Genomic DNA, 56,361 nt, shown 5'->3' with positions numbered 1-56,361 from the left:
CGGCGGCGTACTCGGCGAAGCGGGCGGCGGTGTCGCGCGACAGCCAGCCGCCCGCGTCCTCCAGGGCCTGCGGGGTGTCCCAGTGGAACAGGGTGGCGGCCGGGGCGATGCCCGCCGCGCACAGCTCGTCGACCAGGCGGTCGTAGAAGTCCAGCCCCGCCGGGTTGACCGCGCCCGCGCCGTCCGGCACGACCCGCGGCCAGGCGATGGAGAACCGGTACGCGCCCACCCCGAGGTCCCGCAGCAGGGCGATGTCCTCGGGGAAGCGGTGGTAGTGGTCGGCCGCGACGGCGCCGGTGTCACCGCCCTCGACCCGGCCGGGTTCGGCGCAGAAGGTGTCCCAGACCGAGCGGCCGCGCCCGTCCTCGTCGACCGCGCCCTCCACCTGGTACGCCGCCGAGGCGGCACCCCAGAGGAAGTCGGGCGGGAACGCGGGGAACGGCTCGGTCACGGGGGCCTCCTCGGACTAGCGGACACCCCTGATCCTGTAGACCAGCGTGGCGCCCAGCAACCCCACCGCCGCCGCCACCAGGTAGAGCGTCGGGTAGCCGCCCAGATGCGCCACGATCGGCGCGGCCACCACCGGGGAGAGCACCTGCGGCAGCGTGTTGGCGATGTTGATCACCCCGAGGTCCTTGCCCCGGTCGGCCGCGGCGGGCAGCACCTGGGTGACCAGGGCGAAGTCGACCGAGGTGTAGGTGCCGAAGCCGATGCCGAGGACCCCGGCGGCCAGCACCGCGCCCGGCCAGGTCGGCCAGGCCACCATCATCGCCGAGGCCACCGCCATGATCACCCCGGAGCCCATCACGAAGATCCGCCGCCTGCCGGTGCGGTCGGACCACACGCCGCCGACGACCACCGTGGACAGCAGGGCCACCGCGTACACCGAGGTCAGGACCAGCACCCCGCTCTCGGCGTCGACCAGGCCGACCTCGTCCTTGAGGTAGTACAGCAGGTAGAGCAGGGCCAGGGCGTTGCCCAGGTTCATCAGGAACCGGGTCAGCCACGCCCAGCCGAAGTCGGCGCCGAACCCGCGCGGCCAGAAGCCGCGGGCGAACGCGGCGGCGTCCCACGGGGGCCGCTCGGCCCGCGTCAGCCGCACGTCGCGGCGCAGCAGCACGAACGGCACCGTCGCCAGCACCACGAACACCGCGCACGCCAGGTACCCGCCGAGCACGCCACCGGTCGCCGCGCCGCCGCTCACCGCCAGACCGGTGCCGATGAGCACGCCCACGGTCTGCGCCAGCCCGAACCAACCGCCCGCCGCGCCCCGCCGGTCCACCGGCACCTGGTCGGGGATGGCCGCGGCCAGCGCGGCGAACTCGGCGTTCAGCGCCACCTGCACCACCGACCAGCCGAGGATCATCCCGCCGACCGACTCCGCGGTGGCCAGCAGCACCAGCCCGCCCGCCCCGCCGACGGCCCCGCCGAGCACCCACGGCAGCCGCCTGCCCCAGCGCCCGGTCGTGCGGTCCGACAGCGCCCCCCACAGCGGGTTCGCCACCATCGAGCACAGCGCGCCGACCCCCGCCACCAGCGCCAGCACCGACGCCTTCGACTCGGCGGAGACCAGTTCGGCCTGCCGGGCCAGCAGGATCTGGATCGGTCCGAAGAACCCGACGTTCACCGCCAGCGCGGCGAACGCCAGCGCCGCGGTCCACCGCTTGGGCGGCGGCAGCGTCGGCGCTGCGGCGGGCGCGGAGCCCGGGCGCGCGTTCGCGGTCATGCGGCCTCCGGTGGGGACGGTCAGCGGCTCGGCGGGGCAGGACGCATCAGGATGGGTCGGCATCGGGAATCCAGTCAAGGGCGGGCGGGGACGAACTCCCCCGGTCGTTCGCGCAGGCCGAGCAGCCACTGCACCGCCTGCGCGCAGCGCGCCGCGGCCAACCCGTCCCCGAACGGGTTGCCGTCCGCCACCCGCTGCTCCGGGATGGCCGGGCGGCGGCTGAGCACGAGCTTCTCGGTGATCCGGGCGACCACGGCGCGGTCGGCGCCCGCCGCCCACGGGTAGCCGGGGCGGCTCGGCTCGGTCCAGGTGCCGGACTCCCCGCCCACCACGAGCGCCGACACCCCGAAGCTGGGCGACTGCTCGGCCAGGGTCACCGAGTCGGTCACCACCGCCGCGGCCGTCGACAGCAGCCCGAGCAGGCACGGCTGCGGCAGCGGGTCGGTGATCGTGACCCGCACCAGCCTGCCCAGCGCCTCCTCGGCCCGCGCCCGCAGCCCACCGGTCGCGGGCAGCACGACCTCCAGGTCCGGCGTGGCCAGCACCAGGTCGCAGATCCCGTGCAGCACCGCGTCCACCGCCGAGGCGGACCAGTTCGCCGCCTCCAGCACCACCGGCACCAATCGGCTGTACCCGGCGGCCACCGCGTCGGCCAGTTGCCGCACCCTGGGATCGGCGTGCGCCACCCGCCGCTCGACGGCGTCGAGCGCCGCGTCGACGGCGGTGCTGCCCACGGTGACCACCTTGGGCCCGGTGTGCGCTTCCTGGGCCAGGTTCGCCGTCGCCTCCGGCGTCGCCGCCAGGTGCAGCGAGGACACCTGGGCGATCAACCGCCGGTGCCCCTCCTGCGGGAACGGCGCGGTCAGGTCGAACGACCGCACCCCCGCGTCCAGGTGCACCACCGGCACCCGCCGCCAGAAAGCGGCCATCGCCGCACTGAACGCCGTCGCCGAGTCCCCCTGCACCACCACCGCGTCCGGCAACCGGTCGGCGAAGGCCCGGTCGAGCCCCGCGAGCAACTGCGCGGCAGCGGCGGTGGTGGGCTGCCCGTCGGCGGCCAGCGCCACGGTCACGTCGGTCCCCACCCGGAACTCCGCCAGCGCCGCCGTCGCCGCCCCCGCCCCGTGACCGCACACCAGCACCACCGGCCGCACCCGCCCCCCGGCCGCCATGGCCCCCGCGAGCGGCGCGATCCGCACGGCCGCCCCCGCGTCCCCCACCACCAGGCACACCTCGGGCACCCGGCCGGGCGGGCACGGCGCGGGCAACGGAACCAGGGTGTTCACCACCGCACCCCTTCCTTCCGCCCACACCGACCTTCGTCAGCGGTATAGCGCGCGACCGGCCCGACGTTACCGCCGGTCGGGGCGGGTTTCTCGGTGAAACACCCACCTGATCGGGTGGCACCCCGAACCACGGAGCGCCACCTCCTTCACCCGATCGAATCCACGCGCACGATGACAGGAACCGGCCCCGGAACCACCGGATCGACTCACCCCGGCCACATCGGTGACCCGCACCCCCACCAGCCCGCCACCCGGAAACTTCCGCACGCACCACCACCCCACCAACCGCTCCAGCCCCCAAGCCACCCGCCCCGGTCTCCACTCCGAACCCACCGCCGCAACGCCAACCACCGGCCCGGCGGCCAGCCACTCCGAACACCATCGGGCGCAGCCGCCAAACACCCCACCAACCGCCAGCCCGGCGGCCGGCCACACGAACCCCCATCGGGCGCAGCGAAAGCCAGCCACCCCGCCAACCGCCGGCCTGGCGGCCGGCCACACGAACCCCCATCGGGCGCAGCGAAAGCCAGCCACCCCGCCAACCGCCGGCCTGGCGGCCAGCCACCCGCAACCTCACCGGGCGCAGCCGGCGACCACCCCGCCAACCGCCGGCCCGGCGCCAGAATGCCCGGGTGGGTGGATGTGCTTGGGTGGGGGAAGCGATCATGTGCAAGCCTGCCTGGGCAGTGGGGCACTCTTTTCGCCCCACTCGGTCACACCAGGCACATGATCGCTGTAGGGGCCCCGCCCAAGCAGATCCACCCACCCGGGCACGCCCCGAAAACGACCGGGCCCTTGAACCACAGCCACGGCTGAGCAAGAAGCCCTGCCCGGGCACGCCCAACAAACGACCGAGCTTTGAAACCACGGCACGGCTGAGCAGGTCCACCCGGGCACGCCCAACAAACGACCGGGCTTTGAAACCACGGCTCGCCAGCCAGGTCAAGCACTCAAGCGAACGCTTGCGCGCAACTCACCCCTGCCCCCGCCGGGTGTTCTGCAACCGAGTCGCGTAGACAGCCGCCTCTGTCCGCCGATCGAACCCCAACTTGTGCAGCAGAGTCGACACGTAGTTCTTCACGGTCTTCTCCGCCAGGTACAACGCCCCCGCGATCTGCCGGTTCGTCATCCCCTCGGCGATCAGGTCCAGGATCTTCCGCTCCTGCGGGCTCAACGTCGTGTACCGGGGGTCCTCGACCCGGCCACCCCGCAACCGGTCCAGCACGGTCGCCGTCACCCCCGCGTCCAGCAGCGAACCCCCCGCCGCGAGCGTGCGCACGGCGGAGACCAGGTCGTTGCCGCTGACCTGCTTGAGCATGTACCCGGCCGCGCCCGCCATGATCGCGCCGAAGAGCGCTTCGTCGTCGGAGAACGACGTCAGCATCAGGCAGGCGGGCGGTGGGTCCACCAGGGACCGGATCTCCCGGCACACCGTGACGCCCTCGCCGTCGGGCAGCCGCACGTCCAGGATGGCCACCCGCGGTCGCACCGCCGGGATGCGCGCCAGCGCCTGCGCGGCGGTGGCGGCCTCGCCGACCACGTCGATGTCCGGTTCCACCTCCAGCAGTTGCCGCAAGCCGCGCCGGACCACCTCGTGGTCGTCCAGCACGAACACCGAGATCGTCATGCGTGCTCCTCCGCCCCTCGCGCCGCCGCGGTGGACGTCCACCCCAGCGGTACCGACCAGTCCACTCTCGTCCCCCCGACGTCGGCCGGTCCGACCACGCACCGCCCGGACCAGCGCCGCGCGCGCTGGGCCATGTTGGCCAGCCCGCTGCGGTGGGCGAGCCCCTCGGGCACCCCGCGGCCGTCGTCGTGCACCAGCAGTTCCAGCCGGGTCGCCCGGCGGTCCACCGCCACCGTCACCTGCACCGCCGCCGCGTCCGCGTGCCGGACCACATTGGACAGCGACTCGCGCAGGGTGGCGATCAGGTCCAGCGCGATGTCGGCGGGCACCACCGAGTCCAGCGGTCCCTCCAGCCGCACGGTCGGCTCGTAGCCCAGCGACACGGTCGCGTCGGAGATCACCCGCAGGATGTCCGAGCGCAGGCTGTAGGGGCCGTTCGCGGGCTGCTGCAGGGAGAAGATGCTGCGCCGCAGTTCGCGGATGGTCTGGTCGATCTCGGCGATGAACCCGGTGATCTGCTCCGGGGTGTTCGCCGCGGCCGGGTCGCGGCGCAGCCCCTGCAAGCCCAGGCCCAGGGCGAAGAGCCGCTGGATCACCAGGTCGTGCAGGTCGCGGGCGATCCGGTCGCGCTCCTCGAACAGCGCCAGCCGCTGCTTGTCGCGTTGCGCCTCGGCGAACCCCATCGCCAGCGCGGCGTGCGTGCCGTAGTCGAGCACCATCCCCAGGTCGGACTCGTCGAACGGCGCGGCGCCGCGGTCGCGGGCCACGATGAGCACCCCGGCCGGGGTGCGCCCGCCGGTGAGCGGCACCAGCACCGCGGGCCCCAGTTCGCTGATCTCGGGCGGCAGCGACCGGAACGTCTGCGCCGACCGGCTCAGCGTCGCCTCGGCGACCTCGGTGACCGACCGCGGCCTGCCGGTGCTGAACACGTCGCCGGTGAGGCTGTCGACGGTGACCATCCTGGTGCCGGTCAGCTCCTCGCGCAGCCGACCGTCCACCGCGCGCAGCACCATGTGCCCCGGCCCGTCCGGCACGGCCACGATCGCCACCGCCGCGGCCGCGATCTCCCTGGCCCGGCGCACCAGCAGCGCCAACCCCTCGTCCTCGCCGCCCCCGCCGGTGCGCAGCACGGCGGTGACCTCGGTGGTGGCCACCAGCCAGCGCTCCCGGCGCTGGCTCAGCTCGTAGTGCCGGGCGTTGGTCACGGCCATGCCCGCCGCGGCGGCCAGCGCGACCACCACGTCCTCGTCCTCGTCGGTGAACGCCCGCCCGTCGGCCTTGTCCGCCAGGTACAGGTTCCCGTAGACCTGCTCGCGCAACCGGATCGGCACGCCGAGGAAGGAACCCATCTCCGGGTGGCCGGGCGGGAAGCCCGCGGCGGCCGGGTGGTCGCGCAGCTCGTCGATGCGCAGCGGGCCGGTCTGCCCGCCCACCACGCCCAGCACGCCCCGGCCGGTGGGCAGGGCGCCGATGGCCGCGCGCACGTCATCGGGGACGCCCGAGTGCAGCAGCTCGGTCAGTTCGCCGTCGGGCCCGAGGACGCCGAGCGCGCCGTAGCGGGCGCCGACCAGTTCGCAGCCCACCGCCACGACGCGGCGCAGCACGTCGGGCAGGGACAGGTCGCTGGCCACCGACAGCACCGCGCCGAGCAGGTGGCGCATCCGCTCGTGCGACATCTCCGCGGCCACGGCCCGGTCGACCAGGCCGCGGAAGAGCGCGTCGCGGGCCAGGTGCGGGGCCTGCGGTTCCGTCCGGTCGGCAGGCGGGTCGACGGCCGGGCGGCGCCGCGGGTCGTGGGGCACCGGGTCGTTGTCCGCCGCGTCGTGGTTCACGGTGGCACCGGGCTCGGCGCCCGGTCCGCCCATGTCACCCACACCCGTGTCCAGCGCGGCCTCCCACCCGTCTCGGCGAAACCGACCCCCGCGCCCGGTGCGCGTCGGGCGGTGGCGGCCCGGTCAGCGCCCGCGGAGGTCCAGGCGGCACGCGTAGACGCCCGTCGTGGGCGTGATCGGTGGGAAAAGGATCGCGGACTTCCCGCCGCCGCGCAAGATCGGGCGCGGAATGTCACCTCAATGCCGGGTGGTTGCCATTCGCCGCGCCACTTCTCTTGTCGGTGGGTATTTTTCGGAATTCGGGAAAGGAAGCACGGAACGTCATTCGTCGCGCTGTCCCGCCGGGCTCAGCCAGCGCAGCGACCACCGGCCGGGGCCGCCGCGCAGCACCGTCCGCGACAGCGGCACCACGTCGATGCGCCAGTACGCGGCCGGGTCGGCGCCGAGGGCGTGCACCAGCGCCGCGCGCACCACCGACGGGTGCGTCACCGCCACCACCGGCGCCGGGTCGGTGGGCCGCTCGTCGAGCCAGCCGCCCACCCTGGCCACCAGGTCGGCCAGCGACTCGCCGCCGTGCGGGGCCGCGGCCGGGTCGGTCAGCCACCGGGTGACCGCGGCGGGTTCGGCCGCCGCCACCTCGTCGAGGGTGCGCCCCCGCCAGGCACCGAAGTCCAGGTCCCGCAGCCGGTCGTCCACCGAGGCCGCCAGCCCCAGCGCGGTGGCGGTCTGCGCGCACCGGGTCTCCGGTCCGCGCAGCGCCACCGCCACCCGGCCCAGCCCGGCGGTGGACACCGGCCCCGGGTCCGACAGCGGTTCGTCGACCGGGAACGCGGCCACCCGCGTGGCGGCGGTGGGGCCGTGGCCCACCAGGGTCAGCCGATTACCCACCGGCACCCCTTGAGCTGGACGGATGATGTTGCCCACCGCGGACGCGGGCGCGTTGACACTGCAAGCGGCGCTCCCATAGGTTTCGGGACTGACCGAGATGGTATGGGGAAGCCGGTGTGATCCCGGCACGGCCGCGCCACTGTGATGGACCGGGCAACCGCTCCACAGTCAGACCCCCAGCCATCGACACCCCTGGACCCATCGGGCCGCGTGCAGCCTGAGGAGGCACCCCATGACGACGCATGCCGTCGCCACCCCCGTCCCCGTTCCCGTCAGCATCCCGGTGCGGCAGATCCTGCCGTACGCGCTCTTCGTCGGGATCATCTCGCTGATCGCGCTCTACTTCGTCGGCGCCGAGCAGGGCGCGCTCGCCGTGTTCGACGGCACCTACGTGCACGAGCTCGTCCACGACGCCCGCCACCTGCTGGGCTTCCCGTGCCACTGAGCGAGACCGGAACCGATCGAGCGGCCACCTCGGCCGCGCTGGACGTCCGCTCGTTGCTGGTGTGGGGCCTGCTCGCAGGCCTGCTCGGCGGTGTCCTCGCCTTCGGGTTCGCCGAGGCGTTCGGCGAACCGTCGGTGGACACCGCCATCTCCCTGGAGGAGCAGGGCGGCGCCGCGGAGCACTCGCACGACGACGGCGCCGCGGCAGGCCACAGCCACGGCGAGGAGGGCGCGGAGGAGGAGGTCGTCTCCCGGTCGTTCCAGTCCACCGGCGGCCTCGCCATCGGCACCGTCGTCTACGGGTTGGGCCTCGGCGGCCTGTTCGGGCTGGCGTTCGCCTTCGCCTACGGGCGGCTGGGCACCGCGAGCCCGCGCGGCACCGCCGTGGCCGTGCTGGGCATCGGCTACACCGCGGTCGTGCTGGTCCCGTTCCTGACCTACCCGGCGAACCCGCCCGCGGTGGGCCGGGGCGAGACCATCGGCGAGCGCACCGGCCTGTTCTTCGGCATGGTCGGCATCTCGCTGGTGCTCGCCCTGGTGGCCGTGGTCGTGGGCCGCAAGCTGGCCCAGCGGCTCGGCGGGTGGACTGCGGTCCTGGTCGCCGGGCTCGGCTACCTGGTGCTGGTGACGGTGGCGGCCAAGCTGCTGCCGGACTTCCAGGAGGTCCCCGACGGCTTCCCCGGCGCCACGCTGTGGGAGTTCCGGATCGCCTCGCTGGGCACCTCGGCGGTGCTGTGGGCGGGCATCGGGATCGGCTTCGCGGCGCTGCTGCACCGCGGGCTCACCCGCGCCCGCTAGACCATTCGCACCACTGAACCCCCGTCCTCGGCGCGAGGACGGGGGTTCAGTGCTTCCCCCGGAGTGAAAGGTTCGTTGGCGGGGTCAGGCCGTGTAGCGGCGCACGGTCTCCGGGTGGATGACAACGCGGAGCAGGTCGGTGGCCAGCATCGCGGCGAGGTCGTCGGCCCGGTCCGGGCCGTCGGGGCTCCAGTAGCGGGCGGCGAGGCGGGAACACAGTCCATGCGCCCCGTCGGTCTCCACCGTGGTGCGGCCGACGATGGACACCCAGCGCTCGCGTTCACCCACCGGGGCCGCGACGACGATCGCGGCGCGCGGGTCGCGGCTCAGGCGCCGCACCTTCAACGAGCCCGGCTCCGTGAAGAACTGGACCTTCCCCTCGGCGGTGGTCTCGAACCACACCGGTCGGGGCTGCACCGGTTGCGGTGCCCCGGCCACGGACAGGAACCCGTGCAGGGGGCGGGCGAGGAAGTCGAGGTCCTCGGTGGTCAGGGAACTGGTGGCGGTGCTCATCGCGGTCCTCTCAGCGGGGGTGGGGGTCAGCGCTGCCAGGCGCCCGCCGCCGCGGCCCGCACGGCGTAGTCCTCGAAGGTCCGGGGTTCACGCCCCAGCACGGTGGCGACCCCGTCCGCCGTCTCGGCGATGATCCCGCTCTCCATCAGCACGAACATCTCGGCGACGTGGTGGGCGTCGGCCTCGGCCCAACCCTGCTCGACCAGTGCCGCGGTGTACTCGGCGGGGGAGACCTGCTTGTAGGTGATGGGCAGCCCGGACGCCCGGGAGATCAGTTCGGTGGCCTCGGCGAAGGTCAGTGCGCGCGGCCCGGACAGCTCGTAGACCTTCCCGGCGTGCCCGTCGGGCTCGGTCAGCACCGCGGCCGCGACGTCGGCGACGTCCTCCAGGTCGATGAACGGCTCGGGGACCGCACCGGCCGGGAGCGCCAGCTCGCCCGCGACCAGCGGGGCGTGGAAGAGGTCTTCGTCGAAGTTCTGGTCGAAGTTCGACGGCCGCAGGACGGTCCAGTCCAGTGCCGAGCCGCGCACGGCGTCCTCGGCCGAGCGCATGTCCAGCCCGAACGCGGAGTCGCCCCAGGTGTCGGCGCCGCGCCCGGAGAGCAGGACCAGCCGCCGCACGCCCGCGGCCTCGGCCCGCGCCACGAACCCGTGCACCGGCCCGGGCACCGTCGGGGCCACCACGTAGGCGGCGGTGACGCCCGCCAGCACCGCGTCCCAGCCGTCGGGGTCGGCCCAGTCGAAGCCGGTCGAGCTGGACCGGGAGGCGGCGCGCACCGGTGTGCCGCGCAGCCGCAACCGGGCGGCGACCCGCCTGCCGGACTTGCCGGTGGCACCGAGGACGAGGGTGTTGTCGTTGCGCATGACAGGAATTCAACGGCACCGCCTTGGACGAATCCATGGGCAAGAAGCTGGATTGCCTTTGTGATCGTCTAACCTCGGTGGGGTGGACGCGTTCGGAGACCTCTTCCGGGGGATGCGGGCCCAGGGCTCGCTGTTCGCAGGCACGACCCTGTCGCCGCCCTGGTCGCTGCACTTCGTCGACGGTGCGCCGCTGACGCTGTGCACCGTCCTCGGCGGGGCGGGCTGGATCGTGCCGGAGGGCCACCCGCCCGAGCGGTTGCGCGCGGGGGAGACGGTCATCGTGCGGGGCCCCGCGCCGTTCACCTTCGTCGACGAGGTCGGCACCTCGGCCGAGCCGGTCGCCTGCGGTGAGCACTGCACGACGCCCGAGCAGGGCGGGACCCGGCACCGGCGCGGCTGGAACGACGACAGTTGCGGCGACCCCGGTGCGGGCGCGACGACGCTGATCGTCGGCGCCTACCCGGTGCGCGGCGAGATCAGCCGCAGGCTGCTGGACGCGCTGCCGGTCGTGCTGCGGGTGGCCCCCGGCGGCGGGTCCGACGCCGTGCTGGACCACCTCGCCGCCGAGGTCGCCGTCGACACCCCGGGCCAGCAGGTGGTCCTCGACCGGTTGCTGGACTGGCTGCTGGTCTGCTCGGTGCGCGAGTACTTCGACCGGCCCGGCGGTGAGCCGCCCGCCTGGTACGCCGCCCAGCGCGACCCCGTGGTCGGCGGCGCGCTGCACCTGCTGCACGCCGAACCGGCGGCGCCGTGGACGGTCTCCGCGCTGGCCGACCGGGCCGGGGTGTCGCGCTCCACCCTGGCGAAGCGGTTCGCCGACCTGGTCGGTGAACCACCGCTGACCTACCTGACCCGCTGGCGCATGGCGCTCGCGGCGGACCTGCTGGTCGAGCGCGAGGCGACGACCGTCGCCGAGGTCGCCCGCACGGTGGGCTACTCCGACGCGTTCGCGTTCAGCGCGGCGTTCAAGCGGACCCGGGGCGTGAGTCCGAGCGAGTTCCGCCGTTCCGACCCCCTCCCGGGGGTGGGAGGTGATCGGCGAGCAGTTGCGCCAAGTGCCGGGAGGAGCCTCCGGTCAGGTCGCTGACCTGGGTGCGGCAGGAGAAGCCGTCGGCGAGGACCGGGCGGGGGCGGGCGCGCAGGGCGGGCAGCAGGGCGGTTTCGGCGACGGCCACCGACACCTCGTAGTGGCCGCGTTCGACGCCGAAGTTCCCGGCCAGCCCGCAGCAGCCGCCGACCGCCTCCACCCGCGCGCCCGCCCGGCGCAGCAGGGCGGCGTCGGTGTCCCAACCCAGGGTGGCCCGGTGGTGGCAGTGGGGTTGGGCAACCACGTCCACATCGGACAGATCGGGCGGCGACCAGCCGGGGGTGGCGGTCAGCAGCTCGGCGAGGGTGACGGTGAGGGCCTTGACGCGGTGGGCCCGGGGGTCCTCGGGCAGCAGGTCGACGGCGTCACCGCGCAGGACGGCGGTGCAGGAGGGCTCCAGGCCGACGATGGGGATGCCGTCGACGATGGCGGACCCCAGGGCGTCGAGGGTGTGGCGGAGCCTGCGGCGGGCACCGTCGAGCTGGCCGGTGGTGATCCAGGTCAGGCCGCAGCAGACCTGGCGGATGGTCAGCTCCACCGCGTACCCGGCCGACTCCAGCACCCGGATCGCGGCGACGCCGACCTCCGGGGCGAACGCCTCGGTGAACGTGTCGACCCACAGCAGCACGCGCCGACCCGACACCTCGGGCCGACCGGCGGCGACACGCCGGAATCGGTGCCGGGCGAAGCGGGGCAGGCCCCGGCGGCTGTCGATCCCGGCGAGGCGCTTGACCAGCGGATTGTCCAGGACGGCGTTGGCCAGGCGGGGCAGCCTGCCCGCCACGGCGGCGGCGCGCGGGAGCCAGCCCAGGGTGTAGTGGGTGATCGGGCGCAGCCTGCGCCGGTAGCGGTGGTGCAGGACCTCGGCCTTGTACGTGGCCATGTCCACCCCCGCCGGGCAGTCGCGGGCGCACGCCTTGCAGGACAGGCACAGGTCCAGCGCCTCGTGCACGGCCGGGTCCGCCCAGCCGCGCACCAGGTCGCCGCGCACCATCTCCTGCAACAGGCGGGCACGGCCCCGGGTGGAGTGCTGCTCGGCGCCGGTGGCCAGGAACGACGGGCACATGGCGCCCCCGGTCGCGGTCAGGTCCGCCCGGCAGCGGCCCACGCCGACGCAGCGGTGCACCGCCCGGGTGAGGTCACCGGAGTCGTGCGGGAGGGCGAAACCGCCCCCGGGCACCACCGGCAGCTCCGGCCCGACCCGCAGGTCCGCGTCCACCGGGGCCGGGTCGACCAGGACGCCGGGGTTGAGCCCGCCGCCGGGGTCCCACACCGCCTTGACCCGCGCCGCGACGGCCAGCGCCTCGGCGGAGTACACCCGCGACAGCAGTTCCCCGCGCGCCCGCCCGTCGCCGTGCTCCCCCGACAGCGACCCGCCGTGGGCGGCGACCAGGTCGGCGGCGTCCAGCAGGAACGCGCGGGTGCGGGCCGCACCGCCGGGGGAGCGCAGGTCGAAGTCGAAGCGGCCGTGCACGCACCCGTCGCCGAAGTGGCCGTAGAGCAGGCCGTCGTAGTGGTGCTGCGCCAGCAGGGCGTCGAGGTCGCGCAGGTAGGCGCCCAGCCGCTCGGGCGGCACGGCGGCGTCCTCCCAGCCGGGCCACGCGTCCGCCCCGCCGGGGGTGCGCCCGGCGAGGCCGACACCGTCGGAGCGGATGCGCCACAGCGCGGCGATCTCACCCGCCCCGGTCAGCACCCGCCCGTCCACCGCGCCCGCTCCCGCCAGGACCTCCAGCGCCCGCTGCCGCGCCTCGGCCGGGGTCGCGCCACCGGTCTCCACCAGCAGCCACCCCGCGCCGCGCGGCAGGTCCGGCACGCCCGCCTGCCCGCGCCGGGCGGTGACCACGTCGACCAGGCGCCGGTCCATGCCCTCCACCGCCAGCGGGCCCAGCGCGACCAGCGCGGGCGTCGCGTCGGCGGCGGTGGGCATGTCCGGGTAGCCCAGGACCGCCAGCGCCCGGGCGGCGGGCGCCTCGGCCAGCGCCACCGTGGCGTCGAGGACCACGGCCAGCGTGCCCTCGGAACCGACCAGCGAGCCGACCACGTCGAAGCGCCGCTCCGGCAGCAGCGCGTCGAGCGGGTACCCGGAGGCCTGCCGGGGGAAGCGGCCGTACTCGGTGCGCACCACGGCCAGGTCGGCACCGACCACCGCGCGCAGCCGGGCGTCGAGGTCGGGGTCGGAGGTGCCGGTGCGCCCGGCGGTGAGCGGGCTGCCGTCGGCGCGCAGCAGCCGGGCGGACACGACGTTGTCGCGGGTGTTGCCCCAGGCCACCGCGTGCGCGCCGCAGGCGTTGTTGCCGATCATGCCGCCGAGGGTGCAGCGGTCGGCGGTGGAGGGGTCCGGGCCGAACAGCAGCCCGTGCGGGCGCACCGCGGCCTGCAACGCCGCCTGCACCACCCCCGCCTGCGCGGTCGCGGTCCGCGCGGCCGGGTCGACGTCGGTGATCGCGGTCAGCGCGGTGAGGTCGAGCACCACCCCGGGGCCGATGGCGTTGCCCGCCACCGACGTGCCCGCCCCGCGCGCGGTGACCGGCAGTCCCAGCTCGTGGCAGCGCCCCAGCACCTCCGCCGCGTGCCCGGCGGAGGCCACCCGCACGACGGCGGCGGGTGGCACCCGGTAGTTGGAGGCGTCCGACGAGTACAGCGCCCGGGTGGCGTCGTCCACGGCGACGCACGGGCCGAGCAGCTCGCGCAACCGGTCGAGCGGGTCCACGGCGCTCCCTCGCTGGTTCGGGCACGGCTCCCGGGGACCGCGACCCCGGACCACCATGGGACCACGACCGCCCGCGCTGACCGCTCCGGGTTCGCCGACCACCTCCCCGCGGTGGCGGACCACCGCGGGGAGGTTCACCGCCTCAGCGCCCCCGGGCCCAGATCAGCGTGATCGCGTCGATCACCAGTTGCCGATCGATGCCCATGGCCACGACCAGCGCGATGACCCCGGTGAACACGACGACCAGGAGGCCCATCAGCCGCAGGGCGGGCCCGTTCGAGTCGAGCACGAGCCTGCCCCAGGCCATCACCTGGTCGGCGGGTCGCTTCTCGTCCTGATCCTGCGCCCGTTCGGGCGAATTCCGGTGTTTCCGGCGATTAATCCGCCGGTTGTCTCCTACGCTCACTGGTGCTGGTGTCCTTCTGCGTGTGGTGGTTGGGGTACTGGCACCGCGGCCCCCTGTGACAGCAGGGGGCCGCACTGTTTCCGAGGCTGATATTAACCACACGACCGCTTTGGCCACCGTTACCGGTGCGCCGCAATGTCAATCCCGATTACTCGATGTTCCACAGTGGACAGTCGGAAGGCCTTTCGCCTTTAGTGCCGGGTGAATGATAAACATTGTCACGCTCGGTGAATGTCCATTAACTGACCGTTGCATGTCGATTACTCGGGTGTCACGATGGGCTTTCGGGTGGTCCGGGCTCTTGAGGGGGAGTCATGCGCGGTGCGGGTGGTTCGGGATGGGTGCGCTCGCGGCGGTGCGGGCGGCAGTTCGACTGCGTGGAGGTGAACCTGCGGATGTCCCCGCGGGTGGCGTTCCGGGATTCCAAGGCGCCGCAAGCCGGGGTGCTGGCGCTGTCCGGTTCCGCGCTTCCCGCTCTGGTGGCCTACCTGCGGCAGCATGCAGTCGACTAATCGTGTTCGCTCGACCGGGGGGTGCGCGACGGCATTCCCTTCCCAGAGTGACTACTCTCGGTTTCGTTCATCAATCCGAGCGATACGGAGCGGGCACAAAAGTGGGATTCGACACGGTGGGGCAACTCGGTCGGGATTTGCGCGCTCTCCGCGAGGCCGCTGGACTGACCCAGATCCAGATGGCGGCGATGCTCCCGTGCAGCCAGAGCAAGATCAACAAAATCGAGGTGGGGGAGACCAGGGTCACCGTCAAGGACCTGCACCGGGCGATCGAACTGTTGGACGCGCACGGCGCGGACACCGACGAGATGCTCGTGCGCGCCAAGGACCTGGAGGCCAACCACCAGCGGCGCTCCCGGTTGGCGGACGAGAAGTCGAACCACTTCCGCAGGTTGCGCGGTGAGGAGCAGGAGGCCGACGAAATCCTCGCGGTGACCGGCGACCGCTTCCCCGGCCTGCTGCACTCCGAGGACTACATGCGCGACCTGTTCAGCACCGACGGTGCGGGCAAGCTCGACGCCCGGGTCGCGGCTCGGGCCGAGCGCGCTCGGTTGTACGACCGCACGCCCGCGCCCCACCACCGGGTGCTGCTCGGGGAGGGGGCACTGGTCCGATTGGTGCGGTCCAAGCCCGCAGCGGTGGCGGCAGCGCAGTTGCGCCACCTCGTCGACATGGTCGGGCGGTACCCGACGCTGCACCTGCGCGTGCTGGCCTTCGACGCGGAGGTGCCCGTGCTGCCCAACGACTTCACCGTGCTCTGCTTCCGCGACGGCAGGCCGAACCTCGGCTACCAGGAGACCCCGGTCGACGCGCGGATCATGACCAAGAAGGCCGACGTGGCCGCGCTCATCCGCGAGTGGCACGAGGTGGCGGAGAAGGCGCTCAGCGAGGAGGACTCGCTGGCGCTGCTGACCGAGGAGCTCGCGCGGCTGCCGTGACGAAGCGGTGGATCGACCCGGGGTTCCCGGCCGGGTGGGTGTGCAGGTAGGACGCGTGCACGCCCAGGCGGGTGTGGCCCTCGCGGTGCGGTGCGCCGGTGGCGTCGCGCCAGGCCCAGGTGGGCGGGTCGCCGTGGGCGGGCAGGACGCGGGTGCGGTGGAACTCGTGGCCGTGGACGCGGGTGCCGACCGCGTGCAGCGCGGTGTCGGCGGTGGCGACGGCCTCGCGGTAGCCCAGGGTCAGCCGCGCGGTCATCTCCGCCTCGGCGGGCAGCACCCCGCACATCGGGTGACCGTCCAACTTGGACACCAGGTAGAGCAGGCCGCCGCACTCGGCGTGCACCGGGGCGCCGGTGGCGGCCAGGTCGGCCACGGCGTGGCGCAGGGGTTCGTTGGCGGACAGGGCTTGCGCGTGCGCCTCGGGGAAACCGCCGGGCAGCACCAGCGCGGCGGTGCCCGGGGGCAGCGCGGTGTCGTGCAGCGGGTCGACCACGGCCACCTCGGCGCCCGCCGCGCGCAGCAGCTCCACGTGCTCGGCGTAGCCGAAGGTGAACGCCGGTCCACCCGCGACCGCGATCACCGGGGGCTGGGCCGCCATGACCGGACCGGCGGACTCCGCCAGCTCCGCCGCCGCGTCCCAGGCCGGGCCGTCGAGGTCGGGGGCCGAGCGGGCCAGCCGGACCACCGCGTCGAGGTCCACCGAGGACTCCACCAGGTCGCCCATGGCGGCCACCGCGCGCACCGCCTCGGCGCCGCGCTCCACGGCGGGCACCAGGCCCAGGTGCCGGGACGGGACGTCGACCTCGCCCGCCCGGCGGACCGCGCCCAGCACCGGCAGGCCCACGTCCAGGCACGCCTCGCGCAGCACCTCCTCGTGCCGGTCGGAACCGACCTGGTTGAGCACCACCCCCTCGATCCGCACCCCCGGCCGGTAGGAGCGGAACCCGTGCAGCAGCGCGGCGATGCTCGTGCTCTGCCCCCGGCAGTCCACGACCAGCAGCACCGGCGCGGACACCAGCCCGGCCACGTGCGCGGTCGAGCCGAACCCGCCCGCCTCGACGTGGTGGCCGATGCGGCCGTCGAACAGGCCCATCACGCCCTCGACGACCGCGATGTCCGCGCCCGCCGCGCCGTGCCGGAACAGCGGGGCGACGCGGTGCTCGCCGACCAGGACCGGGTCGAGGTTGCGGCCGGGGCGACCGGCGGCGACGGTGTGGTAGCCGGGGTCGATGTAGTCCGGGCCGACCTTGAACGGCGCCACCCGGTGCCCGCGCCGCCGCAGGGCCGCCACCAGGCCGGTCGCGATGGTCGTCTTGCCGCTGCCCGACCCCGGGGCGGCCACGACCAGGCGGGCTACCACTCGATGCCCCGCTGGCCCTTGGTGCCCGCGTCCATCGGGTGCTTGACCTTGGTCATGCGCGTGACCAGGTCGGCGTGCTCGACCAGCGCCTCCGGGGCGTCCCGGCCGGTGATCACCACGTGCTGGTGCCCCGGCCGGTCGCGCAGGGTGGCCACGACCTCGTCCACGTCGATCCAGCCCCACTTGAGCGGGTAGGTGAACTCGTCGAGCACGTACAGGTCGTGGGTCTGCGCGGCCAGCCGCCGGGCGATCTCCGCCCAGCCCTCGCGGGCGGCGGCGGCGTGGTCGTCGGAGTCGCCCTGCTTGCGCGACCACGACCACCCGGCGCCCATCTTGTGCCACTGCACCGGGCCGCCCTCGCCGGTCTCGGCGTGCAGCCGCCCCAACGCCAGGAACGCGTTCTCCTCGCCGACCTTCCACTTCGCCGACTTCACGAACTGGAACACCCCGATGTCCCAGCCCTGGTTCCAGCCGCGCAGCGCCAGGCCGAACGCGGCGGTGGACTTGCCCTTCATCTCCCCGGTGTGCACCACGACCAGTGGCCGGTTGCGGCGCTGGCGCGTGGTCAGCCCGTCCTGCGGCACCACCGACGGCTTGCCCTGCGGCATCGTCGGACCCCCTTACGCTGCGCGCGCGGCGCGGACGACCCCGGCCACGGCATCGGCGGACAGTTCCTCCAGGCGCAGCCCGGTGCCGCCCAGCGCGGCGCTCACCCGACCGGCCAGCCCCAGCCGCACCGGCCCGGACTCGCAGTCGACGACCACGCTGGCCACGCCGTCGGCGGCCACCAGCCCGGCGGCCCGCACCGCGTCGGCCACCGCGTCGCCACCCGGCCGGGCCGCGACGGTCGCCCGCCCGTCGGTCACGACCACCAGCAGCGCCCGGCGGCGCGGGTCGCGCAGCCGCTCCACCCGCAGCAGTTCCCGAGCCCGCAGCAGCCCGTCGGCCAGCGGGGTCCGCCCGCCGGTGCGCAGCGCGCGCAACCGGGCCACCGCCGCCTCCACCGACGACGTCGGCGGCAGCGCCACCTCGGCCCCGGGTCCGCGGAAGGTCACCAGGCCCACCTTGTCGCGGCGCTGGTAGGCGTCGCGCAGCAGGGAGATCACCGCGCCGGTCACCGCCGACATCCGCTTGCGCGCGGCCATCGATCCCGAGGCGTCGACCACGAACAGCACCAGGTTCGACTCGCGCCCCTCGCGCACCGCCCGCCGCACGTCGTCGGGCCGCACGACCAGGCCGGGGCCGCTGCGCCCGCGCACCAACTGCATCGGCGCCGCCGCGGTCATGGTGCCGACCAGGTGGATGCCGCTGCCCTGCGACGTGGCCGCGCGCAGCGCCCGCCCGGAGCCCGCCCGGGAGCGGGAGCGGCGCCCGGGAGCGCCCTCGCCGACGCCGTCGACCTGGAGCAGCCGGGCGGTGAACGCCGGGTCGGGGGTGGCGGGGGCCTGCGTGCCGCCGCCCCCGCCCTTCGGCTGGGTGTCCTGGCCCTCGGGGGCCGGACCGTCGGGGGGCGGGCTGTCGGATTGGCCCGAGTCGTCCGCCGGGCCGTCGCCCGGGTCGGGCGCGCCGCCGCCGGGGCCGTCCGGGCCGGGATCGGGATCGGGGTCCGGGTCGGTCCGCTCGGGTTCGCCGGTCTGCTCGGCGGCGTCGCGCAGCGCCTGGTCGAGCTGGTCCTGCTCGATGCCGGGCTCGTCGAACGGGTCGCGCCTGCGCCGGTGCGGCAGCGCCAGCCGGGCGGCCACCGCCACGTCCTCCTCGGCCACCGCGTCGGCCCCGCGCCAGGCGGCGTGCGCGATCGCGGCCCTGGCGAGCACCAGGTCCGCGCGCATCCCGTCCACGTCGAACGCCGCGCACACCGCCGCGATCCGGCGCAGCTCGGCGTCCGGCAGGGCGACCCCCGGCAGCGCCGCCCGCGCGGCGGCGATCCGGGCGGCCAGGTCGGCGTCGGCCGCCGCCCAGCCCGCGGCGAACCCGGCCGGGTCGGCCTCGAACGCCAGCCGCCGCCGGATCACCTCGGTGCGGGTGTCGACGTCGCGGGCCGCGCGCACCTCCACGGTCAGCCCGAACCGGTCGAGGAGCTGCGGGCGCAGCTCGCCCTCCTCCGGGTTCATCGTCCCGACCAGCAGGAACGACGCCGCGTGCGCCACCGACACGCCCTCGCGCTCCACGTGCGCGCGGCCCATGGCGGCGGCGTCGAGCAGCAGGTCCACCAGGTGGTCGTGCAGCAGGTTGACCTCGTCGACGTAGAGCACGCCCCGGTGCGCGGCGGCGAGCAGGCCGGGCTGGTAGGCGCGGACGCCCTCGGTCAGCGCGCGCTCCAGGTCCAGGGAGCCGATCAGCCGGTCCTCGGTGGCGCCGACCGGCAGCTCCACCAACCGCGCAGGCCGGGAAGCGGCATCGGGTTCGAGATGGGGGCCATCGGGGCAGCCGGGGTCCGGGGCGGCGGGGTCGCAGCCGAACCGGCAGCCCTCGACCACCGCCAGCGCGGGCAGCAGCGCGGCGAGCGCGCGCACCACGGTCGACTTCGCGGTGCCCTTCTCCCCGCGCACCAGCACCCCGCCGATCGCCGGGTGCACCGCGTTGAGCAGCAGGGACAACCGCAGGTCGGCGTGGCCGACGACGGCCGAGAACGGAAAACCGGCAGGACTGGGCACGCCACGATCCTCACTCCGGGTCCGCGCCCGGGTCGGTCTCGAGCAGGGGGCGAGTGTCCTGGCTCCCGGATCGCCGCGCTCCCGCCGCCTTCCCGGGGCTCGCGCCCCAGTGGCACCTCGACGGGAGAACTCCCCGGTCACAGTGGCGGGACCGCACCGGAATCGCACCGGTTTCCTCCGCACACCCTGCTTGGTCTGCCCGTGATCGTCGCATCCCGCACCGACGGGTGCCAAGCCACGTGGTGCGCGTCTCGACTGGTCGGCCGCCCGGGTGGGTTAGCGTTGCCGCCCGTGGTCACCGTGGTGGGTATCGGCGCCGACGGCTGGACCGGGCTGGCGCCCGCGTCCCGCTCGGCCCTCGCGCGCGCCGAGGTCGTGCTCGGCGCGCCCCGGCAACTGGACCTGCTGCCGCCCGAGGTGACCGCCGAGCGGGTCGCCTGGCCGACGCCGCTGCTGCCCGCCGTCCCCGCCCTGCTCGCGGCGCACGCCGGTTCGGTGCTGTGCGTGCTGGCCAGCGGGGACCCGATGTTCCACGGCATCGGCACCACTCTGGCCCGGCACACCGCCGTGCGCGTGCTGCCGCACCCGTCGTCGGCGTCGCTGGCCTGCGCCCGGTTGGGGTGGGCGCTGGACGGGGTCGCCGTGGTCAGCGCGGTGGCGCGACCGGTGGAGCGGCTGCACGCGGCGCTGCACCCGGGCGCCCGCGTGCTGGTGCTGAGCGAGGGTTCGCGGACCCCGGCGGCGGTGGCGGCGCTGCTGCGCGACCGGGGGTTCGGGTCCAGCCGGATGACCGTGCTGTCCGACCTCGGCGCGGACACCGAGGCCGTGGTCACCGCGACGGCCGCCGGGTGGTCGGGCGAGGCGGGTCCGCTGAACGTGGTCGCGGTCGAGTGCGCGGCCGACCCGGGGGCGCGGCGGCTGCCGCGGGTGCCGGGCCTGCCCGACGACGTGTTCGAGCACGACGGGCAGATCACCAAGCGGGAGGTCCGCGCGCTGACCGTGTCGTCGCTGGCCCCCGAGCCGGGTGAGCTGCTGTGGGACGTGGGCGCCGGGTCGGGCAGCGTCGGGATCGAGTGGTCGCGGGCGGACCCGGCGTGCCGGGCCGTCGCGGTGGAACCCCGGGCGGACCGGGCCGGGCGGATCGGCCGCAACGCGCTGGCGCTGGGCGTGCCGGAGCTGCGGGTGGTGACCGGGCCCGCGCCGGGTGCGCTGGCCGGGCTGCCGGAACCGGACGCGGTGTTCGTCGGCGGGGGAGTGACGGCGGACGGGGTGCTGCCCGCGTGCTGGGCGGCGCTGCGACCGGGCGGGCGGCTGGTGGTCAACGCCGTGACGCTGGAGTCGGAGGTGCTGGTGGCGCGCTGGCACGGCGAGGTCGGCGGCACGCTGACCCGGGTGTCGGTGGGCCGGGCCGGGCCGGTCGGGGGTTTCACCGGGTGGCGCCAAGCCATGCCGGTGACGCAGTGGGTAGCCGTGAAGGAGAGCGAGTGACCGTCCACTTCATCGGGGCCGGGCCGGGTGCGGCCGACCTGATCACCGTGCGCGGGCAGCGGGTCGTGGCCGCCGCCCCGGTGTGCCTGTACGCGGGCGCGCTGGTGCCGGTCGAGCTGCTGGAGCTGTGCCCGCCGGGCGCGCGCCGGGTCGACACCGCGAACCTGACGCTGGACGAGATCGTGGCCGAGTTGCTCGCCGCGCACGCCGCCGGGCACGACGTGGCCCGGCTGCACTCCGGCGACCCGTCGGTGTTCAGCGCCGTGGCCGAGCAGATGCGCCGCCTTGACGCGGCCGGGGTGCCCTACGAGGTGGTGCCCGGGGTGCCCGCGTTCGCCGCCGCCGCCGCCGCGCTCAAGACCGAGCTGACCGTGCCGGGCGTCGGCCAGACCGTCGTGCTGACCCGCACCTCGGCCCGGGCGACGCCGATGCCGCCGGGGGAGGACCTGGCGTCGCTGGGCCGCAGCCGGTCGACGATGGTGCTGCACCTGGCCGTGCAGCGCATCGACGAGGTCGTGGCCGAGTTGGTGCCGAACTACGGCGCCACCTGCCCGGTCGCCGTGGTCGCCTACGCCTCGCGCGCCGACGAGGTCGTGCTGCGCGGCACCCTCGCCGACATCGCCGGGCAGGTGCGCGCGGCGGGCATCCGGCGCACCGCGGTGATCGTCGTCGGCCGCGTGCTCGACCCCGGCGGCTTCTGCGAGAGCCACCTCTACTCCGCCGAGCGCGAGCGGCCTCAGTGAGCGCGACCGACGATCACCCCGGCCCGGTCGATCACCACCACGTCCACCGCGACCTCGGCCCCCCGCAGCACCTCGACCGCGGTGGCCTTCGCCCCGGCCGCCACCGCGTCGCCCAGCGGCACGCCCGCGGCCTCGGCCAGGCGCAGCGCCTCCAGCGCGGTGTTGCCCGCGGTGATGCGCGCCGCCAACTCGTCGCCCCCACCCGCGGTGACGGCGGTCGCGGCCAAGGCGGCGAGGTCGACCTGCGAGCGGCCCGAGTGCAGGTCGAGGTGGCCGTCGGCGAGCTTGGACAGCTTGCCGAAACCGCCCGCGATCGTCAGCCGGGGCACCGGGTGCCTGCGCAGGTACTTGAGCACCGCCCCGGCGAAGTCGCCCATGTCCAGCAGCGCGTCCTCGGGCAGCCCGTGCAGCGCGGCCACCGTCTTCTCCGACGTCGACCCGGTGCAACCCGCCACGTGGGTGTACCCGGCGGCCCTGGCCACGTCCACGCCGCGGCGGATGCTGTCGATCCACGCCGAGCACGAGTAGGGCACCACCACGCCGGTCGTGCCCAGGATCGACAGGCCACCGAGGATGCCCAGCCGCGGGTTCCAGGTCTTGCGGGCCAGTTCCTCCCCGCCGTCGACCGAGACCTCCACCACCACGTCACCGCTGCCGCCGTGCCGGGCGGCCACCGCGGCCACGTGGTCGCGCATGAGCGTGCGCGGCACCGGGTTGATCGCGGGCTCGCCCACCGGCAGCGGCAGCCCGGCCTTGGTGACCGTGCCGACACCGGGGCCGGCGCGGAAGCTCACCCCGGAACCGGGCGGGCCGGGGCGGACGGTCGAGCGGACCAGGGCGCCGTGGGTGACGTCCGGGTCGTCGCCCGCGTCCTTCACCACCCCCGCCGTGGCCACCCCGTCCCCGAGGTGTTCGGTCGCCAGCGCGAACGCCGGTGTCTGTCCCTTCGGGAGGGTGATGGTCACCGGGTCGGGGAACTCACCGGTCAGCAGGGCGGTGTAGGCGGCGGTCGTCGCCGCGGTCGCGCACGCCCCGGTGGTCCAGCCGTAGCGCAACCCCTCCGGCGTGCGCCGCTCTCCGCTCATGGCACCAGCGTGCCCAACCGCGTCCGGGCGGCTGTCGCGGGGGTGCCGTGCCGACCGTGCTGATCCTCGGCGGCACCGCGGAGGCCCGTGCCCTCGCCGCGGTCCTGCACGAGCGCCCCGGCACCCGCGTGGTGTCCTCGCTGGCCGGTCGGGTGGCCCGACCCCGGCTACCGGTGGGGGAGGTGCGGGTGGGCGGGTTCGGCGGCCCGGACAAGCTCGCCGAGTACCTGCGCGCGGAGTCCGTGGCCGCCGTGGTGGACGCCACGCACCCGTTCGCCGAGCGGATCAGCGCCTCCGCCGCCACCGCCGCCCGCGCCGCCGCCGTGCCCCTGGTCCTGCTGCGCCGCCCCGGGTGGACCCCGCGCCCCGGCGACACCTGGCACTGGGTCGACGACCTGACCGCCGCCGCCGCGCTGCTGCCCGACCTGGGCGACCGCGTCTTCCTCACCACCGGGCGCCAGGGCCTGCCCGCCTTCGCCACCGCCGGGCAGTGGTTCCTGGTGCGCTGCGTCGACCCACCGGACCCGCCGCTGCCCGCCCGGTGCGAACTGCTGCTCGACCGCGGCCCGTACACCCTCGACGGCGAGCTGGCGCTGATGCGCGCACACCGGGTCGAGGTGCTGGTCACCAAGGACAGCGGCGGCCCGCTGACCGCCGCCAAGCTCGACGCGGCCAGGGAGCTGGGGCTGCCGGTGGTCGTGGTGCGCCGCCCCGGCACCCCGGACGTGCCGGTGCTGGCGTCGGTGCCCGAGGTCGCCGACTGGCTGACCGGCGTGCTCCCCGGGAGCCGGTCGACCGGCTGACCGGTGGGGTGCGGGGGGCACCCGCCGAACGAGGTCGAGCCGGGGTGCCTGGCCGAAGTCGGTGTGGCCAGGCAACCCGGCCGGTAGACCGGGGTGCGGGGTCAGGTTCATGGTGACGTTCGGCTTGCCCTGGAAGGCGGACGTGCCCGCGCCCGACACCTGGGGCGTGTCTTGCGAGCCCGGTCGGTTGTCGTGGGTGCCTGGGTGGGTGTGCTCTGTTTAAAGCCCTGGGTTTTGGTGGTGGTGCCCGGGTGGGTGGATGTGCTCAGCTTTCGAGCCCGGGGTTTTGGTGGGTGTGCCCGGCTGGGTGGATGTGTTTGGCCGGGGCCCCTATGGCGATCATGTGCTCCAGTGCGTCAGGTGGGGCTGAAAAGATGCCCCACCGCCCAGGCAGGCTGTCACATGATCGCCACCCCCGGCCAAACACATCCACCCACCCGGGCAGGGCCGTAGCCGGGGCGGCGGTTTGTTGGGTGGTCGGCTGGCCGAGCACATCCACCCACCCGGGCAGTTCGCTCGCCGGGCCGGCGGTTTTCGGGGTGGTCGGCCTGCGTTCAGGACATCCGCCCACCGGGCAGTTCGCTCGCCAGGCCGGCGGTTCTCGGGGTGGTCGGTCTGCGTTGAGGACCTCCACCCACCCGGGCAGTTGCTTGGCCGGGCCGCCGGTTCTCGGGGTGGTCGGCCTGCGTTCAGGACCTCCACCCACCCGGGCAGTTGGCTCACCGGGCTGGCGGGTTTTGGGGTGGTCGGCTGGCCAAGCGCGTCCACCCGTCCGGGCATTTGCTCGTCGGGCCGCCGGTTTCGGGGGTGGCCTGGTGGCGAGCGCGTCCACCCACCCCGGCACTGCTCGTCGGGCCGGCGGTTCGTGGGGTGGGTGGCCTGCTTTGAGGGCGGGCCCCGGGCCGTGCGGTCCGGGGGCGGTCAGGCGTTGCCGATGACCGATGAACCGCCGATCTTCCAGATTCCATCCTCGGCGACCATGGTGAACCGGGTGCGCTCGGTGCTGGTGGCCCCGGTCGTGCGGGTGTAGGTGATCGTCGCGTCGACCTGGTTGGGGCCGCTGGCCACGACGTTGCCCACGGAGACGGCGCGGAACCCGCTCCAGAAGCGCTTGTACCCGGACAGGCCGCCCGCCGTCTTCTGCTGGTAGCCGGCGGTCAGCCTGCCCCAGTTCTGGTCCGTCCCGCCGGGCAGGCCCGCGTAGTAGCCGGTGATCGCGGCGACCCGGGCCTCCGGCGTGTCCTCGGCACCCGCGGGCGGCGGCGGGGGAGTGGTCGTGGGTGGCGGTGTCGTCGTCGTCGTCGGGGGCGTGGTCGTCTCCGGGGTGGAGCTGGGGGCGGGTGGCACGGCGGGGGGCTCGTTGCCCGCCGGGGGTGCCGCGCTGGTGGCGGGGGGACCGGTGACCGTGGAGACCGTGGTGTTCGGGGCGGCGACCGGCTCGTCCTCGGAGTCGCGGTTGAGCGTCACCAGGACGATCGCCACCGCCAGCACGACGACCAGGGCCGTCGCGCCGACCAGCAGCGCCGCCTTGCGCTTGCGGTCGGCGTCCTCGGGCTCGGAGCCCGCGCCGTGCTCGGGGTCGGTGCGCCGGGCGGGTGGTGGCTCCACCGGCACCACGGGCAGCGCGGCCGTGGCCGGGGGCGGGGTGCGCGGGGTGCTCGGTGCGGGAGCCTCCGCCGCCGCGCCGAACTTCTCCGTCCGCAGCGGCGCCGCCACCTGGGTCGGCACCTCGGCCGAGGCCCAGTCGCGCTCGGCCAGCACCCGGCGGACCTCCGCCATCGTCGGCCGGGCCGCCGGGTCGGTGGCCAGCATCCCCAGCAGCAGGTCCGTCATCGGGCCGGACCTGCGGGGCGGATCGATCTGCCCGGACGCGGCCCGGTGCAGGGTCGCCATCGTGTTGTCGTTGGCCCCGAACGGCGAAACACCCTCAATCGCGGTGTACAGCGTGGCACCGAGGGAGAACACGTCGGAGGCGAAGGTGGCGGCCTTGCCCTGCGCCACCTCCGGCGACAGGTAGGCGGGGGTGCCCGCGATGTTGGTGGTGGTCGTGCCGGTGACGTCCTCCACCAGCCGGGAGATGCCGAAGTCGGTGATCTTCACGGTGTCGTCGTGGCCGAGCAGCAGGTTCCCCGGCTTCACGTCCCGGTGCACCACGCCCACCTCGTGCGCGGCGGCCAGCGCGGCGGCCACCTGGGCACCGATGTTCGCCACCTCGTCCAGCGGCAGCGTCTTCTGCTCGCGCAGCACCACCGACAGGTTCGTCGAGGGCACGTACTCCAGCACCAGGTACGGGGCGCCACCGTCCTCGACCACGTCGAAGACGGTGATCGACGACGGGTGCTGCAACTTGGCCGCGATCCGGCCCTCGCGCATGGCCCGCCGGTTGACCTCCTCGACCTCCGGCGCGCTCAGCGACGCGGGCACCAGTAGCTGCTTGACCGCGACCGTGCGGTGCAACCGCTCGTCGTAGGCCTGCCACACCACACCCATGCCGCCCGCGCCGAGCTGCTTCGACAGCCGGTACCGACCGGCGACCAGCCGGTCCTCGCTCTTCATGGCAGCCGCCAAGGTGCGCACATCACCGCACAAGAGTTACACGAACAGGTGACAACCAAACAGGCTCAGCGCGGGCTCGGCGTGGCGCGCGACCCGTTTTGCCCGTACCTGGGTCCCGGGGTCAGCCGGACCCCGGGCCGAAGCGGACCGCGTCCCCGACCCGAAGATCCAGGTCAGCGGCGGTCAGCACGGTGTCGGCGGCGACCAGGACGTTGTAGTGGTTCGGGAAGTGGCACTCGTCGAAACCCGCCACCGTGCCGATCCGCCGCCCGGTCGCGGTCCACACCTCGTCGCCGCGCTGCAACACCGTCGCGGCGGTGAACTCGGCGAACCCGAGGAAGCCGACCCGGTCCACCCGGTCACCCGGGCGCCCCGGCCGGTCGGCGGTGGTCACCAGCTCGTGCACCTGCCCGGCGGGCACGCACCGCGACTCCCACGGCGCCAGCACCATGCCGCGGTCGTCGCGGCTGTGGAACATCAGCGCCACCATCCGCGCCTCGGCGTCGGCCTTGGCCCGCATCCGCGGCCGGGTCTCCTTCGCCCGCGCCACCCGGTACGCCTCGGCGACCACCTCCACCAGCGCGGGCCCCGGGTCCGGCGCCCCCGGCCCGGCCTCCACCGCCCCCCGGAACGCGGCCAGGATGCCGCGGTACTCGTGCGCCAGCGACGCCTTGAACCCCGGGTGCCCGGCCAGCAGGTCGGCGGTGCGGCTGGTCCCGTCGCGCAGGTCCACCCGCACGTCCTTGACCTCGCCGGTCGGCAGCGCCCAGTCCAGCTCGACCCGCACCGGCACCTCCCCGGCGCGCAGGTCCAGCTCGGCGCAGTGCTCCGCGCCGCCGCGCACGTCGCCGATGGTGGCGTCGAGCAGGGTGAGGTCGCCGACGAGCAGCCGGACCGCGTCCAGCGCGTTCGGCCCGTTGTCGATCAGGCAGCCGCCGCCGCAGCGGGCCGGGTCGAGGTACCAGCCCTCGCCGCCGGTGTGCTCGCCGATGTTCTCGTGGTAGCGCGCCGTCACCCGGGCGATCTCCGCCCGCGGCGGCAGCGCGGCGGCCAGGTCGAGCAGGTTGCGGTTGTAGCGGCGGTGGAAGGCGGTGAACAGCACCGCCGCGTGCTCGGCCGCGGTCCGGGCCAGCGCGCGGGCGTCGGCCGGGTCGACGGTCAGCGGCTTCTCGCAGCACACCGCGATGCCCCTGCTCAGCGCCGCGTGCGCCACCTCGGCGTGCAGGTCGTTGGGCAGGGTGATGACCACGGCGGTGACCACGCCCGCGTCGAGCAGGTCGCGCGCGTCGGTGAAGGTCGCCACCCCGCTGCCGGTGAACCCGGCCAGCCGCGCGGGGTCCAGGTCGCACACCGCGGCCAGGGTGACCGCGTCGTCGGCGGCGATGGCGTCGAGGAAGTAGCGGGAGATGGTGCCCAGACCGATCACGCCGACCTTCACGCGGTCTTCTCCTCGCCCGCGCGGACGTGCGCGCCGAACGCGTGCACCAGGGCGCGCACCCGGTCGGCGTACTCGTCGAGGTCGTCGAGCTGGACGTGCTCGTCGGGGGTGTGCGCGCCGTCGCGGTCGAGCAGGCCGGGGCCGCAGGCGACCACGTACCGGTCGCGGCCCGGCGCCCAGATGGCGTCGCAGGTGAAGGCGCTGCCGTCGGCCACCCCGTCGTGGCGGTGCAGGCCCGCCTCGGCGAGCACGGCCTCCATCGCCGCGTCCCGGTTGGCCAGCGGCGGCAGCCCGCGCTTGAGCCAGTCGAGCCGGACCACGCGGTCCCAGTCGGCCACCAGCCGCCGGGTGACCGGGTTGTCGCCGAACCGCTCGGCGGCTTCCGCGCCCGCCTCGGCCACCGCCCGCTCCACCTCCAGCGCGAGCGCCGAGGCCACCGCGCGGTCGTGGTAGGCGATGTTGAGCCGCAGCTCACCGGTGCCGTAGACCCGGTTGTGCGACTGTCCGGTGTGGACGCCGGAGACGCAGACCCGGGCACCGAGCCGGTCGGCCACCCGGCCCAGCCGCTCGGTCAGCCGGACCGCGAGGAACCCCAGGGCGACGGTGGCGTTGTGCCCGTCGGCAGGCCGGTCGTCGGTGCTGTCGAGGCCGCGCACCCCCAGCACGGGGGTCATGGTGGCGCTGCACGCGTCGAGCACCCGGCAGCCGGTCGGCTCGGCGAACACCATCAGCCTGCCCACGCACCCGGTCTCCACCAGCCACCGCGTCCCGCACACGCCCATCGCGCCGCCCTCCTCCCCGGGCACGCTGGCCACCAGCACCTCGATGTCGGCGGTCAGGCCCGGGTCCTCGGCGAACGCCCGGGACACCCCGACCACCGCGGCCACCCCCGGCCCCTTGTCGTCGACCGCCCCGCGCCCGCGCAGCACCCGCCTGTCCAGCACCGGCGCGATGTGCGGGCCGACGGTGTCCAGGTGGAAGTTGAGCACCATCCGCTGCCGCGGCGGCTTGAGCTTGCCCGTGCCGACGACCACGCACGGCTGCGCCGCCAGGAACCCCGCCGGGTCCGGTGCCGCCGCCTCGCGCAGCGGGGTGGGCACGTCCGGGCGGTCCAGCTCCTCGGCGGGCGGGTGGTCCCAGCGGCGCAGCGCCAGCCCGCGTTCGGCGGCACCGCCCGCGAACAGGCTCTGCGCCCTGGCGAACCCGGCCGGGTCGCCCCCCTCCAGCGGTGACACGGTCGGCACCGCGAGGAGGGCCAGCAGCCAGTCCACGTCGGCGGCGCGCAAGCGGGTCACCCGGTGACCGCGGGCACGGCGCCGACGAGCGTGCGGAACGCGTGCACGCAGTCGGCGTACGCACGGGCCCGCCGCTCGGGGTCGTCGGCCACGTCCAGGTGCGGGATGAGCGCGACGTGCGGCTCCAGGCTGAACCAGCCGCGGTACCCGGCGTCGAGGAGCAGCCCCACGCACTCGCCGAGCCGCACCTCGCCGGAGCCGGGGGTGCCGAACACGGCGGTCCCGCCGACCCGGCGCCCGTCCTTGACGTGCACGTGGTCGACGTACGGGATGACCTCCCGCAGGAACGGCAGCGCCGGGTAGCCGTGGGCCAGGCCGTTGCCGGTGTCGAACAGCAACCGCAGCGCCGGGCTGCCCACCTCGTCCAGCAGGGCGAGGGTGCGCTCGGCACCGGCGCCCGCCCAGCCGACGCAGTTCTCGTGCAGCAGGGTGACCCCGAGGTCCTCGGCGATCCGGGCGAGCGCGCGAACCCGCTCGACCACCGCCCGGCGCCAGTCCGGTTCCGGCCTGCCGTCGTTCGGGTACGACATGATCCGCAGCCGCGTGCAGCCCAGCCGCGCGGCCGCCCCGGCCGAGGCCTGCAGCACCCGCTCGTCGTCGGCGAGGTCGCGCCCGATCGTGGTGGACCAGTCGCCCAGCGGGGTGTCCAGCACCGGCACCACCAGCCCGGCGCCGCCGACCGCCGCGACGACCCGGTCCAGCCCCGCGGCGTCGAGCTCGTGCACGCGCCTGCCGTCCACCGCCCGCAGCTCGATCCCGCGCAGTCCCAACCGCTCGTGCAGCCGCACCTGCCCGACCAGGGAGTCGGCGCCCTCGTCGCCGATCCCGCACACCCGCACCACCATCGACCCCATCCCGTCCGTCCCGGCCGGACAACAGCTATCACCCCGGGAGGCCTCCCGCGCGCTGGTCCACCCGATGGAGTGGCGACCGGTCCGCGGACCCGACGGCCGGGTGCCGTCGCCATGCGCACCAGCAGGCCACAGTGGACAATTCGAGGGAGGTGTCCGCCGGAGTCCGCCTCGGCTGACCAGTTCGCAGCCGTTGTCGGCGTTCACCACCGCCTCCGCGTCGGTCTGGAGCGGACCTGGCCGCCGCTGGGCCGCGGGCTCCCGCCCGGATCAGGGGGTCAGGTCGTAGACGGTGGAGTCGCCCACGGTGGTGGCGGTGTGGTTGGCCGCCACCCAGGTGGCGATTTCCCCAGCGGAGGAGTCTGAGCCACCCCGGCCGCCGCCCTGGCCGCCGACGACGTAGTAGTCGATCTCGCCAGCCGCGACCCGCGGCCGTGAACTGCTCGAACGTCGGCGCGTCGTCGGTGCCGTTCCAGCCGCCGATCGCGATGACCGCCTTGCCGGACTGGAGTTCCAGGCCTGCCGCGGTCTGCGAACCCGACACCGCCGCCGCCCACTTCGCCGTGCTGGTGGCGAGCAGGTCGGCCACGCCGGTCGACCCGGTGGGGGTCCCGCCGGGGCCGCCCGTCCCGCCGCCCATCGCGCCCGAGGTGGGGCCGGAGGTGGGGATCGAGCCGCTGTGCGCCTGCGCCGAGGTGGTGACCGCGTAGGCCGCGCCGCCCAGGCCCAGCACCAGCACCGCGGCGGTGAGCAGGACCGTGGCCGTCCGCCTGGTGTTCTCGACGCCGACGAGCAGGGCGGTGGTGAGGGCCAGGCCGACCGCGGCGATGACGAACTTCAACCAGGGCAGGTAGTCCGCCTCGCGGGCCAGCAGGACGTGGTCCCAGGTCGCGGTGGCCGCGATCATCCCCGCCAGCCAGGCTCGCGGCGCGAACGACGCCCGGCCCCGCCACAGCTCCCGGCCCGCGACGCCGACCAGCGCGGCGATCGCCGGGGCCAGCGCCACCGCGTAGTACGGGTGCGTGGTGCCGCCCATGTGGCTGAACACCAGCGCGGTGACCACCAACCACCCGCCCCACAGCAGCAGCGCGGCGCGGGTGCGGTCGGTGCGCGGCGCCCGGCGGGTCAGCCACAGACCGCCGACCAGGGCGATCAGGGCGGCGGGCAGCAGCCAGGAGATCTCGCTGCCGAAAGCGGTGTTGAACATCCGCAACAGGCCGGTCTCCCCGCCGAAGCCGGTGTTCGCCCCGCCGCCCCCGCCGCCGTTGCCCTCGCCGCCGAGGACGCGGCCCAGGCCGTTGTAGCCCAGCGCCAACTCCAGCAGGCTGTTGTCGGTGGAACCGCCGATGTACGGGCGGCTGTCCGCGGGCCACAGCTCCACCAGCGCGACGTACCAGCCCGCGGAGACCACGACCGCGGCCAGCGCTCCGGCCAGGTGCGCGACCCGCCTGCCCAGGCCGGTCGGCGCGGCGACCAGGTAGACCAGCGCGAAGGCGGGCAGCACCAGGAACGCCTGCAACATCTTGGTCAGGAACGCGAACCCGATCGCGGTCCCAGCCAGCACCAGCCACTTCGGACCGGCCTCCTCCAGCGCGCGCACCACGCAGTAGGCGGCCGCCACCAACAGCAGCACCAGCAGCGCGTCCGGGTTGTTGAAGCGGAACATCAGCACCGCCACCGGGGTCAGCGCCAGCACCGCCCCGGCGATCAGCCCGGCGGCCGGGCCGCTGGTTCGCTTGACCGCCGCGTGCAGCAGGCCGACCGAGGCCACGCCCATCAGTGCCTGCGGCACCAGCACCGAGAAGCCGGAGAACCCGAACACCCGGGCGAACGCGGTCGCCACCCACAGTGCGCCGGGTGGTTTGTCCACCGTGATGGCGTTGCCGGAGTCGAGCGAGCCGAACAGCCAGGCCTTCCAGCTCCGCGTGCCCGCCTGCACCGCCGCGGCGTAGAACTCGTTGCCGTAGCCGGACGCGGTCAGGTTCCACAGGTACAGCAGCGCCGTCGCGGCGAGCAGGCCCAGCAGCGCGGGCCGGGCGAAGCGCGGGTCGGTCTCAGGTCCGCGCGCGAACCGGCGCAGGCGCGAAGTCGGCGCGGTGGTGTCGTCCGCGCGGCGACTGGACTCGGCGGGGCGGGACAGCAAGGTGGTCATCGGGGCTCCGGGGGTGGTCAGGCCGCGCGGGTGGCGGGGGCGGTCAGCGCGCCCACCGCCGCCAGGTCGGTGGACAGGTCGACGTCCACGTCGTGCACCGGGACGACCACCTCCAGCACCACGGTGCCGGAATGGATGTCGATGGGCCGGGCCCCGTTCCGGGCCGCCGGGGGAGTCGTCGCTGTCATGGCCCCGACTCTGGGCGCCGAGCCTGGACGGTCGGTGTGGCCCGGTTGTGCGACGACTGTGAGCCCGGCCGGTCAGCGCACCCGGTAGGTCAGGTGGGTGACGGCGGGGGAGTGGACGGCGCGCAGCGGCTCCAGCCGCACGTCGAGACCGGCGAACAGGGACTCGCCCGCACCCAGGGTGACCGGCGCCAGGTGCAGGGTCAGCTCGTCGATCTCCCCGGCGGCGAGGTAGTGGCGGATGGTCGAGGCGCCGCCCGCGATGTCCACGCGGGCGTCCCCGGCGGCTTCACGGGCCAGCGCGAGCGCGCGGTCCGGTCCCTCGGTGACGAAGTGGAAGGTCGTGCCGCCCGCCATCGGCAGCGGGTCGCGGGCGTGGTGGGTGAGCACGAACACCGGGCAGTGGTACGGCGGCTCCGCGCCCCACCAGCCCCGCCAGGACAGGTCCCACGGGCCGCGGTTGCCGTCGAACATGTTGCGCCCCATGACGTACGCGCCGATGCCCGCGTCCACCTCGGCCAGGACCGCCGCGTCGACCGGGTCGACGTCGCCGAAGGCCCAGGTGTGCAGGCGCTCGCCGCCCCGGCCGAGCGGCTGGTCCGGGCCCTGGTCCACCCCCGCGGCGAAACCGTCGAGGGACACGGAGAGGCGGCTGGTGACTGTGCTCATCGGGGTTGCTCCTGGAAGAGTTCGGTCAGGATGGTGGCGAAAGCGGCGGCGTGGGTGCCGAAACCGCCGTGGTCGCCGGGGACGGTGGTGACCTCGGTGCCGAGGCGGGCAGCGAGGGCGCGGGTGGCCCGGTGCGGCGGTTGGCCCGCGGACTCGGCCCCCACCAGGGGGATCACCGGGGTGGCCGGGAGGGTGGTCTCGTGGGCGCCGAAGCCGGGGACCTCGTGGCCGACGAAGAACGCGCTGTTGGCTGCGAAGCGCGCCACCACGGCGGCCGCCTCCGGGTCGTCCGGCGGCTCCGGCTCGTCCCCCGCCATGCCCATCGCGGCGGCGAAGACCCCCATCGCCTGCCCCGCCCCACCCGCGGCGAACGCCGCCTCGACCTCCGCCGCCACCGCCCTCCAGTGCCCGGCGTCGGGCAACAGGTCGAACAGCGGGGGTTCGTGCGCGACCAGCACCCGCACGTCCCCGGGGTGGCGGACGGCCAGTTCCAGGCCGATCTGGGCGCCGCTGCTGTTGCCGAACACGAAGGCGGGCCCGCCCAGCGCGGCGATCAACCGGTGCGCGTCCTCGGCGTGCTCGGCGACGGACTGCCGGACGGGCGGGCCGTGGAGCGGGCTGCGGGAGTTGCCGCGCCGGTCGTAGGTGACCACGGTGTACTCGACCGCGAGCCGCTCGGCCAACCCGGTGTAGCCCGCGGCGTCGTAGATCCCGCCGCAGATCAGCAGCACTAGTGGGCCGGTGCCGCGGACCTCGTGGTGCAGGGTGGCGCCGGGTACGGGCAGGGTCTCGGTCTTCATCGCGTCCTCCGGCCGGTGGTTCTGTCGGCATGAGGTCGGAGCCGACCACCGGTCCCCGACACCGCCCGCAATCCCCGTGGATAACAGTGCGGTAACGCCGGGTCGGTGCCCTAGGGTGGGGGCATGTCCGAAGTCGAGGTGGTGCGCAACTTCTTCCGGCTCTACCTGGCGGGCGACCGCGCCGCCGCCGAGGCCCTGGTCGACGACGACTTCGTGTTCACCAGCCCGGTCGACGACCACATCGACCGGGCGCTGTTCTTCGAGCGCTGCTTCCCCACCGCCGACCGGCTGCTGTCGCAGGAGATCGTGCACGCCGTGCCGACCGGCCGGGGCAGCGTCTTCGTCTGCTACGAGTACGAACTGCGCACCGGTGGCCGGTTCCGCAACACGGAGCTGATCAGCGTCCGGGACGGCAGGCTGACCGAGGCCCAGGTCTACTTCGGCGGCTCCTTCGCCCCCGAGACCCCCGGGGCCTGACCGCACCTCAGGAGCGGTCCGGGCCGGTGAAGGCGTGTTCGCGCTCGCGGCCGTCGGGGCTGTCGCCGAACAGGCGGGCGTCCTCGGTGGGCTCGGTGGCCGCCGCCGGGGCCGGGCGCGGGCCGGTGGGCACCCGCTCGGAGCGCAGGCGCGGCAGCGCGTACGGGTGCCGGGTCCTGGCCCAGGCGACCAGCCGCTCGCGCACCAGGCAGCGCAGGTCGAACAGGGTCGGCGCGTCGACCGCGCTCACCAGGGCGCGCACCCGGACCAGGGTGTTCACCGCGTCGGTGACCTGCAGAACGCAGACCCGGCCGTCCCACAGGTCCGTCGCGTCCAGGACGGACCGCAGCTCGGTCCGCATCTCCTCCACCGGCATCGCCCAGTCGACGTCGATCTCGACCGTGCCGAGCAGCGCGGCCTCGCGCCGGGTCCAGTTCTCGAACGGGTTCGACATGAAGTGCGAGGTGGGGATGACCAGCCTGCGGTCGTCCCAGATGTGCACGACCAGGTAGGTGAGCGTGATGTCCTCGATCCGGCCCCACTCGCCCTCGACGATCACCACGTCGTCGAGCCGGATGGCGTCGCTGAACGCGATCTGCAACCCGGCGAACACGTTGCCCAGCAACGACTGCGCGGCCAGCGCGGCGATGGCGCCGATGACACCGGCCGAGGCCAGCAGGCTGGTGCCCGCCGCGCGCGCCCCGGGGAAGGTCATCAGCATCGCGGCCAGCGCCAGCACGGCCACCCCGGCCACGGTCACCCTGCGCACCAACGTGATCTGCGTCTGCACCCGGCGGGCGTGCCGGTTGTCGCGCTCGTCCACGCGCAGCCGCGACAGCGCGGTCTGCTCGGCCGACAGCAGCACCCCGGCGAGCAGCCAGGCACCGCTGCCGATCAGCGCCAGCGTCATCGCGTGCGTCACCGGCCCGGTCCACCCGGTCGGCGGCAGCGCCACGAACACGGTCAGCCGGAGGATGAGCACCGCCCCGAAGCAGCGCAGCGGCCTCGACGTGTGCTCGACCAGCCCGGCCAGCAGCGCCGACCGCCTGCCCAGTCGCCGGAACCCCCGCCGCAGCAGGTATTCCAGCACCAGGAACACCCCGAACACCGCCACCGCGACCACTCCCGCGGACAGCACCCCCATCCACGCCTCCGACATCGGCGCCTCCCTCCGTGTGTCGTCCGGTCGGAACGGGTGGGTTACCACCCAGGGCACGTCGACTCACCGGGCGTGGTTCGCTTCACAATTGACAACTCGTCAAATTCAGGTGTTTTCGGGTGATTGAGTCCACCCCGATCGGGGCATGTTCTCTCCACAGCGTTCACCAGGACCAGGGAGTTCACTCGGAAGGGATACCCGCCATGGACACCACCGCCACGCTGCAGCACCCGTCGAGCACCAACTTCGACTTCTCCTCCGACGAGCCCATGGGGGCCTGCCTGTGCCCGGAGTTCGCCCACGGCAGGCGTGAACTGCACGTCACCGGCCAGCCCGGCTGCGTGGACGAGGTCCGCGCGAGCTGAGCCCCACCCCGTCTGCTTTCCTAGGGGCCCGGCACGGTCGCCGGGTCGTTCTGGAGGGCAGATGGACGCGGAAGAAGACGTGCGCGGAGAACGCCACCCCGGCGCCGGGGTGGCGTCCGCGCTCACCGGGGCCGCCGCCCTGTTCGTGCTGCTGCGCCTGCTGGCGGTCTCGGGCTACGACTGGCACACCGCGTTCGCCCTGCTGCACACCCTGGACTTCGAGGACGCGCCCGCGATCTTCCTCGGCACCTTCATGGCGAACCGGGTGATCAGCAGCGTCCTGCTGGTGGCGTTGATCCCGTTCACGATCCTGGCCTACGCGGGCGCCCGCCGGGCCCGGGACCACCGGGCGTGGGCGGGTCCGGGGCTGCTGGTGGTGGTGTTGGTCGCGATGGTCGTGGCGCACGTGCGCAGCTACCGGAGCTGGGGGCTGCTCATCGCGATCGTGGTGCTGGGCGTGGTGTTGACGTTGGTCGAACGCACCCGCGACCACCCGCGCTTCGGCGGTCCGGTGCGGTGGGTGCTCCGGAGTTCCAGGTCGCTGGCGGTGGTGGGTGCACTCGTCTGCGCGGCGGTGGTGAGCACGCCCTGGGTTCCATTGGAACGCATCGAGACGACCACCGGCATCGACGACTTCCACGTCTTCGACGTCAGCCCGGGCTTCCTCAAGGTCCTCACCGCCGACACCCACGAGTTCCGCATCTTCCGCGACGACGAGATCCGGCACCGCGTGGAACTCACTGACCACTGACGGTCCGGGACGCACACCCGGCTGCCGGACCTCGCACGCCGCGAGCGCTCAGTAGGCCAGGCCCGCGGCGGCGCCGAGCAGCGCGGTCCCACCGGTGCCCAACCAGCCCTCCGCCGACCCGGCGTGCTGGGCCATGGTGTGCACGTCGCGGAACCGGCGCTGCAACGACGAGGAGTCCCGCGCCGCGCCACCGCCGCCGAGGCGGTAGCAGGTGTCCACCGCGGCGACGCAGGTCTCGGTGATCCAGGCCAGCGTCGCCGAAGCCTCCGGGCTGGCGGGCCCGACCGAAGCCGGGTCGGCGGCGGCCCGCGCCCAGAACTCCCCGGCCACCTCGCGCAGCAGCGCCCGCGCGGCCCGCACGCCCGCCTCGGCCCGGCCCAGGTGCACCTGGAAGACGGGGGAGTCCAGCAGCGACGCCTTGGCGTAGAGGCGGTGCTTGCCGCCGGTGGCCAGCGCGACCACGTCGTCGACCGCGCCCTGGGCGGTGCCCACCGCCACCGCGGCCATGTGCAGCACGAAGTGCACCAGCGGCGCGGTGTACAGCGGCCCCGGCACGCACGGCACCCCGGTGAACACGTCGAAGGTGTCCCGCTCCGGCGCCACGGCATCGGCCACGGCGATGTCGTTGCTGCCGGTGCCGCGCAGGCCCAACACCCGCCAGGTGTCGAGCACCTCGGCGCCGGGCAGCAGCACCGCCCGCAGCACCGGCACCCCGTCGACCACCCGGGGCGCGCCGCCGTCGGTCAGCACGCAGTTGCCGAACAGGTGATCGGCGTGCCCGGACCCGCTGGCGAACGCCCACCGCCCGGACACCCGGTAACCACCGGCCACCGGCTCGGCCGTGCCCTGCGCGTTGAACCCACCCGCCACCACCACGTCCGGCGACCCCGCGTACAGCTCGTCGAACCGCTCGCGGTCCAGCAGCGACAGGAGCTGCGGGGTCTCCGCGCCGATCATCACCGTCCACCCGGTCGCCGCGTCCGCCCGCGCCAGCGCCTCCAGCACGTCGAGACCGGTGCGCAGGTCCGTCTCCAGGCCACCGTGCGAGCGCGGGGTGAACATGCGGAAGAAACCCGCGGTCTTCAACTCCTTGACCAGGTCGACCGGCAGTTCCCGACCGTTCTCGATCTCCTCGGCCCGGGCGGCGAGGGTGGGGGCGAGGTCACGCGCGGTGTCCAGCAACGACATCGATGGGTCCTTCCGGGAGCGGGCTACGAGGAGTACTCGTCGCCACCCGCCACCCCGTTAGCGCTTTCCCGACGGCGGTACTGCTGCACGCCACCGCGATCGCGCACCGCGACGCCGTGGGCGCGCAGCCGGTCGAGGGCGTCCGCCGCCGCGCCCACCCGCTTGTCGCGCAGGGCGTTGCGGCGCTCGCGCAGCAAGGAGTGCGCGGTGCCGTCGAGGTCCGGTGTCCCGTCGACCCAGCCGGTGAACTCGGCCTCGTGCGGGTCGGCCGTGCCCCGCCACGGGTAACCGAACCGCTCGAACGCCGCCGCCAACCCGTCGGTGGGCAGATCCGTCACCCGAACCCGAACCGACTCGCCGAAGTCATGACCGAGCACCACCAGGTCCCGCCCGTCGGTGAACACCGCCGCCACCCGATCGCGGGCCACGTGCAGCGCGGAACCGTTCTCCACCACCAGAACGCGGTCACCACCCACCGTCACAACCGGACTCTCCCGACGTGCCACCACCGCCAACCACACCCCCACCCCGGCACCGACGACGGTCAGCACCGGCACCGCCACCACCGTGGGCAACTGCGCGGCCACCCGCAGCGGCCCCGGCGCACCCCCGACGAGCCCGGTCAGCCAACGCACCAACGGCGCGACCCCGAACCCCGCGGCGCACCCCAGTACGGCCCCGCCCACCCGCAGCAGCCACAGCCACACCACGGGCATCCTGATCGTCACGGCCCGCTCGTCCGTCCCCATGCTCTCCCCCTCGTCATCCCGCAGCGGCGACGGTAGGGGACCGGGCGGGGACGACGACACCGGGTATGGACAGCCGCCGACTGGGTAGTCCGATCGGGCCAGCCCGGTCCCGAATGGGGGAACCGGCGGCACGGAGGAAGGGCGTGCGGGATGTCTGTGGGGTTGCTGGTGCTGTTCGCCGGAGTCGTCATGACCGCCTACGTCATCCCCGGCCCCGACTGGGCAGTCGTCCTGCGGCACTCCGCCCGCGACCGCCGCACCGGCTTCGTCGCCATGCTGGGCGTGCAGGCGGGCCTGTGCGTGCACATGGCCGCCGCCGCCCTCGGCGTCTCCACGCTGATCACCCACAGCCCGGTCGCCTTCACCGCCTTGAAGGTCGTCGGCGCGGCCTACCTGGTCTACCTGGGTGCCACCGCGCTGTGGCGCTCCTGGCGCCGCCCGGAAGCCGCCCCCACCGAGGACGACGGCACCGCGTCCGCATCGATGGGCCGGGTCTTCCGCCAGTCCTTCACCTCCAACGTCCTCAACCCCAAGGCGGCCCTGTTCTTCGTCAGCGTGCTGCCCCAGTTCCTGTCGGCCGACGCACCGGCGGGTCCCCAGGTGTTGCTGCTGGGCGGGCTCGACATCGCGCTCGGCCTGGTGTGGTGGACCGCGTTCGTGCTGCTCACCTCCCGGCTGTCGAGGTTCATGCGCCGCAGCGGCCCGCGCAAGGCCCTCGACCGCGTCACCGGCGGCGCCCTCGTCGGCCTGGGCGTCACCCTGGCGGTCGCGGGCTGACCACCCCGGCCGGGCAGGTCGTCGTCACTGGTCGGCTTTGGAAATGCGGGAAAGCGCGATGATGAGGCCTGCGCCGCAGGCGCTGGTGAGGAGTACGCCTGTCAGGCCGACGACAACGCTGATGGTGTCGCTGAATCCGCTGGCGGTGACGATGTCGGCAGCGACGGGGGCAAGGATGCTCGTGCCCGCCATGAACCCCATACCGAGGAGGAAGCCGTCCATCAGCGGTTTCTGACGCGGGCTCGGAGACGGGTTGGGGTCGGTCTTCTTCACGGTGACGTTGGCGAGGGGGGCGGTGACGGCGAGTTCGGGCGTGGAGTCGAGGAGCACGTCGAGGGTGGTGCGTTGGTCGCCGGGCAGGATGGTGGGGTCCAGGACCAGGGCGGTGTCGTCGACTGTCAGGGCGGGGGCGGGCAGGTTGTCGCGCTTGGTGGTCGAGTGGGTGGCGATGAGGCGCAGGACGGGGGTGGCGAGGTCGATGCGGAGGGGTCCGGCGAAGTCGGCGGGGACGATGTCCTTGCGGCCGCGGGCGGCGATCTGCACCCGGACGATGTGGGGATCGGCCAGCGGGGTGTCCTCGAAGCCGACCGTGATGCCCTCGGCGCGGGTGGTCATCAGGGGCGTGTCGGAGCCGATCCAGATGTTGAGCTGCCGTTTCGGGTTGGCCGACCGCCAGGCGGCCCACGCGCCCACGCCGATGGCGGCGATGGCGACGGCGACGGCGGCGATGGCCCAGAACGTGCCTGAGGCGTAGAAGGGGGTGTTGTCCGCGTCCGGCGTCTGGGCCCAGTCCATCGGGTGATCAAACCAGTCCCGCGCGGATCGTGGGGGCGTTCGGACTGCCTGCCCGGGCGGCAGTCGGCGGTGTTCGGGCAGGCACCCGCGACCGGGGGTCCGGGAGCAACCACGACTGTCCTGTCCGCTCGAACTCGACGGTGGATCATCACTGCTTGTGACCACTTTGACACCCTCTGCGTTTTGGCCGGGTGGCGGTGGGTAGGCCTCGTCCAGGCCGGGCACCGGAGCGGGAACCGGCTGACTCGCGACCGCGACCGTCGGCGACAGGAAGGCCGAGACGATGTCTCGACAGGACAGCACGACCGGGGCGCCACTGGTCGACTGGCTGGACGCGTACCGCCGCGTCGAGCTCCCAAGGGGCGGTGACGGCATCCTCGCCAAACCCGACGACGGCAGCCCGGCACACGACGTGGTCGAGGTGTTCCCGCCCGTCACCGTCAGCGTGCCGATGGTCGGGATCACGTGGAGCCTGCGCGTGGTGTTCGAGCCGGAGGACACCGTCCTCTCCCTCGAACTGGGCTACGCCTTGCCCCTCCGCCCCCCGGTCCGCCTGGGCGGCACGCAGGGCAGCGCCAGGGATTCGGTGACGATGCGCTTCGCGGCGAGACCCCTCTTCACCGGCACGGCTGAGATCTACCCCAGGGACGACTGGGTCCGGTGGAAACACGACAGCGCCGGGGGACTGCTCGGCCCCTGCTCCTTCGACGCCAAGCTGTACCGCCTCGGTCGCTGACGCCGTGCGCTGAGACCCCGGCGCCAACACCACCGACGACTCGGTGAGCCATCACGCAGTGCCGGTCCCCACCGCACCCCGAGCAGTGGTCCAAGCGCTGGACCAACTCCGGCATTCTGCCTGTCGAGGGCAACTACTTGATCCGCGTCTCATTCTTTGCCACACCAACAGTTGGTGCTCTAACGTTTGGTGTACCAAAGGAGGTGTCGTGGACGAGAAGGACCCGCTGGCCCTGGAGCGCCAGGTCTGCTTCGCGCTGTCGATCGCCGCGCGCAGCGTGGTGGCGATCTACCGGCCGCTGTTGGAGCCGATGGGGCTGACCCACCCGCAGTACCTGGTCATGCTCGCGCTGTGGCAGCGGTCCCCGCTCAGCGGCAAGGAGTTGGCCGGTCTGCTCGCCCTGGACCCGGGAACCCTGACGCCGCTGCTCAAGCGCTTGGAGGCGACGGGTTACCTGCGCCGCGAGCGTCACCGCGACGACGAGCGCTCGCTCGCCGTCACCCTCACCGAGGAGGGGCGGGCGCTGCGGGAGCGGGCGCTGCTCATCCCGCCGCAGGTCGTGGCCACGCTCGGCATGTCCATCCCCGAGTTGGAGGACCTGCACGCCTCGCTCACCCGCGTCATCGCCGCCGCGAAACAGGAGTCGTGATGAAGCCCAGTCCCGCTCTGCGCCTCTGGTACGCCGTCGGGGGCAGGTTGCCCCGGCGGTACGCCGACTACGTGCTGCGCACCGCCACCGACCGCAGTTGGCTCGTCCGGTTCACCCTGCGGGTGCTGCTGCGGGCCGTGCTCCCCGCGACCGCCGCCATCACCCTGGTCCTGCTGCTCGCCCTCGGCGCGCCGGTGGGGTTGGCCCTGGCCTGCGGATCGCTGGGATTGATCGTCGGCATGTACTACGCGCTGTCCTACTCGATCGAGAGCGTGGAGGGGCTGGTGGCGCGGTACGGGTTCGCGCCGGGGACCGCTGCCCGGATGCGGGAGGAGCGCAAGGAGGCGCGGGACCCGGAGCGGGAGGCGCGCTACGCGGAGCGGTGGCGCTCAAACTGAACCTACTCCCGGTAACTTAACGGTGGTAAGTTAGTCGCAGTCACCGTTGCGGAAGGGGATCGGCATGGCCGCCGAACACGTAGACGTCCTGATCGTCGGAGCCGGGCTCTCCGGCATCGGCGCCGCCAGCCACCTGCGCGAGCGGTTGCCGGGCAAGTCCTTCGTGATCCTGGAGGGCCGGGGTGCCATCGGCGGCACCTGGGACCTGTTCCGCTACCCGGGCGTGCGCTCGGACTCGGACATGTTCACCCTCGGGTACGCGCACAAGCCGTGGACCGCGCCCAAGTCCATCGCCGACGGCGACTCGATCCGCGACTACATCCGCGAGGCCGCCGCCGAGAGCGGGGTCGACCGGCACGTCCGCTTCCACCACCGGGTCGTCAGCGCCGAGTGGTCGACCCCGGACGCGCGCTGGACGGTCACCGCCGAGCGCTCCGACACCGGTGAGGTCGCCGTGTTCACCGCGGGCTTCCTGTTCGCCTGCACCGGCTACTACCGCTACGAGCACGGCTACACCCCCGAGTTCCCCGGCGTCGACGACTACCGCGGCACCCTGGTGCACCCGCAGTTGTGGCCGGAAGACCTCGACTGGACCGGCAAGAAGGTCGTGGTGATCGGCTCCGGCGCCACCGCGGTCACCCTGGTCCCGTCGATGGCCGGGGCCGCCGAGCACGTCACCATGCTCCAGCGCTCGCCCAGCTACGTGCTCACCCTCGGCTCGCGCGACCCGATCGCCGACTTCGCCCGCAAGTGGCTGCCCGCCAAGGTGGCCTACCCGGTCATCCGGTGGAAGAACGTGCTGATGGCCACGGCGTTCTACCAGCTCAGCAAGCGCAGGCCCGCGTTCGTGAAGAACCTCCTGCGCAAGGACGCCGCCCGCAGGCTCCCCGCGGACTTCGACCTCGACACGCACTTCAAGCCCCGCTACGACCCGTGGGACCAGCGCGTGTGCTTCGTCCCCGACGGCGACCTGTTCCGCGCGCTGCGCAAGGGGAACGCCTCGGTGGTCACCGACCGGATCGAGACGTTCACCGAGACCGGCCTGCGGCTGGAGTCCGGTGCCGAGCTGGAGGCCGACGTCGTGGTGACCGCCACCGGCCTGGACGTGCTCATGCTCGGCGGCATGACCGTCTCGGTGGACGGGGAGAAGGTCGACCCGGCCGACACCGTGGCCTACAAGGGCATGATGCTCGGCGGCGTGCCCAACGCGGCGCTGGCCGTGGGCTACACCAACGCCTCCTGGACGCTCAAGATCGACCTGGTGTCGGAGTACGTGTGCAGGCTGCTCAAGCACATGGACGCCAAGGGCGTGCGGATCGTCACCCCGAAGACCCCGGCCGCCTCCGTCGGCCGGGTGCCGTTCCTGGACCTCCAAGCCGGTTACGTGCAGCGGGCCGCGGCCACGCTCCCGCAGCAGGCCGAGGTGGCCCCGTGGCGACTGCGGCAGAACTACCCGGCGGACGTGCGCACCCTGCGCTACGGGCCGGTGGACGACGCGGTCGAGTTCAGCCGCTGAGCGACCCGACCCGGGTGGCGGCGGGTAAGGTGACCGGACCCGCCGCCGTCCGAAGGGGAGCATGGGCACGCTCGCACCCGCCACCGTGACCGGCCTCTCCCGCTGCACCGCGGTGTTCGAACCGGCCGACCCGCACCGCGCGGGCACCGTCGCCTTCCACGGCGACCTGCCGCAGGACCCGACCGGGGAACTGACCATCCTGCGGCCGGACGGCCCCGGCGCGGTCGAGGTGACCGTCCCGGTGCTGCGGCTGCCGGTGGCCGACGCCGTCGCGGCCCTCACCAGGGCCCGGCGCGCACCCGGCGCCGACCCGGCCGCCGCGTTCTGGGGCGCGGTGGCGCTGGTGGCACTGCAACTGGTGGCCCGCGGCCGGATCGTGCCCGGTGTCTCGCCGGGCGGGTTCGACGCCTGGCGGGCCGGGCCGCTCGACGCCGCCGACGCCGCGCGGCTGCGCGAACTCGCCGACGCCATGCCCGCCACCGCGCGCTCGGTGCCGCTGGCCGGTGAGGGCGACACCCTGGCCGACCCGCTGACCCTGGTGCGCGGCTTCGTCGACGCCGTCGCCGACGGGATGCCGCGCACCGCCGCCGCCCCGCAGGCCGCGGGCGGGCCGCTGTTCGCCTCCCGCGCGCCCAACCGGGTGCCGCACCTGCGCCCGTGGTCGGCCGGGATGTCCGCGGGCCTGGACTCCGGGGTGCGCGTCTCGCTGCGGCTGGAGGTGCCCGGCGCGGACTACGCCGGCGCGGCGTTCGAGGCCGTCGTGCAGGCGCACTCGCTGGCCGACCCGGCCGTGGTGGTCGACGCGGAGCGGCTGTGGTCCGACCCCGGCCACCGGCTCGGCGCGGATTCCCGGATCGAGCTGACCAGGGCGCTGCGCCGGGCCGCCCGCACCTGGCCGGTGCTCGACCGGCTGCTCGGGCAGGGCGTGCCCGACCGGCTGGTGCTCGACGACGGCGAGGTCGCCGACCTGTTCGGCGTGGCGCCCCGGCTGGCCGCGGCGGGGGTGGAGGTGCACTGGCCGCGCGAACTGGTCCGGTCGTTGACCGCGCGCGCCGTGGTCGGGCGGTCCGAGCGGCCCACCTCCGACGCCGCGTCGGTGTTCGGCGGGGACGGGCTGTTCGCCTTCGACTGGCAGTTGGCGCTGGGCGAGCAGCCGCTGACCGCCGCCGAGCTGGACCGGCTGGCCGAGTCGCGGCGGCCGGTGGTGCGGCTGCGCGACGAGTGGGTCCTGGTCGACCCGGACCTGGCCCGCAGGGCGCGCGACCGGGAGTTGAAGCCGGTCACCGCCCTGGAGGCCCTCGGCGTCGCGCTGACCGGTTCGGTCGAGGTCGACGGCGAACGCGTCGAGGTCGTCGCCGACACCTGGCTGGCGGAGCTGCGCGCCCGCATCGCCGACCCGGACGCGGGCACCGAGGTCGTCGCGGCGCCCGCCGCGCTGGCCGCGACCCTGCGCGACTACCAGCTCTGCGGCCTGCGCTGGCTGGCCCGGATGACCGGCCTGGGCCTCGGCGGCTGCCTGGCCGACGACATGGGCCTGGGCAAGACGGTCACCCTGATCGCGCTGCACCTGCACCGCGCCGAGTCCGAGCGCACCGCCGGGCCGACGCTGGTGGTGTGCCCGGCGTCGCTGCTGGGCAACTGGGAGCGGGAGATCACCCGGTTCGCCCCGGGCACCCCGGTCCGCCGCTTCCACGGCCCGGCCCGCTCGCTCGACGGCACCGACGCCGGGTTCGTGCTCACCACCTACGGCACCATGCGCCTCGACGCGGGCGCGCTCGCCGAGCACCGCTGGGGACTGCTGGTCGCCGACGAGGCCCAGCACGTGAAGAACCCGGCGTCGAGCACGGCCAAGGCGCTGCGGGCGATCCCGGCCGGGGCGCGCGTCGCGCTGACCGGCACGCCGGTGGAGAACAACCTCTCGGAGCTGTGGGCGGTGCTGGACTGGACCACCCCGGGCCTGCTCGGGTCGCTCCCGGCGTTCCGCGGCCGGTGGGCCAAGCCGATCGAGGCCGACCGCGACACCGCCACCGCCGACCGGCTGGCCCGGCTGATCCGCCCGTTCCTGCTGCGCCGCCGCAAGTCCGACCCCGGCATCGCCCCCGAGCTGCCGCCGAAGACCGAGACCGACCAGCCGGTGCCGCTCACCCACGAGCAGGCCGCGCTGTACCGGGCGGTGGTCACCGAGACGATGGCCCGCATCCAGGCCGCCGACGGCATGGCCCGCCGCGGCCTGATCATGCGGCTGCTGACCGGGCTCAAGCAGATCTGCAACCACCCCGCGCAGTACCTGAGGGAGCCCGAGGCCCGGTTGGCGGGCCGCTCCGGGAAGCTGGAGCTGCTCGACGAGCTGCTGGACACGATCCTCGCCGAGGGCGGCGCGGTGCTGGTGTTCACCCAGTACGTGCAACTGGGCAGGCTGCTCGAACGGCACCTGCGCGACCGCGGCGTGCGCACCGGCTTCCTGCACGGCGGCACCCCCGTGCCGCGCCGCGAGGACCTGGTGCGCGGGTTCGACGCGGGGGAGTTCCCGGTGTTCCTGCTCTCGCTCAAGGCGGCGGGCACCGGTCTGAACCTGACCCGCGCGGACCACGTCGTGCACTACGACCGCTGGTGGAACCCGGCCGTGGAGGACCAGGCCACCGACCGCGCGTACCGCATCGGCCAGACCCGCCCGGTGCAGGTGCACCGGCTGATCGCCGAGGGCACGGTGGAGGACCGCATCGCCGGGATGCTGCGCGCCAAGCGCGACCTCGCCGACGCCATCCTGACCGCGGGCGAGGCCGCCCTCACCGAGCTGACCAACGCCGAACTGGCCGACCTGGTCGAGCTGCGGGGCGGCCGGTGAGCGACGCCGCCCGCGGCTTCCCCGCCTTCCCGGCCGCCACCCGCCGCGCGGGCCGGTTCGCCCGGTCCTGGTGGGGTCGGGCGTGGGTGAAGGCGCTGGAGGACACCGCGCTCGACGAGGGGCAGCTCCGGCAGGGCCGCCGCTACGCGCGGGCGGGCTACGTCGGCGCGATCACCGTGGCCGCGGGTCGCCTGTCCGCGGCGGTCCAGGACTACGAGGACGACACGGCCTACCACACGGTCGTCCGCCTGGAACCGCTGTCGGACGGCGAGTGGGCGCGCTTCCTGGAGCAGATCGGCGCCGAGGCGGGCCACATCGCCGCCCTGCTCGACGGCGACATGCCCACGTCCCTGGTGGACGCGGCGGCCGACGCCGGGGTCCGGCTGCTGCCCGGGATCGGCGACCTGGACCCGGACTGCCCCTGCCCGGGCTTCGAGCTGCCCTGCCGCCACGCCGCCGCCCTGGCCTACCAGACCTCGTGGCTGCTCGACGCCGATCCCTTCGTGCTGCTGCTGATCCGCGGCCGCGACCAGCCCACCCTGCTCGACGCCCTGCGCGCCACCCCCGACCCCGCCGAGACCGGCACCGGCACCCCCGCCGCGGAGGCGTTCGCCCGGCCCCCGGTGCGGCTGCCGGAACCGCCGCCGCTGCCGGAGACCGCCCCGGGCACCCTGTCCATCCCGCCCGCCCCCGGCATCGACCCCGCCGCCCTGGCCCTGCTGGCCGCCGACGCCGCCGCCCGCGCCCGGCAGCTCCTCGGAGCCGCGCTCGCCCCCGACGGGTCCGACGACCCCGATCTGTCCACGTTGGACACCTGGCCGGACACCGTCCGCTGGGCCGCCACCCACCCCGGGGCCGCCGACCGGCTGGCCGCCACCCCCGGCATCGCCCGCGCCACCGCCGCCTGGCGGGCCGCGGGCCCGTCCGGGCTCGACGTCCTCGACACCGCGTGGACCCCGGACCCGGCCGACCTCGCGCCCGCCCGCGACGCCCTCGCCGCCACCTGGGACGAGGACCCCGCGGCCACGGTGTGGTGCAACCGCTGGACCGCGGGTCCGCACCAACTGCGCTACGCCCGCGACGGCCGCTGGCACCCCTACCGCGTCGTGGACGGCACCTGGTGGCCCGCGGGCCCACCCCACCGCGACGCCGCCGCGGCCCTGCTGTCCCTGCTCGCCTGAACCCGACCGCCGTCAGGCGCCCGCGCGGAGCCGGTCCACGAAGCGGAGCTTGCCCAGCACGGTGGGGGACAGGACGAACGGGTAGACGTCGTCCTTGCCCATGCTGCGGTTGAGCTGGTTCACCGCCCGCGACAGCGGCACCCAGGTGTCGACCAGCTCCTCGAAGCAGGCGTCCTCGGTGGGGATGGCGTCGACCGGGGCGTCCGGGTGCGGGGGGATGGGGGAGCCCGCGACCAGGACGCCGAAGGCCGCCGCCGTCTGCACCGTGTCGCGGATGTGCAGCAGGTGCGCGAAGGTCTCCGCCCAGTCCTCCCACGGGTGGGCGGTGGCGTAGGTGCTGACGTGGGTCTCCTGCCAGTCGGGGGCCGGGGTGCCCGCGTAGTGCTCGCGCAGGGCCTGCTGGTAGTCGGCCCGCTCGTCGCCGAAGAGGTCGCGGAACGGTCCCTCGGCGGGCGTGCCGGATACCAGGACCTCCCAGTACCAGTGGCCGACCTCGTGGCGGAAGTGGCCGAGCACGGTGCGGTAGGGCTCGGCGAGCCGGGCGCGCAGTGCCTCCCGGTGGGCGTCGTCGCCCTCGGCCAGGTCGATGGTGATGACACCGGAGGCGTGCCCGGTGACCACCGGCTCCTGGGCGCTCGACAGCAGTTCGAAGGACAGGCCGTCGACGGGCAGGCCCAGGTCGTCGAGCTGGAAGACCAGGCGGCGCTTGGCCGATTCGGCCGTGGCGAAGGTGGACAGTCCCGCCGCGTCCCCGTCGGCCGGGCGGGTGCGGGTCAGGGCGCAGCAGTCGCACAGGGCGCCGTCGACGTCGGGAATCCAGTTGCAGCCCGCCAACCCGGCGTTGCCGCACCGCGTGTCGGCGACGACCAGGGTCCGCTCCGCCCGCCGGTAGCCGACCTCGGTCGAGCACACCACGCACGCCGAGTTCTCGAAGAACAACACGTTGCCGCACACGGGGCAGGAGAAGGACCTCACCGCCCCCGGGTACCCGCCGCCCCGCCGGTTCACGCCCCGCAACGCGAAGCGGCCCTCCCCGGGAATCCCGGGGAGGGCCGCTCGGCTTGCTGGGGCCGGTTACTTCTTGGCCGCCAGGTCGATGTCGACGGTGTTGCCGTCGCTGGCGACGAAGGCGCCGATGATCGGGCTCAGCGGCCCGCACTTCACCGTCTCCGACAGGGAGTACTTGCCCTTGAGCTTGCCGCCCTTGAGCACGTCGAAGTTGCCGACGGACTTGAGCTGGATGTCCGAGGGCTTCTTGGTCTTGCAGCTGTCACCCTGGTAGATCGGGATGCCGAACAGCGCGACCTTGGTGAGCTTGATGGTCAGCTTGCCGTTGAAGGTGACCGCCTTGTTCGACACGGTGCCCGAGGGCTGGCCCACCTGGTCGAAGCCAATGTTCGCCGAGACCGGCAGGAAGCCGAAGATCCGGAACTGGCCGCTGGTGGCCTTGAGGTTCAGGTCACCGGTGTACTTGCCCGCCGAGAGGTCGGCGACCGCGGAGAACGAGCCCTTCAGCGGAACGCTGCCGCCGAGGCCGACCAGCTTCGACGAGCCGGACACCTTGTAGTCGACCTTCGTGCCGTCGTTCGGCTTGGTGGTCGTGGTGGTCGGCTCGGTCGTCGTGGTGGTGGGCTCGGTGGTGGTCGTCGTCGGCTCAGTCGTCGTGGTCGTCGGCTCAGTCGTCGTCGTGGTGGGCTCGGTCGTGGTGGTGGTCGGTTCCGTGGTCGTCGTCGTCGGTTCCGTCGTGGTGGTCGGTTCCGTCGTCGTCGTGGTCGGTTCCGTGGTCGTGGTGGTGGGCTCGGTGGTGGTCGTCGTCGGCTCAGTCGTGGTGGTCGTCGGCTCAGTCGTCGTCGTGGTGGGCTCGGTGGTCGTCGTCGTCGGTTCCGTCGTGGTGGTCGTCGGTTCCGTCGTCGTCGTGGTCGGCTCGGTGGTCGTGGTGGTGGGGTCGGTGGTGGTCGTGGTCTCCACCGGCGTGATCTGGAACGTGGCCAGCGTGACGTTCTGGCCCGGCACCACGGTGCACAGCGAGTCGAACGTGCCCAGGCCGGTCAGCGTGCCGTCGGCGCGCTTGGGCGACAGGGTCAGCTTGAGGTCACCGAGGGTGATCTTCGCTTCGCCCGGCTTCTGGAACGACAGCGAGGGGGTCGAGCCGGTGGCCGGGATGTCGAACGCGCCCGACGCCGGGACGTTGGTCTTCGGGACCGCGATCGGCACGTTCACCGGCAGCGTGATGTCCGGGGCCGCCACGGTCGCGCCCGCCAGGGCGGTGCCCTCCACGGTGGCCGCGCCGACCAGGGACAGGCCCTGCGTCGCGGTGCCCGAGACGGTGGTGATCGCCTGGATGTCGAAGGCGCCGGTCTGCTCGCCGACGGCGACCGAGGTGGGCAGGTCGGTGTTGATGACGACCTTGATGTCCTGGTTGCCGATCAGCGGGAACGGGCACGAGTAGTTCAGGGTCAACGACACCGGGGCCGCGGAGCTGGTGCCGCCGCCGAGCAGCAGCCCGGTCGCGACCAGACCGACGGAGGTGGTGGCGGCGAGACCCGCCAGCACCTTCTTGGAAACCTTGGGACGCATCAGGGTTTAGACCTTCCTGGGGTATCAGCGGTGATACAGGGAAATACTTCCAGGCCCGCCCGGCCCGAATGTTCTTTCCGAGGGGTCCGCAGGGGAAACGAAACCACGCTCACCTCCGCGTGCGCAAGGAGCGTTCTTTCTTTTCCGATGTGTACACCTCTCGGTTACCCGGCAACGACGCCGAGTGGTTTACAGAGCTCGATCCGTTGTCCCGCTTGGCAATCGCCGACTTGCTCGAAGTGGTCGCTTCCGCATCGGCTTTTCGTCCGGAAGTGATGAAAAACGTTCCGGCGGTCACCAGCCACAGGCTCCAGAGGGCATAACCGGCGAAATTGACCGCATCCGCGAACTCGAAGCCGAGCGGCACCAGGACGCCCGCGGCGATCATCGGCACGGAGGCTGCCGCGAGTGCTAGCGAGAACCGCCCGCCGGGCATCCGGCGTCCGAGCGCGACGGCGGCGAGGGTGGTCCACGCGGCGGTCAGCAGGTACCCGACCGTCTCGCCGAGCACCGTGCCGAGCGCGGTGTGGACGACCGGGAAGGACTCGACGTCCAGGAACGGCACCAGCAGCGGCCAGCGCAGCAGTCCGACGACCTGGACCGCCGCGGCGGCCACGCCGGTCACCGCCAGTGCCCGGCCGTACCGCCCCGCGTGGCGGCGCAGGCGCAGCGCGATCGGGGCCAGCAGGCCCGCGCCGACCGCGAGCAGCAGGAACGTCGAGCCGATGAGGACGGGCCGCCGGTGGAAGCGCGCCAGCACCTCGGCCGCCGGGTGGCCGAGCACGTCGGGGTAGTCGAAGACCGCGCCGAGGACGGCGAAGGCGGTGTTCGCCGCCACCGCCCCGGCGACCATCAGCGTTCCGGTGGTCCGGTCGCGCACGGCGACCCCCTTTCTGTACGTCGTACAATTTGTACGCTGTGCAGAGTTAATCCTGTACGCTGTCCAACGTCAAGGGTCGAGCCGAGGAGGAGTCGAATGCCGGGACGCCCGGGACCCCGGCGCACGCTGTCGCCGGAGACCATCACCGACGCGGCGCTGCGCCTGCTCGACGAGAGCGGCGCGGAGGCGCTGTCGATGCGCGGGATCGCGGCCGCCGCCGGGGTCGCGCCGAACGCCCTCTACACCTACTTCCCGGACAAGGCCGCGGTCGTGCGCGCCGTCTTCGACCGGCTCCTCGGCAGGCACGGCATCCCGCCGCTGACCGGACCGGGGCGCTGGGACGAGCGGCTGCGCGGGGCCGCCGTGGGGTTGCGGGAGGGCGTGCTGGCCCACCCGGGTTCGGCGGCGCTGCTGATGTCGGCCCCGCTGGACGGGCCGGAGGCGCTGCGGCTCGGCGAACTGGTGCTCGACGCCCTCGCCGAGGCGGGCCTGGACCGCGAGACGGCCGCGCGGGCGTCCTACTCGGTCATCGTCCACGTGCTGGGCTCGATCGCGCTGGAGGCCGCCGACCAGGGGGCGGCGCCGTCGGAGGCGGAGCGGATCGGCGGGCGGCGGGCCGGGCTGGCCGCCCTCCCGGCGGACCGGTACCCGCGCACGGTGGCCGCCGCCGACGTCATCGCGCGGTACAACACCGTGGAGCAGTACCTCTGGGGCCTCGACCGGCTGCTCGCGGGCATCACCGGCGGCTGACCCCCGTCCGTCCACAGAGGATGCCCCGGTCGTGGGCTCGACACGTCTGGTAGGACAGGTGCGTGCAGTGGACACTCGAAGTCGTCGTCGTGCCCGTCTCCGACGTGGACCGGGCCAAGGAGTTCTACGCCGACCGGCTCGGCTTCACCCTCGACCACGACGCCCGCGTCAGCGACGACATGCGGGTGGTGCAGCTCACCCCGCCCGGCTCCGGCTGCTCGATCGTGATCGGCACCGGCGTCGGCGTCATGGAACCCGGCTCCCTCAAGGGGTTGCAGCTCGTCGTCGGCGACATCCGCGCCGCGCACGCGCAGTTGGCCGAGCGGGGCGTGACGACCACGCCGGTGCAGGTCGCCGGACCCGGCGGGTTCCGCCCCGCCGAGCCCGACGACGACCTGAACAACCAGGGCTTCCTGTTCTTCGACGACCCCGACGGCAACGGCTGGGTCGTCCAGCAGATCACCGCCCGCCTCAACCCGCCGGGTACGTCCGGGGGGTGAACACGGCCGTCGAGCCGTCGCCGCGCTCGACCACCCTGGTCTGCGACGAGCCGATCAGCAGCAGGCAGCGCATGTCCACGGTGGTCGGGTCCAGCTCGCCCAACCGCAGCACCCGGACCGTCTCCTGCGGACCGCCCACGTCGCGCCCGACCACCACCGGGGTGTCCGGGGAGCGGTGGCGCAGCAGCACGTCCCGCGCCTCGCCGAGCTGCCAGGTCCGCGACTTCGACGCCGGGTTGTAGATCGCGATCGCCAGGTCGGCGGCGGCCACCGCGTCCAGGCGGCGCACGATGACCTCCCACGGCTTGAGCCGGTCCGACAGCGAGATGGTGGCGAAGTCGTGCCCCAGCGGCGCCCCGACCCGGCTGGCCACCGCCTGCGCGGCGGTCAACCCGGGCAGCACCCGCACCGGCACGTCCTTCCACTGCGGGTCGGTCGCCACCTCCAGCACCGCCGCGGCCATGGCGAACACGCCGGGGTCACCGGAGGAGACCACCGCGACCCGCCGCCCGCGCTTGGCCAGGTCGAGCGCGAACGCCGCCCGCTCGGCCTCCACCTGGTTGTCCGAGGCGTGCCTGCGCTGCCGCGGGTTCGGCGCCACCCGCGCCAGGTACGTCGTGTACCCGACCAGGTCGTCGGCCACCGCCAGCGCCTCCTGCGCCTCCGGTGTCAGCCACGGCCGCCCCGCCGGACCGGTGCCCACGACGGTCACCGAGCCCCCCACCGAGCCGGTCGCCACGTGCGGCGACACCCCGGCGGCCACCCCGTCGTTGACCGGGCTGGGCAGCAGCGCCAGGGAGAAGTACGGAACCGACGCCGGGTCCACCTCGGCCAGCGGCAGCGCCCGCCCCTGCTCCCAGGTCGCCCGCTCCACGTACAGCGCCCGGTCGAGCTTCCCGGCCGCCTCGAACGCCCCGCGCACCTTGTCGAAGTTGCGCCCCAGCTTGAGCACCGCCGCGGAGTCGGTGGCCGCGAGCCGCGCCGACAGCGCCTCCGCGGGCAGCGTCCCCGGCAGCACGGTCAACACCTCCTCGCCCTCCACCAGCGGCACGCCCAGGACCGCCGACGCCGCGCTGACCGAGGTCACCCCGGGCACAACCTCGGTGGCGTAGCGACCGCAGAGCCGCTTGTGCATGTGCATGTAGGAGCCGTAGAACAGCGGGTCGCCCTCGGCGAGCACCACCACGTCGCGCCCGGCGTCGAGGTGCGCGGCCAGCCGGGCGGCGGCGGCTTCGTAGAAGTCGGCCATGGCGCCCGCGTAGCCGCCGGGGTGGTCGGTGGTCTCCACCGTCAGCGGGTAGACGAGCTGTTCCTCGATCTGCCCCTCCCGCAGGTAGGGGGCGGCGACACCGCGCGCGATCGACCGGCCGTGCCGGGCCGAGTGGTAGGCGACCACCGCGGCCGAGGAGATCAGCCGGGCCGCCTTCACCGTCACCAGCTCGGGGTCGCCGGGGCCCAGGCCGACCCCGTACAGCGTGCCGGTCATTCCTCCTCGCTCGCGATCGCGTTGACCGCGGCCACGGCCATCGCGCTGCCGCCGCGCCGACCCCGCACCACCAGGTACGGGACCTCACCGGGGTACGCGGCCAGGGCGTCCTTGGACTCGGCGGCGCCGATGAACCCGACCGGCAGCCCGAGGACCGCCGCCGGGCGGCCCGCGCCCGACTCGATCAGCTCCAGCAGCCGGAACAGCGCGGTCGGCGCGTTGCCGATCGCCACCACGGCGCCGTTGAGGTGGTCGCGCCACAGCTCCAGCGCCGCCGCGCTGCGGGTGTTGCCCAGCTCCTCGGCCAGCCCCGGCACCCGAGGGTCCGTCAGCGTGCAGAGGACGTCGTTGTCCGCGGGCAGCCTGCGGCGGGTGATGCCGGAGGCGACCATGTGCGCGTCGCACAGGATCGGGTGCCGGGCCAGCAGCGCGGCGCGCGCGGAGGCGACCACGTCGGGGGAGTACGCGACGTCGTCGACCAGGTCGACCATGCCGCAGGCGTGGATCATCCGCACCACCACCCTGGCCACGTCCTCGGGCAGCCCGTCCAGCCGCGCCTCGGACCGGATCGTGGCGAACGACCGCCGGTAGATCTCCGGGCCGTCCTTCACGTACTCGGGCACCGTGTAGCCGTTCTCGCTGTACTCGCTCACCGCTGTTCCCTTCCCTGGGTCGCCGCCTCGACCACCCGCTCGCCGGGCACCGCCCGACCGTCGACGAGGTAGCCGGCCTCCGTGGCCACCACGTCCAGCACATCCCCGGCGGGCCGCCCGCACCGCCGGTCGCAGCCCGACCAGTGCACCGCCCGCCCGCCGACCCGCAGCCCGCGCGCCGCCGCCTGCACGTCGGCGTGCGCCTTGGCGCAACCAGGCCGCCCGGTGCACGCGGTCACCCCGATCCCCGGGTCGTCCGCCGAGGTCAGCAACCCCACGTCGGCCAGCCCGGACCCGTCGCCGCGCACCACCGCACCCCGCCAGGGGGTGAGCACGACGTCGCCGTGCCCGGCCAGCGCGGCGGCCTGCTCCCGGGTGATCCGGCCCAGCGGTACGGCCACCCCGAACCCGGTGTCGCCGTCGCCGAACCCGACCGGTCCGACGGGACCGGCCGTCACCGGCGGGGTGACCGTAACCCGCGCGGGTCCCGCGCCCAGCCGGGTGGCGATCTCCGCCACACCCGCGCCCAGCTCGCGCACCCGCCACTGCCCGTCGCGCAGCTCCAGGAACGCCCGCGCGGCGGCCAGCACCGCCCCGACCACCTCGCCCGGGCGCACCCGCACGCCGTGGTCGGCGCCGCCGAGCAGGACCGCCACCGCGTCGCCGACCGGCAGCGCGGCCACGTCGGCCCCGGCCCAGGCCACGTCGCCGCGCCCGTCGTCCAGGCAGAACAGGAACCGGCCGGGCAGCCCGGCGAGGCCGGGGTCCGCGCACATGCCCGCGTCCAGCTCGGCCACCCACCGCTGCCCGCCCAGCGGGGAGGCCATGATGTTGCGCACTTTCTCGTGCGTCGGCGACGGCAGCAGCCCCACCCGGGCCAGCCGGTCACCCAGCTCGACCTCCGCGCCCGGGGCCAGCCCGCGCACCTGGAGGTTCGCCCGCGAGGTCAGCTCCAGCACGGGAGTGCCCAGGTCGGCAGCCGCTTCGGCCACCGCGAGCAACTGCTCGGGCCGCAGCAGACCGCCCGGCACGCGCACCCGGGCGAGCCCACCGTCGGCCGCCGCGTGCGTGTCGAGCGCACCGGGGCAGGCATCGGCGCCCGTTCGGCGCTGGGGGAGGGGCACCCGGTGAATATAGGGTGGGCGCGACACAGCAATGGCACGTGGAGGAAGCCGGTGCGAAACCGGCGCGGTCCCGCCACTGTCACCCGGGCACCCGCCCGGGGAGCCAGGAACTCCGGCCATTGCCCACCGATCCAGGGGCGCGGACACCCCGGGAAGGGACTCGATGATCCTGCTGCTGTCCACCTCGGACACCGACCTGCTCTCCGCCCGCGCCAGCGGCGCGGAGTACCGGCTGGCCAACCCGGCCCGGTTGCACGTCGACGACCTGCCCGGCCTGCTCGACGGCGTCGGCGTGGTCGTCGTCCGGCTGCTCGGCGGTCGCCGGGCCTGGGAGGACGGCCTCGACGCGCTCCTCGCCGGGGACCGGCCGGTGGTCGTGCTCGGCGGTGAGCAGGCGCCGGACGCGGAGCTGATGGAGTGCTCCACCGCCCCCGGCGGGGTCGTCGCGGAGGCCCACCGCTACCTCGCCCACGGCGGCCCGGCCAACCTGCGCGAACTGGCGAACTTCCTGTCCGACACGCTGCTGCTCACCGGCCACGGCTTCCAGCCCCCGGTCGAGCTGGCGCCGTGGGGCCGCCTGGACTGGACGCCCACCCGCACCGAGGGCCCGCGCGTCGGCATCCTCTACTACCGCGCGCACCACCTGTCCGGGAACACCGCGTTCGTCGCCGCCCTGGCCGACGCCGTGGAGGCCAAGGGCGGGCAGGCCGTGCCGGTCTACTGCGCCTCGCTGCGCACCGCCCCGGCCGAACTGCTCGACGTCCTCGGCACCCTGGACGCCCTGGTCGTGACCGTGCTCGCCGCGGGCGGCACGCTGCCCGCCGCCGCGAGCGCGGGCGGCGACGACGGCGCCTGGGACGTCGGCGCCCTGGCCGACCTCGACATCCCCATCCTCCAGGGCCTCGCCCTGACCTCCTCGCGGTCGGCCTGGGAGGAGAGCGACGACGGCTTGTCCCCGCTCGACACCGCCACCCAGGTCGCGGTGCCGGAGTTCGACGGTCGGCTGATCACCGTGCCGTTCTCGTTCAAGGAGCAGGACCGCGACGGCCTGTCGGTCTACGTGCCCGACCCCGAGCGCGCCCTGCGGGTGGCGGGC

The 56,361-nt window shown here is 74.3% G+C and carries 51 protein-coding genes, 2 pseudogenes and 3 riboswitches (2 of these 56 cut by a window edge); of the genes and pseudogenes, 21 read left to right on the top strand and 32 right to left on the bottom strand.

The window, feature by feature from the left end:
* From DFQ13_RS24155 to DFQ13_RS24130, 6 genes are all read right to left on the bottom strand, one after another.
* Positions 1-451: the start of a GH1 family beta-glucosidase gene (locus tag DFQ13_RS24155; RefSeq protein ID WP_110081468.1), read on the bottom strand. 917 nt of this gene lie to the left of the window's left edge; only the first 451 of its 1,368 coding nucleotides appear in the window; it begins with the start codon at positions 449-451; its stop codon lies beyond the left edge, outside the window.
* Positions 452-466: 15 nt separating this feature from the next.
* A complete protein-coding gene (locus DFQ13_RS24150) occupies positions 467-1,726 on the bottom strand; it encodes an MFS transporter (protein WP_110081467.1) in 1,260 nt (419 codons plus the stop codon).
* 74 nt (positions 1,727-1,800) lie between these two features.
* Positions 1,801-3,012, bottom strand: coding sequence for a UDP-N-acetylglucosamine 2-epimerase (locus DFQ13_RS24145; RefSeq protein ID WP_146241346.1), 1,212 nt, complete (start codon positions 3,010-3,012; stop codon positions 1,801-1,803).
* Between the two features lie 973 nt (positions 3,013-3,985).
* A complete protein-coding gene (locus DFQ13_RS24140) occupies positions 3,986-4,639 on the bottom strand; it encodes a response regulator (protein WP_110081466.1) in 654 nt (217 codons plus the stop codon).
* On the bottom strand, positions 4,636-6,504 hold the full coding sequence (locus tag DFQ13_RS24135) for a GAF domain-containing sensor histidine kinase (RefSeq protein ID WP_110081465.1): 1,869 nt from the start codon (positions 6,502-6,504) through the stop codon (positions 4,636-4,638). The genes DFQ13_RS24140 and DFQ13_RS24135 overlap by 4 nt, the downstream gene beginning before the upstream one ends.
* A 288-nt stretch (positions 6,505-6,792) precedes the next feature.
* Positions 6,793-7,359: a histidine phosphatase family protein gene (locus DFQ13_RS24130; protein ID WP_233438554.1), complete on the bottom strand. Its 567-nt coding sequence runs from the start codon at positions 7,357-7,359 to the stop codon at positions 6,793-6,795.
* 60 nt (positions 7,360-7,419) lie between these two features.
* A riboswitch (cobalamin riboswitch) is annotated at positions 7,420-7,575 on the top strand.
* A 16-nt stretch (positions 7,576-7,591) separates the two neighbouring features.
* Here DFQ13_RS24130 and DFQ13_RS24125 point away from each other — a divergent pair.
* Positions 7,592-7,804, top strand: coding sequence for a CbtB domain-containing protein (locus DFQ13_RS24125; RefSeq protein WP_035278397.1), 213 nt, complete (start codon positions 7,592-7,594; stop codon positions 7,802-7,804).
* Positions 7,795-8,601, top strand: a complete 807-nt coding sequence (locus DFQ13_RS24120; protein WP_110081463.1) for a CbtA family protein — start codon at positions 7,795-7,797, stop codon at positions 8,599-8,601. Before DFQ13_RS24125 ends, DFQ13_RS24120 begins: the two co-directional genes overlap by 10 nt.
* An 84-nt stretch (positions 8,602-8,685) precedes the next feature.
* Here DFQ13_RS24120 and DFQ13_RS24115 read toward each other — a convergent pair whose 3' ends face one another.
* Positions 8,686-9,114 (bottom strand): pyridoxamine 5'-phosphate oxidase family protein, encoded by a 429-nt coding sequence (locus DFQ13_RS24115; RefSeq protein WP_110081462.1) that lies wholly within the window; start codon positions 9,112-9,114, stop codon positions 8,686-8,688.
* 26 nt (positions 9,115-9,140) lie between these two features.
* Positions 9,141-9,977: an NAD(P)H-binding protein gene (locus DFQ13_RS24110; RefSeq protein ID WP_110081461.1), complete on the bottom strand. Its 837-nt coding sequence runs from the start codon at positions 9,975-9,977 to the stop codon at positions 9,141-9,143.
* Between the two features lie 82 nt (positions 9,978-10,059).
* Between DFQ13_RS24110 and DFQ13_RS35260 the strand changes: the two genes are divergently transcribed.
* Positions 10,060-11,064, top strand: a complete 1,005-nt coding sequence (locus DFQ13_RS35260) for an AraC family transcriptional regulator (protein ID WP_110081460.1) — start codon at positions 10,060-10,062, stop codon at positions 11,062-11,064.
* Between the two features lie 895 nt (positions 11,065-11,959).
* Here the strand turns inward: DFQ13_RS35260 and DFQ13_RS35255 are convergent.
* Both DFQ13_RS35255 and DFQ13_RS33260 read right to left on the bottom strand, forming a co-directional pair.
* A pseudogene (locus DFQ13_RS35255) lies at positions 11,960-13,831 on the bottom strand (FAD-binding and (Fe-S)-binding domain-containing protein); the annotation flags it as partial.
* Between the two features lie 85 nt (positions 13,832-13,916).
* On the bottom strand, positions 13,917-14,180 hold the full coding sequence (locus DFQ13_RS33260; RefSeq protein ID WP_146241345.1) for a hypothetical protein: 264 nt from the start codon (positions 14,178-14,180) through the stop codon (positions 13,917-13,919).
* Between the two features lie 341 nt (positions 14,181-14,521).
* On the opposite strand from DFQ13_RS33260, the gene DFQ13_RS34085 reads away from it, so the two are divergent.
* Both DFQ13_RS34085 and DFQ13_RS24095 read left to right on the top strand, forming a co-directional pair.
* Entirely contained in the window at positions 14,522-14,692 is a 171-nt protein-coding gene (locus DFQ13_RS34085) for a DUF397 domain-containing protein (protein WP_161784414.1), read from the top strand.
* Between the two features lie 2 nt (positions 14,693-14,694).
* Entirely contained in the window at positions 14,695-15,630 is a 936-nt protein-coding gene (locus tag DFQ13_RS24095) for a helix-turn-helix domain-containing protein (RefSeq protein WP_267897666.1), read from the top strand.
* Here DFQ13_RS24095 and DFQ13_RS24090 read toward each other — a convergent pair.
* Genes DFQ13_RS24090 through DFQ13_RS24080 form a run of 3 tightly spaced genes read right to left on the bottom strand, consistent with a single transcriptional unit; the run spans position 15,575 to position 19,644 of the window.
* Positions 15,575-16,990, bottom strand: coding sequence for a cobyrinate a,c-diamide synthase (locus DFQ13_RS24090; protein WP_110081458.1), 1,416 nt, complete (start codon positions 16,988-16,990; stop codon positions 15,575-15,577). The two genes, DFQ13_RS24095 and DFQ13_RS24090, sit on opposite strands and share 56 nt — an antisense overlap.
* Positions 16,984-17,598 (bottom strand): cob(I)yrinic acid a,c-diamide adenosyltransferase, encoded by a 615-nt coding sequence (gene cobO / locus DFQ13_RS24085; RefSeq protein ID WP_110081457.1) that lies wholly within the window; start codon positions 17,596-17,598, stop codon positions 16,984-16,986. The genes DFQ13_RS24090 and cobO overlap by 7 nt, the downstream gene beginning before the upstream one ends.
* A gap of 12 nt (positions 17,599-17,610) precedes the next feature.
* Positions 17,611-19,644 carry a VWA domain-containing protein gene (locus DFQ13_RS24080; RefSeq protein WP_110081456.1) on the bottom strand — a complete coding sequence of 678 codons (2,034 nt, stop codon included), beginning with the start codon at positions 19,642-19,644 and terminating at the stop codon, positions 17,611-17,613.
* Between the two features lie 31 nt (positions 19,645-19,675).
* Positions 19,676-19,846: riboswitch (cobalamin riboswitch) on the bottom strand.
* Positions 19,847-19,935: 89 nt separating this feature from the next.
* Between DFQ13_RS24080 and cbiE the strand changes: the two genes are divergently transcribed.
* A complete protein-coding gene (gene cbiE / locus DFQ13_RS24075; RefSeq protein WP_233438552.1) occupies positions 19,936-21,132 on the top strand; it encodes a precorrin-6y C5,15-methyltransferase (decarboxylating) subunit CbiE in 1,197 nt (398 codons plus the stop codon).
* Entirely contained in the window at positions 21,129-21,875 is a 747-nt protein-coding gene (gene cobM, locus DFQ13_RS24070; protein ID WP_110081454.1) for a precorrin-4 C(11)-methyltransferase, read from the top strand. The genes cbiE and cobM overlap by 4 nt, the downstream gene beginning before the upstream one ends.
* Here cobM and DFQ13_RS24065 read toward each other — a convergent pair.
* Positions 21,869-22,960 carry a cobalt-precorrin-5B (C(1))-methyltransferase gene (locus tag DFQ13_RS24065; protein WP_110081453.1) on the bottom strand — a complete coding sequence of 364 codons (1,092 nt, stop codon included), beginning with the start codon at positions 22,958-22,960 and terminating at the stop codon, positions 21,869-21,871. The two genes, cobM and DFQ13_RS24065, sit on opposite strands and share 7 nt — an antisense overlap.
* 56 nt (positions 22,961-23,016) lie before the next feature.
* Here DFQ13_RS24065 and DFQ13_RS24060 point away from each other — a divergent pair, with 56 nt between their 5' ends.
* Positions 23,017-23,763 carry a cobalt-precorrin-6A reductase gene (locus DFQ13_RS24060; RefSeq protein WP_407643202.1) on the top strand — a complete coding sequence of 249 codons (747 nt, stop codon included), beginning with the start codon at positions 23,017-23,019 and terminating at the stop codon, positions 23,761-23,763.
* A 921-nt stretch (positions 23,764-24,684) separates the two neighbouring features.
* On the opposite strand, the gene DFQ13_RS24055 is transcribed toward DFQ13_RS24060, so the two are convergent.
* From DFQ13_RS24055 to DFQ13_RS24025, 8 genes and pseudogenes are all read right to left on the bottom strand, one after another.
* A complete protein-coding gene (locus tag DFQ13_RS24055) occupies positions 24,685-26,319 on the bottom strand; it encodes a serine/threonine-protein kinase (RefSeq protein ID WP_110081452.1) in 1,635 nt (544 codons plus the stop codon).
* Positions 26,320-26,440: 121 nt separating this feature from the next.
* Positions 26,441-27,757, bottom strand: coding sequence for a Gfo/Idh/MocA family protein (locus DFQ13_RS24050; protein ID WP_110081451.1), 1,317 nt, complete (start codon positions 27,755-27,757; stop codon positions 26,441-26,443).
* Complete coding sequence (locus DFQ13_RS24045) at positions 27,754-29,052, bottom strand: M20/M25/M40 family metallo-hydrolase (protein ID WP_110081450.1); 1,299 nt, start codon at positions 29,050-29,052, stop codon at positions 27,754-27,756. Before DFQ13_RS24045 ends, DFQ13_RS24050 begins: the two co-directional genes overlap by 4 nt.
* Positions 29,049-29,897 carry a sugar phosphate isomerase/epimerase family protein gene (locus tag DFQ13_RS24040; RefSeq protein ID WP_219994633.1) on the bottom strand — a complete coding sequence of 283 codons (849 nt, stop codon included), beginning with the start codon at positions 29,895-29,897 and terminating at the stop codon, positions 29,049-29,051. Before DFQ13_RS24040 ends, DFQ13_RS24045 begins: the two co-directional genes overlap by 4 nt.
* 276 nt (positions 29,898-30,173) lie before the next feature.
* Positions 30,174-32,055: pseudogene (locus DFQ13_RS24035) on the bottom strand (glycosyltransferase family 39 protein).
* A gap of 17 nt (positions 32,056-32,072) precedes the next feature.
* On the bottom strand, positions 32,073-32,243 hold the full coding sequence (locus tag DFQ13_RS34080; RefSeq protein WP_181400130.1) for a hypothetical protein: 171 nt from the start codon (positions 32,241-32,243) through the stop codon (positions 32,073-32,075).
* Positions 32,244-32,315: 72 nt separating this feature from the next.
* Positions 32,316-32,909 carry a dihydrofolate reductase family protein gene (locus tag DFQ13_RS24030; RefSeq protein WP_110081448.1) on the bottom strand — a complete coding sequence of 198 codons (594 nt, stop codon included), beginning with the start codon at positions 32,907-32,909 and terminating at the stop codon, positions 32,316-32,318.
* A complete protein-coding gene (locus DFQ13_RS24025) occupies positions 32,906-33,709 on the bottom strand; it encodes an alpha/beta hydrolase (RefSeq protein WP_110081447.1) in 804 nt (267 codons plus the stop codon). Before DFQ13_RS24025 ends, DFQ13_RS24030 begins: the two co-directional genes overlap by 4 nt.
* Positions 33,710-33,832: 123 nt before the next feature.
* On the opposite strand from DFQ13_RS24025, the gene DFQ13_RS24020 reads away from it, so the two are divergent.
* Positions 33,833-34,186, top strand: coding sequence for a nuclear transport factor 2 family protein (locus DFQ13_RS24020; protein ID WP_035278561.1), 354 nt, complete (start codon positions 33,833-33,835; stop codon positions 34,184-34,186).
* 7 nt (positions 34,187-34,193) lie between these two features.
* On the opposite strand, the gene DFQ13_RS24015 is transcribed toward DFQ13_RS24020, so the two are convergent.
* Positions 34,194-35,345 carry a mechanosensitive ion channel family protein gene (locus DFQ13_RS24015; protein WP_035278558.1) on the bottom strand — a complete coding sequence of 384 codons (1,152 nt, stop codon included), beginning with the start codon at positions 35,343-35,345 and terminating at the stop codon, positions 34,194-34,196.
* Between the two features lie 203 nt (positions 35,346-35,548).
* Here DFQ13_RS24015 and DFQ13_RS34075 point away from each other — a divergent pair, with 203 nt between their 5' ends.
* Positions 35,549-35,710, top strand: a complete 162-nt coding sequence (locus DFQ13_RS34075) for a hypothetical protein (protein WP_161784416.1) — start codon at positions 35,549-35,551, stop codon at positions 35,708-35,710.
* 61 nt (positions 35,711-35,771) lie between these two features.
* Positions 35,772-36,461 carry a hypothetical protein gene (locus tag DFQ13_RS24010; RefSeq protein ID WP_052020587.1) on the top strand — a complete coding sequence of 230 codons (690 nt, stop codon included), beginning with the start codon at positions 35,772-35,774 and terminating at the stop codon, positions 36,459-36,461.
* Between the two features lie 48 nt (positions 36,462-36,509).
* Here DFQ13_RS24010 and DFQ13_RS24005 read toward each other — a convergent pair whose 3' ends face one another.
* Positions 36,510-37,649, bottom strand: coding sequence for an acyl-CoA dehydrogenase family protein (locus tag DFQ13_RS24005; protein WP_110081446.1), 1,140 nt, complete (start codon positions 37,647-37,649; stop codon positions 36,510-36,512).
* Between the two features lie 23 nt (positions 37,650-37,672).
* The gene (locus DFQ13_RS24000) at positions 37,673-38,398 is read right to left on the bottom strand and encodes a YqeB family protein (protein ID WP_219994631.1); all 726 of its coding nucleotides are present in this window, start codon (positions 38,396-38,398) and stop codon (positions 37,673-37,675) included.
* 150 nt (positions 38,399-38,548) lie between these two features.
* Here DFQ13_RS24000 and DFQ13_RS23995 point away from each other — a divergent pair, with 150 nt between their 5' ends.
* The gene (locus tag DFQ13_RS23995; RefSeq protein ID WP_110081445.1) at positions 38,549-39,175 is read left to right on the top strand and encodes a LysE family translocator; all 627 of its coding nucleotides are present in this window, start codon (positions 38,549-38,551) and stop codon (positions 39,173-39,175) included.
* Positions 39,176-39,199: 24 nt separating this feature from the next.
* Here DFQ13_RS23995 and DFQ13_RS23990 read toward each other — a convergent pair whose 3' ends face one another.
* Positions 39,200-39,970, bottom strand: coding sequence for an MDR/zinc-dependent alcohol dehydrogenase-like family protein (locus DFQ13_RS23990; protein WP_110081444.1), 771 nt, complete (start codon positions 39,968-39,970; stop codon positions 39,200-39,202).
* A 283-nt stretch (positions 39,971-40,253) separates the two neighbouring features.
* On the opposite strand from DFQ13_RS23990, the gene DFQ13_RS23985 reads away from it, so the two are divergent.
* The 6 genes from DFQ13_RS23985 to DFQ13_RS23960 all read left to right on the top strand — a co-directional run bounded on the left by DFQ13_RS23985 (position 40,254) and on the right by DFQ13_RS23960 (position 47,295).
* Entirely contained in the window at positions 40,254-40,706 is a 453-nt protein-coding gene (locus DFQ13_RS23985) for a hypothetical protein (protein ID WP_110081443.1), read from the top strand.
* 208 nt (positions 40,707-40,914) lie between these two features.
* Positions 40,915-41,355, top strand: a complete 441-nt coding sequence (locus DFQ13_RS23980; protein ID WP_035278549.1) for a MarR family winged helix-turn-helix transcriptional regulator — start codon at positions 40,915-40,917, stop codon at positions 41,353-41,355.
* Positions 41,355-41,753: a DUF5313 family protein gene (locus DFQ13_RS23975; RefSeq protein ID WP_110081442.1), complete on the top strand. Its 399-nt coding sequence runs from the start codon at positions 41,355-41,357 to the stop codon at positions 41,751-41,753. The genes DFQ13_RS23980 and DFQ13_RS23975 overlap by 1 nt, the downstream gene beginning before the upstream one ends.
* Positions 41,754-41,817: 64 nt before the next feature.
* Complete coding sequence (locus DFQ13_RS23970; RefSeq protein WP_110081441.1) at positions 41,818-43,269, top strand: flavin-containing monooxygenase; 1,452 nt, start codon at positions 41,818-41,820, stop codon at positions 43,267-43,269.
* Positions 43,270-43,330: 61 nt separating this feature from the next.
* On the top strand, positions 43,331-46,114 hold the full coding sequence (locus DFQ13_RS23965) for a DEAD/DEAH box helicase (protein WP_110081440.1): 2,784 nt from the start codon (positions 43,331-43,333) through the stop codon (positions 46,112-46,114).
* Positions 46,111-47,295, top strand: a complete 1,185-nt coding sequence (locus DFQ13_RS23960; protein WP_110081439.1) for an SWIM zinc finger family protein — start codon at positions 46,111-46,113, stop codon at positions 47,293-47,295. Before DFQ13_RS23965 ends, DFQ13_RS23960 begins: the two co-directional genes overlap by 4 nt.
* A 12-nt stretch (positions 47,296-47,307) precedes the next feature.
* Here the strand turns inward: DFQ13_RS23960 and DFQ13_RS23955 are convergent, their stop codons facing one another.
* The 3 genes from DFQ13_RS23955 to DFQ13_RS23940 form a co-directional block, all read right to left on the bottom strand.
* A complete protein-coding gene (locus tag DFQ13_RS23955; RefSeq protein ID WP_110081555.1) occupies positions 47,308-48,270 on the bottom strand; it encodes a zinc-binding metallopeptidase family protein in 963 nt (320 codons plus the stop codon).
* A 99-nt stretch (positions 48,271-48,369) separates the two neighbouring features.
* Positions 48,370-49,872 (bottom strand): DUF6801 domain-containing protein, encoded by a 1,503-nt coding sequence (locus DFQ13_RS34070; RefSeq protein WP_181400129.1) that lies wholly within the window; start codon positions 49,870-49,872, stop codon positions 48,370-48,372.
* Between the two features lie 109 nt (positions 49,873-49,981).
* Positions 49,982-50,752: a DUF4386 family protein gene (locus DFQ13_RS23940; RefSeq protein ID WP_219994629.1), complete on the bottom strand. Its 771-nt coding sequence runs from the start codon at positions 50,750-50,752 to the stop codon at positions 49,982-49,984.
* Positions 50,753-50,848: 96 nt separating this feature from the next.
* Here DFQ13_RS23940 and DFQ13_RS23935 point away from each other — a divergent pair, with 96 nt between their 5' ends.
* On the top strand, positions 50,849-51,502 hold the full coding sequence (locus DFQ13_RS23935; RefSeq protein ID WP_035279798.1) for a TetR/AcrR family transcriptional regulator: 654 nt from the start codon (positions 50,849-50,851) through the stop codon (positions 51,500-51,502).
* Positions 51,503-51,564: 62 nt separating this feature from the next.
* Positions 51,565-52,002, top strand: a complete 438-nt coding sequence (locus DFQ13_RS23930) for a VOC family protein (RefSeq protein ID WP_035279797.1) — start codon at positions 51,565-51,567, stop codon at positions 52,000-52,002.
* Here DFQ13_RS23930 and DFQ13_RS23925 read toward each other — a convergent pair.
* The 3 genes from DFQ13_RS23925 to DFQ13_RS23915 are packed head-to-tail and all read right to left on the bottom strand — an operon-like array spanning position 51,974 to position 55,265.
* Complete coding sequence (locus DFQ13_RS23925) at positions 51,974-53,488, bottom strand: precorrin-2 C(20)-methyltransferase (RefSeq protein ID WP_110081437.1); 1,515 nt, start codon at positions 53,486-53,488, stop codon at positions 51,974-51,976. The two genes, DFQ13_RS23930 and DFQ13_RS23925, sit on opposite strands and share 29 nt — an antisense overlap.
* Complete coding sequence (locus tag DFQ13_RS23920) at positions 53,485-54,111, bottom strand: precorrin-8X methylmutase (RefSeq protein ID WP_110081553.1); 627 nt, start codon at positions 54,109-54,111, stop codon at positions 53,485-53,487. The genes DFQ13_RS23925 and DFQ13_RS23920 overlap by 4 nt, the downstream gene beginning before the upstream one ends.
* A gap of 26 nt (positions 54,112-54,137) precedes the next feature.
* Positions 54,138-55,265: a precorrin-3B synthase gene (locus DFQ13_RS23915; protein WP_110081436.1), complete on the bottom strand. Its 1,128-nt coding sequence runs from the start codon at positions 55,263-55,265 to the stop codon at positions 54,138-54,140.
* A gap of 41 nt (positions 55,266-55,306) precedes the next feature.
* Positions 55,307-55,378: riboswitch (cobalamin riboswitch) on the top strand.
* A gap of 50 nt (positions 55,379-55,428) precedes the next feature.
* Here DFQ13_RS23915 and cobN point away from each other — a divergent pair.
* Positions 55,429-56,361, top strand: the 5' portion of a protein-coding gene (gene cobN / locus DFQ13_RS23910; protein ID WP_110081435.1) for a cobaltochelatase subunit CobN. 2,652 nt of this gene lie beyond the right edge of the window; only the first 933 of its 3,585 coding nucleotides appear in the window; its start codon is at positions 55,429-55,431; its stop codon lies off the right edge, out of view.

Origin of the sequence: Actinokineospora spheciospongiae (genome assembly GCF_003182415.1) — a bacterium.
In the GTDB taxonomy this organism is placed as follows: domain Bacteria; phylum Actinomycetota; class Actinomycetes; order Mycobacteriales; family Pseudonocardiaceae; genus Actinokineospora; species Actinokineospora spheciospongiae.
This window is presented reverse-complemented; position numbering and strand designations above follow the sequence as displayed.

What these genes read in the sequence shown, in the direction of transcription:
- DFQ13_RS24150 (WP_110081467.1), bottom strand. Translation starts at nt 1,726, where the DNA reads ATGACCGCGAACGCGCGCCCGGGCTCCGCGCCCGCCGCAGCGCCGACG.
- DFQ13_RS24140 (WP_110081466.1), bottom strand. Translation starts at nt 4,639, where the DNA reads ATGACGATCTCGGTGTTCGTGCTGGACGACCACGAGGTGGTCCGGCGC.
- DFQ13_RS24135 (WP_110081465.1), bottom strand. Translation starts at nt 6,504, where the DNA reads ATGGGCGGACCGGGCGCCGAGCCCGGTGCCACCGTGAACCACGACGCG.
- DFQ13_RS24125 (WP_035278397.1), top strand. Translation starts at nt 7,592, where the DNA reads ATGACGACGCATGCCGTCGCCACCCCCGTCCCCGTTCCCGTCAGCATC.
- DFQ13_RS24115 (WP_110081462.1), bottom strand. Translation starts at nt 9,114, where the DNA reads ATGAGCACCGCCACCAGTTCCCTGACCACCGAGGACCTCGACTTCCTC.
- DFQ13_RS24110 (WP_110081461.1), bottom strand. Translation starts at nt 9,977, where the DNA reads ATGCGCAACGACAACACCCTCGTCCTCGGTGCCACCGGCAAGTCCGGC.
- cobO (WP_110081457.1), bottom strand. Translation starts at nt 17,598, where the DNA reads ATGCCGCAGGGCAAGCCGTCGGTGGTGCCGCAGGACGGGCTGACCACG.
- DFQ13_RS24065 (WP_110081453.1), bottom strand. Translation starts at nt 22,960, where the DNA reads ATGAGCGGAGAGCGGCGCACGCCGGAGGGGTTGCGCTACGGCTGGACC.
- DFQ13_RS24055 (WP_110081452.1), bottom strand. Translation starts at nt 26,319, where the DNA reads ATGAAGAGCGAGGACCGGCTGGTCGCCGGTCGGTACCGGCTGTCGAAG.
- DFQ13_RS24040 (WP_219994633.1), bottom strand. Translation starts at nt 29,897, where the DNA reads ATGGTGGTGCGGGTGTGCGGGATCGGCGACGAGGGCGCCGACTCCCTG.
- DFQ13_RS34080 (WP_181400130.1), bottom strand. Translation starts at nt 32,243, where the DNA reads ATGACAGCGACGACTCCCCCGGCGGCCCGGAACGGGGCCCGGCCCATC.
- DFQ13_RS24030 (WP_110081448.1), bottom strand. Translation starts at nt 32,909, where the DNA reads ATGAGCACAGTCACCAGCCGCCTCTCCGTGTCCCTCGACGGTTTCGCC.
- DFQ13_RS24025 (WP_110081447.1), bottom strand. Translation starts at nt 33,709, where the DNA reads ATGAAGACCGAGACCCTGCCCGTACCCGGCGCCACCCTGCACCACGAG.
- DFQ13_RS24020 (WP_035278561.1), top strand. Translation starts at nt 33,833, where the DNA reads ATGTCCGAAGTCGAGGTGGTGCGCAACTTCTTCCGGCTCTACCTGGCG.
- DFQ13_RS24015 (WP_035278558.1), bottom strand. Translation starts at nt 35,345, where the DNA reads ATGTCGGAGGCGTGGATGGGGGTGCTGTCCGCGGGAGTGGTCGCGGTG.
- DFQ13_RS34075 (WP_161784416.1), top strand. Translation starts at nt 35,549, where the DNA reads ATGGACACCACCGCCACGCTGCAGCACCCGTCGAGCACCAACTTCGAC.
- DFQ13_RS24010 (WP_052020587.1), top strand. Translation starts at nt 35,772, where the DNA reads ATGGACGCGGAAGAAGACGTGCGCGGAGAACGCCACCCCGGCGCCGGG.
- DFQ13_RS24005 (WP_110081446.1), bottom strand. Translation starts at nt 37,649, where the DNA reads ATGTCGTTGCTGGACACCGCGCGTGACCTCGCCCCCACCCTCGCCGCC.
- DFQ13_RS24000 (WP_219994631.1), bottom strand. Translation starts at nt 38,398, where the DNA reads ATGGGGACGGACGAGCGGGCCGTGACGATCAGGATGCCCGTGGTGTGG.
- DFQ13_RS23995 (WP_110081445.1), top strand. Translation starts at nt 38,549, where the DNA reads ATGTCTGTGGGGTTGCTGGTGCTGTTCGCCGGAGTCGTCATGACCGCC.
- DFQ13_RS23990 (WP_110081444.1), bottom strand. Translation starts at nt 39,970, where the DNA reads ATGGACTGGGCCCAGACGCCGGACGCGGACAACACCCCCTTCTACGCC.
- DFQ13_RS23985 (WP_110081443.1), top strand. Translation starts at nt 40,254, where the DNA reads ATGTCTCGACAGGACAGCACGACCGGGGCGCCACTGGTCGACTGGCTG.
- DFQ13_RS23975 (WP_110081442.1), top strand. Translation starts at nt 41,355, where the DNA reads ATGAAGCCCAGTCCCGCTCTGCGCCTCTGGTACGCCGTCGGGGGCAGG.
- DFQ13_RS23970 (WP_110081441.1), top strand. Translation starts at nt 41,818, where the DNA reads ATGGCCGCCGAACACGTAGACGTCCTGATCGTCGGAGCCGGGCTCTCC.
- DFQ13_RS23965 (WP_110081440.1), top strand. Translation starts at nt 43,331, where the DNA reads ATGGGCACGCTCGCACCCGCCACCGTGACCGGCCTCTCCCGCTGCACC.
- DFQ13_RS34070 (WP_181400129.1), bottom strand. Translation starts at nt 49,872, where the DNA reads ATGCGTCCCAAGGTTTCCAAGAAGGTGCTGGCGGGTCTCGCCGCCACC.
- DFQ13_RS23935 (WP_035279798.1), top strand. Translation starts at nt 50,849, where the DNA reads ATGCCGGGACGCCCGGGACCCCGGCGCACGCTGTCGCCGGAGACCATC.
- DFQ13_RS23925 (WP_110081437.1), bottom strand. Translation starts at nt 53,488, where the DNA reads ATGACCGGCACGCTGTACGGGGTCGGCCTGGGCCCCGGCGACCCCGAG.